Below are 49,119 nucleotides of genomic sequence, written 5' to 3'. Positions count from 1 at the left end.
TCACTTTACACTGAGGCGTGATGACGAGGCACCACGGTGCTGAAGCAACAAATGCCCTGCTTCCAGGAAAAGCCTCTAAGCATCAGGTAACACAGAATCGTACCCCAAACCGACACAGGTGGTCAGGTAGAGAATACCAAGGCGCTTGAGAGAACCCGGGTGAAGGAACTAGGCAAAATGGTGCCGTAACTTCGGGAGAAGGCACGCTGGTGTGTAGGTGAAGTCACTTGCTGACGGAGCTGAAGCCAGTCGAAGATACCAGCTGGCTGCAACTGTTTATTAAAAACACAGCACTGTGCAAACACGAAAGTGGACGTATACGGTGTGACGCCTGCCCGGTGCCGGAAGGTTAATTGATGAGGTTATCCGTAAGGAGAAGCTTTTGATCGAAGCCCCGGTAAACGGCGGCCGTAACTATAACGGTCCTAAGGTAGCGAAATTCCTTGTCGGGTAAGTTCCGACCTGCACGAATGGCGTAATGATGGCCAGGCTGTCTCCACCCGGGACTCAGTGAAATTGAACTCGCTGTGAAGATGCAGTGTACCCGCGGCAAGACGGAAAGACCCCGTGAACCTTTACTACAGCTTGACACTGAACACTGAGCCTTGATGTGCAGGATAGGTGGGAGGCTTTGAAGCGTGGACGCCAGTCTGCGCGGAGCCATCCTTGAAATACCACCCTTTAATGTTTGGTGTTCTAACCTTGCGCCGTTATCCGGCGCGGGGACAGTGTCTGGTGGGTAGTTTGACTGGGGCGGTCTCCTCCCAAAGCGTAACGGAGGAGCACGAAGATTGGCTAATCACGGTCGGACATCGTGAGGTTAGTGCAAAGGCATAAGCCAGTTTGACTGCGAGAGTGACGGCTCGAGCAGGTGCGAAAGCAGGTCTTAGTGATCCGGTGGTTCTGAATGGAAGGGCCATCGCTCAACGGATAAAAGGTACTCCGGGGATAACAGGCTGATACCGCCCAAGAGTTCATATCGACGGCGGTGTTTGGCACCTCGATGTCGGCTCATCACATCCTGGGGCTGTAGCAGGTCCCAAGGGTACGGCTGTTCGCCGTTTAAAGTGGTACGCGAGCTGGGTTTAGAACGTCGTGAGACAGTTCGGTCCCTATCTGCCGTGGGCGCTGGAGAATTGAGAGGGTTTGCTCCCAGTACGAGAGGACCGGAGTGAACGCACCACTGGTGTACGGGTTGTCATGCCAATGGCACTGCCCGGTAGCTAAGTGCGGAACGGATAAGCGCTGAAAGCATCTAAGCGCGAAACCAGCCTCGAGATGAGTTCTCCCTGAGTCCTAGCGACTCCTGAAGGGACGTTGAAGACGACGACGTTGATAGGCCGGATGTGTAAGCGCAGCGATGCGTTGAGCTGACCGGTACTAATGACCCGAGAGGCTTAACCTTACAACGCCAGAAGCGTTCTGGTGGTAATGAGAGACGAAAAGAATTTTCAGCGGAGTTCCGGATAACAGAATTTGCCTGGCGGCTTTAGCGCGGTGGTCCCACCTGACCCCATGCCGAACTCAGAAGTGAAACGCCGTAGCGCCGATGGTAGTGTGGGGTCTCCCCATGCGAGAGTAGGGAACTGCCAGGCATCATATTAAGATAAAGACCTGAGTCTTTATAAGAAATAAGCGTGCTGATATGGCTCAGTTGGTAGAGCGCACCCTTGGTAAGGGTGAGGTCCCCAGTTCGACTCTGGGTATCAGCACCAGTTACAAAAAGTGAGTTCGGTAAAAGAATTTGCCTGGCGGCTCTAGCGCGGTGGTCCCACCTGACCCCATGCCGAACTCAGAAGTGAAACGCCGTAGCGCCGATGGTAGTGTGGGGTCTCCCCATGTGAGAGTAGGGAACTGCCAGGCATCATACAGACGGAAAAGCCTCATGCGAAAGCATGAGGCTTTTTTGCATTTTGAAATGCCGCCCCCATAAAGCCTGTCTGTAAGCAAAAAAAAGCCCCGACTCAGCGCCGGGACTTACTCCACAAAATCAAAACGGGCTTTTCTAACTCAATGAATAACCTGTGAGAGAAAAGCGCGCGTACGCTCTGATGTCGGATTAGAGAAGAACTCCTGCGGCGGCGCCTGCTCAACGATCTCACCGCGATCCATAAAGATCACCCGGTCTGCAACGGTACGCGCAAAGCCCATTTCATGCGTTACACAGAGCATCGTCATGCCATCTTCTGCAAGGCCGATCATGGTATCAAGCACTTCTTTAACCATTTCTGGATCGAGTGCAGAGGTGGGTTCATCAAATAGCATGATTTTTGGCTTCATACAGAGTGAACGGGCGATGGCAACACGCTGCTGCTGACCGCCGGAGAGCTGACCGGGAAATTTATGCGCGTGTTCAGCAATGCGTACGCGTTCGAGATAGTGCATCGCTAAAGCTTCAGCATCTTTCTTCGGTGTTTTCCGCACCCAAATGGGTGCCAGCGTGCAGTTTTGCAGTACGGTCAGATGTGGGAACAGATTGAAGTGTTGAAACACCATCCCCACTTCGGTACGGACGCGTTCGATATTACGCAAATCGTCATTGAGATGGATACCATCCACGACAATGCGGCCCTGCTGATGCTCTTCAAGATGATTGATACAACGAATAGTCGTCGATTTTCCTGAACCTGAAGGCCCGCAGAGGACAATACGTTCACGTGGTTTTACGTGCAGATTAATATCTTTCAACACGTGAAACTGACCATACCATTTGTTCACGTTCTCAAGCGTAATCATCATCGCGTCATCGGGTTGAATCAAAGTTTGTGTCATTTTAAGCCTCAGTGCGGTGTACGCCCGGTGTGAAAGCGCTTTTCCAGATACTGGCTGTAGCGCGACATGCTAAAACAAAAAATCCAGTAAACCAGCGCGGCGAAAACATAGCCTTCTGTAGACATGCCGAGCCACGTCGGATCAACCGTTGCCTGCTGTACGCTACTGAAAAGATCGAACAGACCGATGATGATCACCAGACTGGTATCTTTAAACAGCGCAATGATGGTATTAACCAAGCCTGGAATAACCATTTTTAATGCCTGTGGCAGGATCACCAGCACCTGCGTTTTCCAGTATCCCAGGGCCAGTGACTCGGCTGCTTCATACTGTCCTTTGGGCAGCGCCTGAAGGCCGCCACGAACTACTTCCGCCACATAGGCCGACTGGAACAGCACCACCCCGACCAGCGCGCGGATCAGCTTATCTATACTGCTTCCTTCCGCCATAAACAGCGGCAGCATCACTGATGACATAAAAAGTACGGTTATCAGCGGCACGCCACGCCAGAATTCGATAAAAATTATCGACAGCGATCGCACCACCGGCATGGTTGACCGGCGGCCCAGCGCCAGCAAAATACCCAGCGGAAGCGCGCCTGCGATACCCACCGCGGCAATGATCAGCGTGAGGGTCAGACCACCCCACTGACGCGTTTCCACGCGCTCAAGCCCGAAATAGCCGCCATACAGCAGAAACCAGACCACGATCGGATAAACAACAATCCAGGCTGCAATATAGATGGCGCGACGTGGCATGCTCTTCATGAAGATCGGGATAATGGAAACCAGCCCGATGACCAACGCCAGGTTAATACGCCAGCGCAGTTCATGCGGATAAAGCCCATACATGAACTGGCCGAATCGCGCATGGATAAACACCCAGCAGGCGCCTTCTTTAGTACAGTCGGCACGCGTTTCGCCGAGCCAGTTGGCCTGAAACACCAGCCATTGCAGCGCGGGCGGCACGACGGCCCACATCACCCACAGGCAAAACAGCGTCAGCAGCGAATTGCCCCAACTGGAGAAGAGATTCTTCCGTGCCCAAATAACGGCGCGTGAGAATGCATTGGTCGGCACCGGCGGGATATCGTCGTGAGTTGCTAATGTCATAATGATCTCATTCTCTTAACGCTCAATCAGGCGGATTTTGCGGTTGTAAATATTCATCAACAGCGAAATCAGCAGGCTGATAATCAGGTAGACACCCATGGTGATAGCGATCGTTTCAATCGCCTGCCCGGTCTGATTCAGGACTGAGCCGGCAAAAAGCGACACCATATCGGGATAACCAATCGCGGCGGCCAGCGATGAGTTTTTCACGATATTCAGGTACTGGCTGGTAAGCGGCGGAATAATAACGCGCATTGCCTGCGGAATAATGACCTGGCGCAGCGTCACGGGGTTTGGCAATCCCAGCGAACGCGCTGCTTCATGCTGACCGTGAGGAACGGACTGAATGCCTGAGCGAATCACCTCTGCGATAAACGAAGAGGTATAAATTGACAGCGCGAGCGTCAGTGCGGCCAGTTCCGGGATCAGCACAAAACCGCCACGGAAGTTAAAGCCTCTGAGATGCGGAACATCCCAGTGCATTGCGGCACCAAAGATCAGATGTGCAACGGCGGGAAAAACCACCAGCATAGCGAGCGCAAGGGGCCAGCTTCGGCGCAGACGACCTGTTTTAAGCTGATGCGCACGGTTAAAACGAAACAGTGCAACTGACGCCGCCACGGCCAGCAGCAGTGCCATCACGAAAGGCCAGGTTCCGTCCGCGTACTGCGGCCAGGGAATGTACAGCCCGCGATTGCTTACAAAGGCAATATCGAAAGCGTTCATCGCCTGACGCGGCCCGGGTAAATTGCGCAGCACGGCAAAGTACCAGAAGAAGATTTGCAGCAGCGGCGGGATGTTGCGGAAGGTTTCGATATAGATATTGGATATCTTACGCAGCAGCCAGTTATCGGACAAGCGCGCAAGACCAATAAAAAATCCCAGGAGTGAGGCGAAAACAATGCAAAGGGCAGAAACGAGCAGCGTGTTGGTCAGTCCGACGAGGAATACCCGGGCGTAAGTATCGCCTTCGCTGTACTCAATCAGATGCTGAACGATACCGAAACCTGCGCTGCGCTCCAGGAAGCCAAAACCGGACGTGATGCCGCGATTGGCCAGGTTAATAATTGTATTATGAACCAGATAGAGCGCCACGCCTGCGACGGCGGCAATAGCGATGATCTGGAACAGCCAGGCGCGCACCGCAGGATTGCTGAATGAAATATCCCTTTTTACGGTTGGGCGTTGAGACATGTTGAAACCTCAGTGACGAAAACGCTGACGAAGACGCCGGTAAACCGGCGCCCTGTAAAACGGAAGGATTAACGCACTGGTGGAGCGTACTGAATGCCGCCTTTGTTCCAGAGAGCATTCTGACCGCGAGCAATTTTCAGTTGGCTGTCTTTACCTACGTTACGGTTGAAAATCTCTTCGTAGTTGCCTACCTGTTTAATGATGTTATAGGCCCACTTGTTGTCCAGCTTCAGATCCTTGCCGAAATCGCCTTCGGAACCGAGCAGATGCGCCATATCTGGCGTGGTCGGTTTAGCGGCCATCTGGTCAACGTTTTTAGAGTTAATGCCCATCTCTTCTGCATTAAGCATGGCGTACAGGGACCATTTAACGATGGTGAACCAGTCATCATCACCGCGACGCACTACCGGGCCTAAAGGCTCTTTAGAGATGACTTCAGGCAGAACGACAAACTCATCCGGTTTGCCCAGCTTGATACGCAGCGCGTACAGCTGTGACTGGTCAGAAGCCAGCGTATCGCAGCGTCCGGTATCCAGCGCTTTTGCCGACTCATCAGAGCGGTCAAAGGTCACCGGCGTGTACTGCATATTATTTGCTTTAAAGTAGTCTGCCACGTTCAGCTCGGTATCGGTGCCGGCCTGAATGCAAACGGTCGCGCCATCCAGCTCTTTCGCACTTTTCAAACCTGCTTTGTTGTGCGTCAGGAAGCCAATGCCGTCGTAATAGTTTACGCCAGCAAAAATAAAGCCCATGCCGCCATCGCGAGCGGAAGTCCATGTTGTATTGCGCGAGAGAATATCCACTTCGCCGGACTGCAAGGCGGTGAAACGCTCTTTCGCCGTCAGAGGGGTATATTTAACCTTGGAAGCATCGCCGAATACGGCCGCTGCGGCTGCGCGACAAACGTCCACATCAATTCCACTAAATTTGCCGTTGGCATCCGCATAAGAGAAGCCAGGCAATCCATCACTGATACCGCATTGCACAAAACCTTTCTTCTTAATTGCGTCAAGCGTGGTACCAGCATGCGCCTGATTTGCCACGGTAAACAGCGCGGCAGCGGCAACCAGAGTGGAGAGCATCATTTTTTTCATAAAGCATCCTGTGTGGCAAATTCGTTTTGTTATGTTTAACGCACGCTGTGGTGCATTCGTCTGTCTGTGGCATCAGCCATCCACGACACTGCAAAGGTAGTGCCAAAATTGCAGCGTCCTGAATTCATTGAAAGGAAGTCTTATTTTTTGGGAATGTTCAGAAGATTTACTTAATATGGCGCACCAGAGAGGGGCAAAGCCAGATAGATTGATCACAAATGGGGCAAATACTTTTACTAAATAGAAGCAATGTGATCGAATGTGCAAAAATGTTAGTGAAATATTGATTTGAAGAGAGGGCCGAAGGGATCGGCCCCAGCGGTGAAGTCATTAATAAAGGGAGTGTGTACCGGTAGGACGTGTTTTAAAGCGGCGATGGAGCCACATATACTGCTCGGGTGCGCGCATGATTTCACGCTCGATCACTTTATTCATGAAGGCTGCGGCATGCTGTTCATCCTCTATGGGATAGTCTTTCAGCTCAGGCTGGATCACCAGCTCATAACCACTGCCATCTTCATTACGAATCAGCACAACGGTAACCATGGCGGGCTGTGCCATCCTGGCCAGCATCCAGGTGCCGCTGGTGGTAGCGGCTTGCGGAACGGCGAAAAGGGGCGCGAAAACGCTGCCTTTTGGGCCATAATCCTGATCGGGAGCAAACCAGACGGCTTCGCCCTGCTTGAGCGCCTGCACCATACCGCGTAGATCGCGGCGGTTAATCATAGCTTTATTAGAACGCGTACGACCTTTGGTCTGTACCCACTCCATCAGTTTATTGTTGTGTGGTCGATACAACGCCATCATCGGCTGACACAGGCCCATTGCGCGTCCGCCAAGCTCGAGCGACATAAAATGTACGCCAATGATCAGTACGCCGCGGCCGTTTTTCTGTGCGGCAGTCAGGTTATGCAGACCGTTTACATTAAACCAACGACGCACGCGACGATCGGACCAAAACCAAGCCATGCCCGTTTCCAGCAGCCCCATGCCAAGCGATTCGAAATTTTTCTCGATGCGATGTTCTAACTGTTCCGCAGGCATATCGGGAAAGCAGAGTTCAAGGTTACGGCGGGTAATGCGAACCCGGCGTTTCAGGAAACGCATTGAAGTGCGTCCCATCCAGGCACCGAGCTTTTGCAGGAACGGAAAAGGGAGCTGAACAAGCAAAAACAGTATCGCCAGCCCAATCCATGTAATCCAGTAGCGCGGATGCAGCAGGCTGCGGGTAAAGCACGGGGAGTCCTTCATAATCCTCTCTTTAAGCGGACGGAACACAAAAGTAGCGCTCAAAGAAGTTAATCAACAGCGATACACAGGCTCAGACAACATAACCGGCAGAAAGTTAGATAGATCGCCGATTATTTACACAATCATGACAGTGCGATATGCGATGGCGCATAAAAAAGGCGCTAACGAAACGGTAGCGCCTTTATCACAATGAACCAGGATCAGTTCATGCCGTATTTTTTCAATTTCTTACGCAGCGTACCGCGGTTGATGCCCATCATCAGGGCTGCACGGGTCTGGTTGCCACGGGTGTATTGCATCACCATGTCCAACAGAGGCTGTTCTACTTCAGCCAATACCAGCTCATAGAGATCACTAACATCCTGACCATTCAGTTGAGCAAAATAGTTCTTCAGTGCCTGTTTAACCGAATCACGAAGCGGCTTTTGAGTTACCTGATCCTGGGAGTTAACGGTGGAAACGGTCAGTACGTCAGAATTTACGCGTTGTTCGAACATAGTTCTGTCAGCTCTTTATTTCTATTACGCAAGTTTTTCGAAGTATGCCTCCAACGCCTCCAGCTGCTCGCTGGCATCCTCAATGGCGTTGAATGTGCGCCGAAACTGGTCGTTAGGGGCGTGCTCCTGTAGGTACCAGGAGACGTGCTTTCGGGCAATGCGGTATCCCTTGCGATGACCGTAATAGTCGTGCAGTTCCCGTATATGTCCGATAAGCAAGCGCTTGACTTCAGCTAGTGGCATCGGTGCCAGCAGCTCCCCAGTGTCCAGATAGTGCTGGATTTCCCGGAAGATCCACGGTCTTCCCTGAGCAGCACGTCCTATCATCAGGGCATCAGCCCCTGTATAGTCGAGCACCGCTCTGGCTTTATGCGGGTCAGTAATGTCTCCATTCGCGATAACGGGAATGGAAACGTTCTGCTTAACTGTCCGAATGCTGTCGTATTCAGCATGGCCATTGAACAAACACGCGCGGGTGCGTCCGTGAATGGTCAGGGCCTGAATGCCACAGCGCTCAGCCAATTGGGCAATCTCTACACAATTGCGATTGTCGGTGTCCCACCCGGTGCGAATCTTCAGCGTTACGGGTACGTCAACTGCATTAACCACCGCCGATAAAATCGATTTTACCAACGCCGGGTGTTGCAGTAGAGCGGAACCCGCCATCTTGCGATTCACCTTTTTGGCAGGACACCCCATGTTGATGTCAATCACCTGCGCGCCAGATAAGGCATTGATGCGCGCGGCCTCGGCCATCTCTTCGGGGTCACAACCTGCAATTTGCACGGTACGAATACCGGGCTCGTCACAATGCACCATACGCAGACGAGATTTGGCGCTGGCCCAAACTTCCGGGTTAGACGACAGCATCTCAGAAACCGTCATGCCTGCGCCCATGGCATAGCAAAGCGTCCGGAACGGTCTGTCAGTAATTCCGGCCATTGGCGCTGCAATCAGCTGATTGCGAAGCTGGTAGTTTCCTATGCGCATGAAAAAAAAGTGACCATAGTGTGTCCGCAAGGCGGCGTATATTACGCATTTTTTCAGTAAGATGAAAGGCCAAACTTTGAACAATTGGCTGTGATAGATCAATTTATGTCTGAATAATAATCTGTCTTTTATTTTTATGGTTTTTATTCAATGGGTTATAAAAAGAGGAACCAGGAAAGAGTGGAAATTTTTGTTCTTTGATACGGGCCGCAACCAGATAAAAGACAACACGGCTGGCATTTTACAAGACAAGTGAAAGCCGTATTGCCTTAAACCAGCAGATTCTTCCTTGTTATCAGAGACACGCATTAATTAATGACGATCCTGCCGTTAAGAGGCTGAACCGGACGATTATTATGCAGCCCAAGCGCCTTTTCAATCGTGTGTAGTTGCTGTTTTGACGCCGCAACCGATTCTTTCATGATTAACCAGCGTACGCCTTCGGTACAGGGCGGCGTCGTTAACGAACCGCTGAAGCGGTAATAGCTCTTATCACCCGGCACCAGATGCGCCAGCGCGAGCGGTTCCTTAAACGCTTCGGGTTCATTAAGTTTGGTCGGAAGGTTTTTCAAAACATCGGCCATAACCGGATTGTCAGCGCCTTCCTCAACCATTACGCCGATAACGGCCAGTTCACCTTTACTGTCACTGTGCACAAAATGAATTTCCAGCGGGTATGTTTTTCCGTCAATACGGTTTTCAGAAGGGGCATGAAAGTGAAATTGTTGCAACGTGAACTCAGTGCCATCGAGCATCATTGTGTCACCGTCATGAATAGTTAACTGAATAGTATGTCCGTTGTTTACGATCGATTTTTTTTCCGCGTGAAAAGTGAGGGACAGCGGAGGCAACTCACCTTTAATAGCGCCTTTAATATCAATCGGCGACTGGTTCATTCCCTTTTCGCAGGTAGCAAAATTTTGGCTCAGTTTGCCCCAGTTATCAGGCGCGCCTTCGCCGGTATAACCCCACTGAGGATGAGAATCAGCCATCGCCGAAGAAACAGTTAAAAATAATGCAATAGGGAGGATTTTTGTATTCATGTGTGGTTAAAGCTCCTTAAGAGAAACTATCCTGCTGCTTTCCTGGCAGACTTACCGTAACTAATGTTGTTCAGAACGGTATTGGATAGTATCTCTTCAGGTTTATTTTAACAAATGAATAAAATGGTCTGTAGCAACCCGCTGGCGTGCATTGACGTTATATGCTGCGTTTCCCGGTTATTCTGCACCACTCTTCTTTTTCGGCTACGGGATCCAGCGTGAAATATTCATGGTAAGCGTCACAAACATCGTCAGCCTGACTGGCCAGTACGCCGGAAAGGCCAAGGTAACCGCCAGCTACCGGCAACACGCGTATCAGCGGAGCCAACTCGCGTAGCGGACCGGCTAAAATATTCGCCACGACCACATCAGCGTGTAGATTCTCCGGCTGCTGGTGTGGCAGATACAGAGAGAGGTTGTCTGAAACGCCGTTACGGATGGCATTGTCGCGGCTGGCCTGAATGGCCTGCGGATCGATATCAATACCGATCGCTTTCGCCGCGCCGAGCTTCAGCGCGGCGATCGCTAAAATCCCGGAGCCACAGCCGAAGTCGATCACCGTTTTGCCGGTCAGATCCAGACCATCCAGCCAGGCGAGGCACAGCGCAGTCGTTGGATGCGTTCCCGTACCGAAAGCCAGGCCGGGATCGAGCATCACGTTCACCGCGTTCGGGTCCGGCACGTCGCGCCAGCTCGGGCAAATCCACAGGCGTTCACCAAAGCGCATAGGATGAAAGTTATCCATCCATTCGCGCTCCCAGTCCTTATCCTCAATTTGCTCAATCTTATGGGCAAAACCGTCTTCCAACAGCGGATGTGGCGTAAGCCGCGCGATCACGTCCTGCATGTCGGCTTCTGCATCGAACAGGCCGATAACGTCGGTATCGCCCCACAGGCGCGTTTCGCCAGGCAGTGGTTCAAACACCGGGTTGTCGTGGGTATCCTGGAAAGTCACTGAAACGGCGCCGTGCTCAATCAGCGCATCGCCCAGCGCTTCAGCATGCGCGCCAGTGGTGTTGATTTTCATTTGTATCCAGGGCATTGCGATTCTCTTTATTCAGATAGGGTGGAAACAACCGCCGCAGATTCAGTACTATGACCAAAGCGGTTGCCAATAAGGAAGGCGATAAGGCTTAACAGCAGGGCCGGTACGATAGGATGAAATCCCAGAGGCTGCAACGACAGGCTGGCCAGAAGCGTGTAGCAGCCGGCGCCGACGATCATACTACTCAGCGCGCCCGCAGCGTTGGCTTTTTCCCAATAGAGGCCAAGTACCAGCGGCCAGAGAAAGACGGCTTCAAGGCCGCCAAAGGCGAGCAGGTTTAGCCAGATAATCATATCCGGCGGATTCCATGCGGCCAGCAGCAGCAGCAGGCCCAGCATCAGGGTAATAGCGCCTGAGAGGCGTTTCAATAGCGGCTCATTGTCCATCTGATGCGGGCGGAGGCGTAAAAAAAGATCTTTGACGATGGTTGCCGACGATTGCAGCAGTTGCGCGTTGATGGTCGACATAATTGCCGCCATCGGCGCGGCAAGGAAAATCCCCGCAGCGATGGGCGGTAAAACGTGGATCATCAGCGTTGGAATAACCCGATCGGGCACGGTGAGATCGGGCAGGATCGCCCGGCCCAGCGCGCCAGCCAGATGCATGCCAAACATCAGCACCGTAACGACAATCGTCCCTAAAATGATGCCGCGATGAACGGCTTTGCTGTCTTTGTAGGAGATACAGCGCACGGCGGTATGCGGCAGGCCGATAACGCCAAAGCAGACCAGCACGGAGAATGAGGCGAGAAAAGTGGGGCTGAGGATATTATCCACGCCGCCAGCGCTGACCAGCTGTGGGTTGATCTGCGAAAGCTTATCAACGGCACTGTGAAGACCGCCTGCCGCGTGAATAACCGCGAACAGAAGGATGAAGGTTCCAGCCAGCATCACCAGCCCCTGCATGGCATCGTTCAGCACGCTGGCGCGAAAGCCGCCAAAAGCGGTATACAGGGCGATGGTACCGCCAAATATCAGCAGGCCGGTGTCGTAAGGAATGCCGGCCGCCGTTTCAAGCAGCCTTGCGCCACCGATAAACTGCACGGTCATCGCACCAATAAAGGCGATCAGCAGGCTGAGGCTGGCAAGCCATACCAGCAGCGGGCTACGATAGCGCGCAAAAAGCATATCGTTAAGCGTAACGGCATTATAACGACGAGCAAGAATGGCGAATTTTTTCCCCAACACACCCAGCGACAGCCAGACCGCAGGCACCTGCACCATCGACAGTAATACCCAGCCCAGACCATATTTATAGGCGGCGCCAGGGCCGCCTATAAACGAGCTGGCGCTGATATAGGTAGTGGTCAACGTCATGGCAAGAACAAAGCCGCCCATTGACCGGCTGCCGAGAAAATATTCCGACAAAAAGTTGCCTTCATGCCGCTTGCGCATGGCATAGAGAGAAAGCCCGGCCACCAGCAGCAGGTAAGCGAGAAGAGGAAGAATAAGTTCAGATTTCACGCTCGTCCTCCAGCGGAATGTCGCGAAATACCAACCTGATCATCAGCCAGCACAGAATAATAAACAGCAGTGGCACCACCAGGCAGGCCATTTCAAACCAGTGCGGCAGGCCGGTGGGGCCGGGTTTATTATCCATCAGCCAGGCCATCAGCGACCACGCAGCCAGATAGGCCACCGCCAGCCAGAACGACCAGCGCGCTTCACGATGGGCCTGAAGAAAACGCTTGTCCATCTCTCTTCCTCACCCTGAATTCATAAAGAAAAAGGCCGGTCAGACCGGCCTTTTTGGCGAAACGTCAGGCAAATCAGGTTTCCTGAAGGCCGAGTTTCTTCTCCAGATAGTGGATGTTAGTGCCACCCTGCTGGAAGTTTTCATCCGTCATGATCTTCATCTGCAATTCGACATTCACCTTGATGCCGTCGATGATCAGCTCGGCCAGCGCGTTTCTCATACGGGCAATCGCCACGTCACGCGTTTCGCCATAGGTGATCAGCTTGCCGATCATTGAATCATAGTACGGTGGTACGGTATAGCCTGCATAGATGTGTGATTCCCAACGCACGCCGAAGCCGCCGGGCGCGTGAAAACGCGTGATCTTACCGGGGCTTGGCAGGAATGTATTGGGATCTTCCGCATTGATGCGACACTCTACCGCATGACCGCGGATCACCACGTCGTCCTGTTTGATCGACAGCGGCTGACCGGCTGCAATGCGCAGCTGCTCTTTGATCAGATCCACGCCGGTGATCATCTCCGTCACCGGATGCTCAACCTGAATACGGGTGTTCATCTCAATGAAGTAGAACTCGCCGTTTTCATACAGGAATTCGAACGTACCGGCACCGCGATAGCCAATCTCAATACAGGCTTTGGAGCAGCGCTCACCGATAAAGCGGCGCAGTTCCGGCGTGATGCCCGGCGCAGGTGCTTCTTCCACCACTTTCTGGTGACGACGCTGCATTGAGCAGTCGCGCTCGGCCAGATAGATAGCGTTGCCCTGACCATCGGCCAGTACCTGAATTTCGATATGGCGCGGGTTCTCCAGATACTTTTCCATATAGACCATATCGTTATTGAAAGCCGCTTTCGCTTCCGCACGGGTCATATTAATGGACTGTTCCAGATCTTTGTCACTGCGCACCACGCGCATGCCGCGACCGCCGCCGCCGCCAGAGGCTTTAATGATCACCGGGTAGCCGATGCGTTGAGCGAAAGCGCGGTTCTTTTCCATATCATCGTTAAGCGGGCCATCGGAACCGGGTACGCACGGCACGCCAGCTTTTTTCATCGCGTTGATGGCGGATACTTTGTCGCCCATCAGGCGGATGGTTTCTGCTTTCGGGCCGATAAAAATAAAGCCGGATCGCTCGACCTGTTCGGCGAAGTCGGCATTTTCCGACAGGAAGCCATAACCGGGGTGGATCGCCACCGCGCCGGTGATTTCCGCCGCGGAAATGAGCGCCGGAATGTTCAGGTAGCTTTTTACTGAAGGGGCAGGGCCGATACAGACGGTTTCATCTGCCAGCAGTACGTGTTTCAAATCGCGATCCGCGCTTGAGTGTACCGCAACGGTTTCAATGCCCAGCTCTTTACAGGCACGAAGAATACGTAGCGCGATTTCGCCACGATTCGCTATAACAATTTTTTCCAGCATGGTTCGCCTCGTTATTCGATGACTACCAGCGGCTCGTCAAATTCAACAGGCTGGCCGCTTTCAACCAGGATCGCTTTTACCACGCCGGACTTGTCGGCTTCGATCTGGTTCATCATTTTCATCGCCTCGACGATACATAGCGTGTCGCCGGCGTTAACTTTCTGGCCGATCTCAACGAATGCGCGAGCGTCAGGACTTGGCGTGCGGTAGAACGTGCCTACCATGGGTGAACGCACGATGTGACCACTGATTTCGGCAGGTGCCGGCGCTTCCATTGCAGGGGTGCTGGCCGGAGCAACGGCAGTAGCCAGTGCTGGCTGTTGCTGCATCATGGGGGCAGCGTAAGCCTGCTGCATCATTGGGTAACCCATGTTGGCCGGAGAGCGACTGATGCGAACGGATTCTTCTCCCTCAGAGATTTCCAGTTCAGCAATGCCTGATTCTTCAACCAGTTCGATCAGTTTTTTAATTTTACGAATATCCATAGATGTGGTTCCGTACTCTGTTTAATGAGGTTGTGACAGGCGTTTTACCGCCGTCTGTAAAGCCCAGGAATAACCATCGGCGCCCAGCCCGCAAATTACGCCGGCAGCTATATCAGAAAGATAAGAATGGTGGCGAAACGGCTCGCGGGCGTGCACGTTAGACAGATGCACTTCAATAAACGGGATGCTTACGGCAAGCAACGCGTCACGAAGCGCTACGCTGGTATGGGTGAAGGCGCCCGGATTGATGACGATATAGTCCACATTGTCTTTTGCTTCATGGATGCGATCGATAAGCGCATGTTCCGCGTTTGACTGGAGATGGCTCAGTTTCACATTCAACGCGTCAGCTTTGGATGCGATGTCGCTGACGATTTCCGCTAATGTCGTCTTCCCGTACTTATCCGGCTCACGTGAGCCAAGCAGATTAAGGTTGGGGCCGTTTAAAAGCAAAATGTGAAACTTATCAGCCATTGCGCTGCTATCTCCTGCGATCTATAAGGCATCGCACAAAATACATCGGTAAATACCGTTTGTCACCTTTCATGATGAAATTTGGCAATTATTCGAGGTCAGGGTCGGGCATTATAATGATTTCGAGGCAATTCGCAGCTAAATACTGGTCTTATCAGCGAAGTTAATCAACTGACCTGGGAGGATGCAGGCGAATACTTTCCAGAACTGCGGCACGGCACGCAGTTCTGGAAGACCGCTATCGCAGCCACTGGCGGAATTTTTTATAGCGCCACGCCAGCAAAATTGCTGCGATAAGCGCATAAATCCAGGGCTGGGGCGAGAAGGTCTTGACTGACCACAGATAGTGCACCGGCGCGAGGATCGCGACCAGATAGATGCCGTTATGCAGCGTTTGCCAGCGCTTGCCCAGACGACGCTGCGCTTTTTGTGGTGACGTCGCCGCCAACAACAGCAATATCACCCAGCTCACGATACCCAGCGTCAGATAAGGACGGGAAACCAGCTCGGAGCCAAGCAGGCCGAGATTATCTATCCCTAACTCCAACAGCGAGTAGCTCACCAGATGCAGCGTTGCCCAGGCAAAGCACCACAGGCCGAGCAGCCGACGAACGCGGATCAGCAGCGGCTGTCTGCCGTAGCGCGCCAGCGGCGTCACCAGCAGCGTGCCCAGGAGAAATTTCAGCGCCATGCGCCCGGTAAAATGCTGAATATCCTTGGCCGGATCGGCGCTCAGCCAGCCCTGATCGATGGACAACAGCAGCCACAGCAGCGGTAGACTACCTGCCAGGTGCAGTACAACTTTCAGCAGCGTTATCTGTTTAAGCGTCAGGCGCACTAGAAATTCTCCCGCAAATCCATGCCACGATAGAGCGACGCCACCTGATCGGCATAACCGTTAAACAACAGAGTGGGTTGCCGTTTGACGTCAAGAATACCGCCTGAGCCGATAAAACGTTCGGTCGCCTGTGACCAGCGCGGGTGATCGACGTGCGGATTGACGTTGCCGTAAAAACCGTATTCATTCGATGCCAGCTGATTCCACGTGGTGGGCGGCATATCCTTCACTAAGGTAATTTTGACAATCGACTTAATGCCCTTAAAGCCGTATTTCCACGGCACCGTCAGGCGAACAGGCGCGCCGTTCTGCGGCGGCAGCGCTTTACCGTAAACGCCGGTGGTCAGCATCGTCAGGGGATGCATCGCTTCATCCAGACGCAGCCCTTCAACGTAGGGATAATCGATACCGCCACCGATAAAGCGATCTTTCTGGCCTGGCATTTCATCAGGCGCATAACGCGTCTGGAAAGCCACATAGCGCGCGTTGCTGGTGGGCTCGACCATTTTCAACAGCTTGCCCAGTTCAAAGCCCACCCAGGGCACCACCATCGACCAGGCCTCAACGCAGCGCATCCGGTAAATTCGCTGCTCAAGCGGAAAGCGCTTAAACAGGTCGTCCATACTCAGGGTGATGGGTTTCGCCACTTCACCGCCGATCTCTATTTTCCAGTCGGTGGTGTTCAGCGTCCCCGCATTGGCGGCCGGATCGGCTTTATCCAGCCCGAACTCATAAAAATTGTTATAACCCGTCACCTTGTCTTCCGGCGTGAGCGTCAGCTTCGCCTGAAACTGCGCAGGTTTGCTGAAATCGAGCGGCTTCCCGGCAGGGGCTTTGGGACGATCGTTGCCCTTAAACCACGCCAGTACATCCGCCTGCACGGCGGTGGGCAGCGACAGCGCGGCTGCGCTGATCCCCAACGTTTTCAGCACCTGGCGGCGACCGTTAAAAATACTTTCCGGGGTAACGTCGCGTTCAGTCAGTTTATCTACAGGTTTCATCGGGTGAGGTCTCCAGGGAGCAGCGAAAAAACAAGAAACGTGACGCGTAGCGCCCCCGGTAAACGACAGGGGGCAAAAAATTAACGAATTTTTACCAGCGTGCGGCCGGTTATTTCACCCTTCAGCAGCCTTGCCGCGCCGTCAGCAGCCTCGGCCAGCGCAATCTCACGCGTGGCGTGTTGATAAAACGCCTCAGGCAGCGTTTTGACCAGTCTTTTCCAGGCTGCAACACGGCGCGCCGCTGGCACACTCACTGAGTCGACGCCCTGAAGACGCACGTTGCGTAAAATAAACGGCATGACCGTGGTCGGCAGGGCAAAACCGCCCGCCAGCCCGCAGGCGGCCACCACGCCGCCGTAATTCATCTGCGCCAGCACGGCGGCCAGCACTTTGTCGCCCACCGTATCAATGGCGCCTGCCCAGCGCTGCTTTTCCAGCGGGCGCGAGTCCTGGGTAAACTCATCACGGGAAAGCATTGATGTCGCGCCCAGCTGCCGTAAATAGTCGTACGTGGTTCCACGGCCGCTGACCGCCGTCACCGTGTAACCCAGCGCGCTGAGCAGGGCGATGGCACTGCTGCCCACGCCGCCGCTGGCGCCGGTTACCAGAATGTCGCCGCTGTCAGGCCGGATGCCGCCCTCTTCGAGCGCCATAACGCAAAGCATTGCGGTAAAGCCCGCCGTGCCGATGATCATCGCTTTACGGCCGTCCAGCCCTTCCGGCATCGGCACCAGCCAGTCGGCTTTAACCCGCGCCTGTTCAGCAAGGCCACCCCAGTGATTCTCTCCCACGCCCCAACCGGTAAGCAGCACCGCCTGACCATTATGGAAGCGCGGATCTTCGCTGTGGTGAACCTTTCCGGCAAAATCGATGCCGGGAACCATCGGAAACTGACGAATGATTTTTCCTTTCCCGGTAATGGCCAGCGCATCTTTATAGTTAAGACTCGACCAGTCGATATCGACCGTTACTTCACCGGCAGGTAACATCTCTGGCGAAACCGGCTTCACGTGTGCGATGGTCTCGCCGTCTGACTGTTCAAGAACGAGTGCTTGCATGGGATCTCCTGCATAGGCTTTAAAAGTATAAGAAGGTTTTAAAAAGAGTTTACTGACTTTATTGTTAACTATCTTGCGAACAGGTAAGTAAATGCACGAAGGGATGTGATATTTTTCTCTGACGACATCAGCCGAAACTACTTACACTATCAGCAGAAAATTGAGAAAAGCGCTGCTGCAAAACGGGCACAGGGATGCGATTAACAACCAGACTTTCCACGATTATCACACTTGTGACCGCGCTGGCAACCATGCTGATGCTGGCGGGGTGCGTGCTGAGTTTTTTTTATCTGAGCGAGCGCCGCGCGGAGCATCGTTTGCAGTTATTCGCGGAAAACGTCGACAGCGCGCTGCTGCTCAACTCGCCTGAACAAATTGCCCCCGGCATGCGCCTGATGATGGGGCCGCTGCAAATTACGCGCGCAGAACTGCTCGACGGGCAGTCGGTTCGTCTGAAGGTGGGACATCATCAGGATGAGGTGATAGAGGACGAGCCGAATCAGCTCCATCGCACCGTTATTCAACTGAAAAAACACCCGGGTTATTCGCTGAATATTTTGTGGGTGGACACCACGAAGACCTGGCTGCGCTCGTTTATGGGCAGCTTTACCCTGACCGTGGTGGTGGCGATCGCCATCATTATGACGCTGACGCTGCTGCTGATCCACCGCTGGCTGAACCGCCAGCTAAAAGGCATGGAGCACCTTGAACGCCGCGCCGCAGACGTACTGAAGGGCGAGCGCAGCCAGGTGAGATCCGGCTCGGTTTATGAATGGCCGCCCAAAGCCAGTTCCGCTATCGACCTGCTGCTTTCCGATCTGCATCAGGCGGGGGAGCAGCGCAATCGTATCGATACGTTGATCCGCGCCTTTGCCGCCAGAGATGCCAAAACCGGTCTTAACAACCGGCTGTTTTTCGATAATCAGCTCTCAACAATGCTGGAAGAAAATGACGGTGCCAGCGCGCACGGCATGGTGATGATGATACGTTTGCCGGACTTCGATACGCTGCGTGAAAACGAAGGCAATCACTATTCGCAGGAGTACCTGTTCGATATGGTCAATCTGCTCTCCACCTTTGTCATGCGCTATCCGGGCGCGCTGCTGGCGCGCTATTTTCGTAGCGATTTTACGGTCTTACTGCCGCATCGCAGCCTGAAAGACGCCGACATTATTGCTTCGCAATTGATAAACGCCGTGGATGCGCTGCCACCTAACCGCATGCTGGACCGCGAAGACATGATCCACATTGGTATCAGCGCCTGGCACAGCGGGCAAAGTACGCAGGACGTGATGGACAGTGTGGAGCTGGCAACACGGCAGGCGACGCTGTTGGGCGGCAACAACTGGTCAGTCAGCAACGTTCCGCAGCAAAAATTTTCGCGCGGTAGTGTGAAGTGGCGAACGCTGCTGGAAAATACGCTCAGCCGCGGCGGCCCGCGCCTGTATCAAAAGCCTGCGGTCGATCGCCTGGGCAGCGTGCATCATCGGGAAATCATGCCGCGCATTTTCGACGGCGAGACCGAAGTGCTGGCTGCGGAGTATCTGCCGCTGGTGCAGCAGCTTGGCATGGCGGAAGCCTACGATCGTCAGATGGTGATGCGCATCATTTCCCTGCTGCCGGTCTGGCCGGAAGAAACGCTGGCTGTCCCGTTGACGGTTGACGCGCTTTTAAAACCGTCATTTCTGACCTGGCTGCACGATGTCCTGCTGCAATGCACTAAATTTCAAAGAAATCACATTTTATTTGAACTTGCAGAAGCAGATGTGTGTCAACACATCAATCGTCTTGGCGGCGCGCTGCGTCTGATGCAAGGCTCAGGCTGCCGGATTGCAGTGAATCAGGCGGGCCTGACGGTGGTCAGCGCATCGTATATTAAGCAGTTTGACGTTGAGCTGATCAAGCTGCATCCCGGTCTGGTGCGCAATATTGAACGGCGCACCGAAAACCAGCTCTTCGTGCAGAGCCTGCTTGAGAGCTGTCACGGGACATCAACGCGGGTCTTTGCCGCTGGCGTTCGGGCCAAAACGGAATGGCTGACGCTGGCTGAACTGGGCGTGGCGGGAGGGCAGGGAGATTTCTTTGCATCCTCGGAACTGCTGAGCAGCAACGTGAAAAAATATTCGCAAAGATATCGAGTTTAATCTGCCGTTAAACCCGTTTTCACGTAGAATGGCCGCGCGGCTGTGGTGCCGACGAGAGGTTGTCCTGACGCAGAGTGAGGGCGCCTGAGAATGTAAAATTTTATGTACGTTATACCCGCTTGCCAGCGTGGAAATGAACAGCGAGACCGTTTCGACTGTGGATAGTTTTTGGCGTTGTAAGTCTGGCGTGATATAGCGTATTTTTTCATCGAAGCAGGACGTTTTTGCGCCTTGTCGCTGCCTCATGTGATTGGTAAAGTAAGCGGATTTTATCATCCGCCTCCAGCTTGCAGGATTATCCTTCAGTATGTTTAAAAAATTTCGTGGCATGTTTTCCAACGACTTGTCCATCGACCTGGGTACCGCCAATACCCTGATTTACGTTAAAGGACAGGGCATCGTCTTGAATGAGCCCTCCGTCGTTGCTATCCGCCAGGATCGTGCCGGTTCCCCGAAAAGCGTTGCGGCCGTTGGCCATGACGCTAAGCAGATGCTTGGCCGTACGCCGGGAAATATTGCTGCTATTCGCCCGATGAAAGATGGCGTGATTGCTGATTTCTTCGTGACCGAAAAAATGCTTCAGCACTTTATTAAACAGGTTCACAGCAACAGTTTCATGCGCCCAAGTCCGCGCGTGCTGGTCTGTGTGCCCGTTGGCGCCACGCAGGTTGAGCGTCGTGCAATTCGCGAATCCGCTCAGGGCGCAGGCGCGCGCGAAGTATTCCTGATTGAAGAGCCGATGGCCGCCGCGATTGGCGCCGGCCTGCCGGTGTCAGAAGCGACCGGCTCCATGGTTGTGGATATCGGTGGCGGCACCACGGAAGTGGCGGTGATCTCGCTGAACGGCGTGGTTTACTCCTCTTCCGTGCGTATTGGCGGCGACCGCTTTGATGAAGCCATCATTAATTATGTTCGCCGTAACTACGGTTCGTTGATTGGTGAAGCGACCGCCGAGCGTATCAAGCATGAAATCGGTTCTGCCTATCCGGGCGACGAAGTGCGCGAAATCGAAGTGCGTGGCCGTAATCTGGCCGAAGGCGTGCCGCGCGGCTTTACGCTGAATTCAAATGAAATTCTTGAAGCATTGCAGGAGCCGCTGACCGGTATCGTTAGCGCGGTTATGGTGGCGCTTGAACAGTGTCCGCCTGAACTGGCCTCTGACATCTCCGAGCGCGGCATGGTGCTCACCGGCGGCGGCGCGCTGTTGCGTAACCTCGATCGCCTGCTGATGGAAGAGACGGGCATCCCGGTTGTGGTGGCCGAAGATCCTCTGACCTGCGTAGCGCGCGGCGGTGGTAAAGCGCTGGAAATGATCGACATGCACGGCGGCGATTTGTTCAGCGAAGAATAATCAGCCTGAAGGCGCGCGTGTCTGCGCGCGTCTTTTACCCGATGTCGAGGAAAACGCCGAGTTTATGAAGCCGATTTTCAGTAGGGGGCCTTCCCTACAGTTACGCTTATTTTTAGCGGTCCTGGTGGCAGTAGGCGTCATCATCGCCGACAGCCGCATGGGCGCGTTTACCCAAATTCGCACCTATATGGATACGGCGGTCAGCCCATTCTATTTTCTGGCCAACGGGCCACGTCAGATTCTGGACAGCGTTTCTGAAACGCTCGCCTCTCGTCAGCAGCTTGAACTGGAAAATAAAGCGCTTCAGCGCGAGCTGATGATCAAAAACAGCGAACTTCTGATGCTGGGTCAGTTTAAGCAGGAAAACGCGCGCCTGCGCGAGCTGCTTGGCTCGCCGCTGCGTCAGGACGAGCAGAAAATGGTTACCCAGGTGATCTCAGCCGGTACCGATCCCTACACCGATCAGGTGGTGATCGATAAAGGCAGCGTCAACGGCGTCTATGAAGGCCAGCCGGTTATCAGCGACAAGGGCGTGGTGGGGCAGGTCGTGGCGGTAGGGAAAATTACCAGCCGCGTGATGCTGATCTGCGACTCTTCCCATGCGCTGCCTATCCAGGTACTACGCAATGACATTCGCGTGATCGCCGCCGGTAATGGCTGTTCCGAAGAGCTTCAGCTTGAGCACCTGGCAGGGAATATCGACATCCGTCCGGGCGACGTGCTGGTCACCTCCGGGCTGGGCGGTCGCTTCCCGGAAGGGTATCCGGTGGGCGTGGTCTCCTCGGTGAAAGTGGATACGCAGCGTGCCTATACCGTCATTCAGGCGCGGCCTACCGCTGGCCTTCAGCGTCTGCGCTACCTGTTGCTGCTGTGGGGTGCCGATCGTAACGGCAGTATGCCGCTGGCACCGCCCGAAGTGCATCGGGTGGCGAATGAACGCCTGATGCAGATGATGCCGCAGGTGCTGCCGACCGCAGGCGAAACGGTCGGGCCGCCCGCACCCGGCGCAGTGCAGAATAACGCTGCGCCAGCCGCAGCCGGAGGCCAGCCTTGAGCAGCTATCGCAGTCACGGCAGATGGGTTGTCTGGCTGTCGTTTCTGATTGCGCTCTCGCTACAGATTATGCCGTGGCCGGAACAACTTTACATGTTCCGCCCCTCCTGGCTGCTGCTGATCCTGATTTACTGGGTGCTGGCGCTGCCGCATCGCGTTAATGTCGGTACGGGCTTCCTGATGGGATCTATAATGGATCTTATTTCTGGTTCAACGCTGGGCGTGCGCGCGCTGGCACTCAGTATTGTGGCTTATCTGGTGGCCTTTAAATTTCAACTGTTCCGCAACCTCGCGCTCTGGCAGCAGGCGCTGATGGTGATGGTGCTGTCGCTGGCAACGAGCGTCATTATTTTTTGGGCGGAGTTTCTGGTGATTAACGTCTCGTTCCGTCCGGAAATTTTCTGGAGCAGCGTAATTGACGGCATCCTCTGGCCCTGGTTGTTCTTACTGATGAGAAAAATACGCCGCCAGTTCGCCGTTCAATAAGGAAGATTATGGTATCCCTTTATCTGGCCTCTGGTTCCCCTCGTCGCCGCGAGTTGCTGACGCAGCTTGGTCTGCGCTTCGAACGCCTCTCCTCGCAAATTGAAGAAAGCAGACGTCCTGATGAAGAGGCGGAAGCCTACGTTCGTCGCCTTGCGCGTGAGAAAGCGCAGGCTGGCGTAGCGGTTGCGCCGCAGGATCTGCCCGTTCTGGGCGCCGATACTATCGTTGTGCTGCATAGCGAGGTGCTGGAAAAACCCGCCAGCGCGTCTGACGCGGCCGCCATGCTGGCGAAGCTGTCGGGGCAAACGCACCGCGTGCTGACCGCCGTGGCGCTGGCTGACAGACAGCACCAACTGGAGTGTCTGACCGTCACCGACGTCACCTTTCGCACGCTGACCGACGCGGACATCGCAGGCTATATCGCCAGCGGCGAGCCGATGGATAAAGCGGGCGGATACGGCATTCAGGGACTGGGCGGAAATTTCGTCCGCAAGATCAACGGCAGCTACCACGCTGTGGTTGGGCTGCCGCTGGTGGAAACCGCCGAGCTGCTCAGCCACTTTGAATCACTGCGTGAAGTGGGGGAGAAAAATGACGGCTGAACTGCTGGTAAATATTACGCCTGGCGAAACCCGCGTTGCTTATATTGACGGCGGCATCCTTCAGGAAATCCATATCGAGCGTGAAGCGCGTCGCGGCATCGTAGGCAATATCTACAAAGGGCGCGTCAGTCGCGTGCTGCCGGGCATGCAGGCGGCCTTTGTCGATATTGGTCTGGAGAAAGCGGCGTTTCTGCACGCTTCCGACATTATGCCGCACACCGAATGCGTGGCGGGTGATGAAAAGAAAAACTTTGTGGTGCGTGATATTTCAGAGCTGGTGCGCCAGGGACAGGATCTGATGGTACAGGTGGTGAAAGATCCGCTGGGCACCAAAGGCGCGCGGCTCACCACCGACATCACGCTGCCGTCGCGCTACCTGGTCTTTATGCCCGGCGCATCGCACGTGGGCGTCTCGCAGCGTATCGAAAGCGAAGCGGAGCGCGAGCGGCTGAAATCCGTGGTGTCCTCCTACTGCGACGAACTGGGCGGCTACATTATCCGCACGGCGGCGGAAGGCGTTGGCGAAGTGGAGCTGGCGTCTGACGCTGCCTTCCTCAAGCGGCTATGGACGAAGGTGCTGGAGCGTAAAAAGCGCAACCAGACGCGCTACCGTTTGTACGGCGAAGTGGCGCTGTCGCAGCGCATCCTGCGTGATTTTGCAGGCGCCGCGCTGGATCGCGTGCGCGTGGATTCACGGATTACGTATGAGCAACTTATTGAGTTCACAGGCGAATACATCCCGGGGATGAGCGCGAAGCTGGAACTGTACACGGGTACACAGCCAATTTTTGATCTCTTCGATGTGGAAAACGAAATCCAGCGCTCGCTCGATCGCAAAGTGGAATTGAAGTCCGGCGGCTACCTGATTATCGATCAGACCGAGGCGATGACCACCATTGATATTAATACCGGCGCCTTTGTCGGCCATCGCAACCTCGACGAAACCATTTTCAATACAAATATTGAAGCGACCCAGGCGATTGCCCGTCAGCTACGTCTGCGTAACCTCGGCGGCATCATCATTATCGACTTTATCGACATGAGCAACGAAGACCACCGTCGCCGGGTGCTGCATTCGCTGGAGCAGGCGCTGAGCAAGGATCGCGTCAAAACCGGTATCAATAACTTCTCGCAGCTTGGGCTGGTGGAGATGACCCGCAAGCGCACGCGGGAAAGCATTGAGCACGTGCTTTGTCAGGAGTGTCCGTCCTGTAAAGGCCGCGGCACGCTGAAAACGGTGGAAACGGTGTGTTATGAAATCCTGCGTGAGATTGTCCGCGTTCACCACGCTTACGACTCCGATCGTTTTCTGGTTTACGTCTCGCCGGCGGTGGGCGAGGCACTGAAGACCGACGAATCCCACGCGCTGGCCGAAGTGGAAATATTCGTTGGTAAACAGGTGAAAGTTCAGATTGAACCCCTCTATACTCAGGAACAGTTTGACGTAGTAATGATGTAATGTTGTCGTTCAGGTCCGCCGTTGCGGAAGTCATGGAGAGGTGTGTGTGAGGCAATTGCCGAGGATTCTGCTGCTTGCCGGCGCGATTATCGTTGTCGTTGTTGCGCTGCTGGTGAGCGGGCTGCGTCTGGTTATGCCGCACCTGGACAGCTGGCGCGAACCGATCCTGAAGCACGTCTCCTCCGCCATCAATATGCCTGTCCAGGCTACCGCGCTGCATGGCCAGTGGGCGAACTTCGGCCCGGTTCTTGATATCGGCGATCTCCACGTTGGCTTGCAGGACGGCGGCGAGCTGAACGTCGGGCGGGTGTCGCTGGCGCTGGATGTCTGGCAGTCGCTGCTGCATCTGCGCTGGCAGTTCCGCAATCTTACTTTTTACCAGCTTCGGCTGGTGACCAATACGCCGCTGACCATTGGCGACAACGCCAAAATTGAACTGAAACCCGGTCAGATCAACGATCTTTTCCTTCGCCAGTTTGACCATTTCGACCTGCGCGACAGTGAGATCAGCTTCCTGACGCCGTCCGGCCAACGCGCGCGCCTGGATATTCCACAATTGACCTGGCTTAACGAACGAACCCGCCATCGCGCTGAAGGGTTGGTTAATCTGTCGAGCTTTACCGGCCAGCACGGCGAAGTGCAGGTGCGGCTCGATCTCAGCGACAGTAACGGATATCTGGACACCGGCCGCGTGTGGATGCAGGCCGAGGACGTAGACGTGCGCCCCTGGCTGGGAAAATGGATGCGCGACAATACCACGCTCAATCGCGCCCGCTTCAGTCTTGCCGCCTGGATGACCCTGAAAGAGGGCGAGCTTTATGAAGGTGACGTGCAGCTTAAAAAAGGCGGCGCGGGCTGGCAGGGCGACAGGCAACCCCACACGCTGACCGTCGATAATGTTACCGCGCATATCACCCGCTTCAACAGCGGCTGGCGTATTCATCTGCCGCAAACCAACCTGGTGACCGATGGGAAGCGCTGGCCGAACGGGCAGCTTTCACTGCTCTGGCAGCCGGAAAGCGGCCTGCTTCCCGGCCCGGAACATAACGAAGAGGTGCGCTTTCGCGCCACCAACCTGGATCTGGAACGCATCGATCCTATTATTCCGCTTTTCGCCGGTATGACGCCAGGGCTGCTGGAAAACTGGCGCGCGCTGCAACCACGCGGCCTGCTGAAAGTGCTGGCGGTGGACGTGCCCGTTAAGCAGCCGGAGCACATGCGTTTCCAGGCACGCTGGCAGGATCTGCGCTGGCAGCACTGGGAACTGCTGCCGGGCATGGAACATCTTGACGGCGAGGTCGCTGGCGGCGTGTCAGACGGACAGCTGCGCTTCAACCTTAATAACGCCACGCTGCCGTACGGCGACATGTTCCGTGCGCCGCTGGACGTTGCCCACGCCAGCGGCACCCTCGGCTGGCGTTATGACAAAGACAATATCACCCTCAGCGGTAAGGATCTGGATGTGCAGGCGCGCTCGCTGTGGGCTAAAGGCGACTTCAAATGGGCGCAAAACAGCGGGCAGCCGCCAAGGCTGGATATTCTTGCCGGGATCAACGTCACCAACGCGGCCGATGCCTGGCGCTACTTCCCCGAACCGCTGATGGGCACAGCGCTGGTCAATTACCTCAGCGGCGCCATTAAAGGCGGCCAGGCGCGTAATGCATCGCTGGTTTTTGCCGGTAATCCGGAACTTTTCCCGTTTAAACATAACGACGGGCTGTTCCAGGTTTGGGTGCCGCTCAAAAATGCTACCTATGCGTTTCAGCCAGGCTGGCCCGCGCTTGAGAACCTCGATATCAACCTGGATTTCGTTAACGACGGCCTGTGGATGAAGGCCAGTGAGGCGAAGCTGGGCAAGGTACAGGGGAAAAATATTTCTGCGGTCATTCCTGACTATCTGAAAGAGAAACTGATTATCGATGGTGATATCAGTGGCGAAGGCAAGGACGTTGGCGACTACTTTAATCAGACGCCGTTAAAACCTTCTTTAGGCGCTGCCCTTGATGAGCTTCAGGTTACAGGGAATGTGGGTGGTCACTTACATTTAGATATTCCGCTGGATGGCGAAGAAGTGCGCGCCACCGGCGACGTGAACCTTCATAATAATGCGCTGTTTATCAAGCCGCTGGAAAGCACGCTCCATCAGCTTAACGGGCGTTTCACTTATGATAACGGCAATCTGCAAAGCGGGCCGCTCACCGCCACCTGGTTTGGTCAGCCCATTGACGCCAGCTTTAACACCAAAGAAGCGGCGAAAGAGTATCAGATTGGCGTGGACGTGAAGGGCGACTGGCAGCCGGGTAAAATCGACGCCGTACCGGCGGCGCTACGTGAAAAACTCGGCGGCACCGCCAGCTGGAAAAGCGATTTGCAGATCGCCTTGCCGCATGCGGGCGGCGCGAATTACAACATTGCCGTGGATGGCGACCTGAAGAATGTAAGTAGTCACTTACCATCTCCGCTTGATAAAAAGCAGGGCGACGCGATGCCGGTAAAAGCTATTGCAAAAGGCGATCTCGCCTCATTTAACCTGAGCGGCTCAGTCGGTAGCGATCACCGCTTTAACAGCCGGTGGTTGTTAGGTAAGCAGCTTAAAATCGAGCGCGGTATCTGGGAAAACACCACCCGCCGCACGCCGCCCTTGCCGCAGTCTGCGGGCATGGTGCTGAACCTGCCGCCGCTGGACGGGGCCGCGTGGCTTGGTCTGGCGGGCGCAGGCGGCGATCAATCAGCCGGCAAAAGCGGAAAATCGCTGATACCGGGAAATATTATCCTGCGCACGCCTGCCCTGACGCTGGCGGGCCAGCAGTGGCGCGATCTTGACGTGACGCTCAGCCAGACGATGGCGGGAAATACTCAGGTCACGGCGAAAGGCAAAGAGATTAACGGCACCTTAGCCATCAATGGTAATTCGCCCTGGGTTGGGCATCTGAACTATCTCTATTACAACCCGGAGTGGGCCGCGCAGAAGGGCGCCTCGCCGATGCCGGACGACGCCAGCGCGATCGATTTCAGCAGATGGCCCGCGCTCAACATCACCTGTGACGAGTGCTGGCTGCGCGGGCAAAAATTTGGCCGGATGCAGGCAGATTTTGCCCACACTCACGACACGCTTTCGCTGAAAAACGGCCTGATTGACTCCGGCAGTTCGCGCCTGACGGTCAATGGCGAATGGGTTAATCGTCCTGGTTCGCAGCGCACCGCCCTGAAAGGCGTGCTGAGCGGTAAAAAAATTAACGACGCCACCAACTGGTTTGGCGTGAACTCGCCGCTGCGCGATGCGCCGTTTAATATTGATTACGATCTGCACTGGCAGTCGGCGCCCTGGCAACCGTCGGAGAATACGCTGAGTGGCGTGTTGAAAACGCACTTCGGCGCGGGGGAAATTGCTGATGTTAATACCGGGCGAGCCGGGCAGCTGCTGCGGCTGGTGAGCTTTGATGCGCTGCTGCGCAAACTGCGGTTCGACTTCAGCGACACCTTCAATCAGGGCTTCTATTTTGACTCTATCAGCGGCACGGCCTGGATCGAAAAAGGGGTGATGCGCACCGACAACCTGCTGGTGGATGGCCTGGAAGCGGATATCGCCATGCAGGGCAAAATGGATCTGGTGAAGCGCCAGATCGATATGGAAGCGGTGGTAGCGCCGGAAATTTCGGCCACCGTCGGCGTGGCGGCGGCGTTTGCGGTCAACCCGGTGGTGGGCGCGGCGGTATTTGCCGCCAGCAAGGTGCTTGCGCCGCTGTGGAATAAGATCTCTGTTCTGCGCTATCACATCTCCGGTCCCATCGACAAACCACAGATCGATGAAGTCCTTCGCAAGCCGCGTGAGAAGAGCAACAGGTGAATTTGACGTGACTGCTTAATTGCCTCAGGCTATAGAGATGCGACGCCAGGCGACTGGCTCATCCAAACAGAGCGAGAACCCATGAGTCTGAATCTGGTAAGTGAGCAGTTACTAACTGCTAATAATATAAATCAACAGGATCTCTTTTCCCTGCTCGGTCAGCTTTCCGAACGTAAGCTGGACTATGCCGATCTCTATTTTCAATCCAGCTACCACGAATCCTGGGTGCTGGAAGACCGCATTATTAAAGACGGTTCCTGGAACATCGACCATGGCGTCGGCGTGCGTGCCGTCAGCGGTGAAAAAACCGGCTTTGCCTATGCCGATCAAATTACACTGAATGCGCTGACGCAAAGTGCCCGCGCCGCACGCAGCATCGTGCGCGAACAGGGCAACGGTAAATCGCATACGCTCGGGGCGGTGGTAAACCGCTCGCTGTACACCACTGCCGATCCGCTGCAAAGCCTGACCCGTGAAGAGAAAATCGCCCTGCTGCACAGCGTGGATAAGGCCGCCCGCGCTGCCGATAAGCGCGTGCAGGAGGTCAGCGCCAGCCTGAGCGGCGTCTACGAGCTGGTGCTGGTGGCGGCAACGGACGGTACGCTGGCGACCGACGTGCGTCCGCTGGTGCGGCTTTCCGTCAGCGTGCAGGTGGAAGAAAACGGCAAACGCGAGCGCGGCTCCAGCGGCGGCGGCGGCCGATTTGGTTATGAATTTTTCCTCGCTAACGAAGCAGGCGAAACGCGGGCGGAAGCCTGGGCGCGTGAAGCCGTGCGCATGGCGCTGGTCAACCTGAGCGCCGTTGCCGCACCGGCCGGTGCGCTGCCGGTAGTACTGGGCGCGGGCTGGCCTGGCGTGCTGCTGCACGAAGCGGTCGGACACGGGCTGGAAGGCGATTTTAACCGTCGCGGCACCTCGGTATTCAGCGGACAGATGGGCCAGAAAGTGGCGTCTGAGCTGTGTACCGTGGTGGACGATGGCACTATAGAAGGGCTGCGCGGTTCGCTGGCGGTCGATGATGAAGGCGTGCCGGGTCAGTACAACGTGCTGATTGAAAACGGTATGCTGAAAGGCTACATGCAGGATAAGCTCAACGCGCGCCTGATGGGCGTCAGTCCTACCGGCAACGGTCGCCGTGAGTCCTACGCGCATCTGCCGATGCCGCGCATGACTAACACTTATATGCTGGCGGGCCATTCGACGCCGGAAGACATTATCGCAAGCGTTGATTACGGCATCTGGGCACCCAATTTTGGCGGCGGACAGGTGGATATCACCTCCGGTAAATTCGTTTTCTCAACCTCGGAAGCCTATCTGATTGAAAACGGTAAGGTGACCAAACCGGTGAAGGGGGCGACGCTGATCGGCTCCGGCATTGAAGCCATGCAGCAAATCTCCATGGTCGGCAACGATCTGGCGCTGGATAAAGGCGTGGGCGTTTGCGGCAAAGAGGGTCAGAGCGTGCCGGTCGGCGTGGGCCAGCCAACGCTGAAGCTGGACAGGCTGACCGTTGGCGGAACGGCCTGATCTCACGGCGCCGCCCGATGGGCGGCGTCTGGCGCCAGCGAATGGCACCCTGAGTAAGGCATGCGTGTTGAGGGGGTTTTATGCTTTTGTATCAGTTCAGTAAAGGCACTAATCCACGCCGGGTCATTATTTATATAGCTGAAAAAGGCCTGGTTATCCCACGGTACGAACTCGATTATCTGAATGGCGAGCACCGCTCCGCTGAGTATCTCAGCATTAACCCTTCGGGGCGGGCGCCCACCTTGCTCACGGACTCGGGCGTTGCCATAAACGATTCCGCAGCCATTATAGAATATCTGGAAGAGATTTTTCCTCACAATACCATGACAGGAACCGATCCTGTTTCACGGGCGCGTGTCCGTGCGGTGGAGCGGCTGGGGAGCGATCTTGTGGCGCGGGGCCAGCTGTGGTTATGGAATATCACCCCTGCTTTTCCGAAGAAAGAAGCTGCGCCGTCAAAAGCAACGGCGGATCGATTATTTGCTTATATCACAGAGCTGTTGAATGTGCTGGAAGAGGAAGTGGGTGAGAATGCGTTCCTGGCCGGCGAGCGACCGACAATAGCTGACTTCACCACTTTTCCCATTTTCCAGACCGCGCGAGAAAGATTTGACCTCTCATTCGGCAACGATCACCCGCGTCTTGATGCCTGGTATAAGCGTTTTCGGGCAAGGCCGGCTGCCGATTATTAAACATTCCGCGCCATGTCTTTCATGATGTCGGCGACCCTATCAAAATACTCAGTCAGATAGTTAATACAGACATGCACTTTTAACGGCAGCTTGTCCTTTTGCGTAAAGAGCGCGTAGACCGGCCGCGGCGCCGAATAGTACTGACCAAACAGGATATCCACTTTACCGGCGTTGATTTCGTCAATCACCCACATCAGCGGCACATAAGCGATGCCACACCCGGCCACCAGCCAGCGCACCAGCGTTTGCGAGTCGTTGGTAATAAAGCGCCCCTGCGGCGAAAGCCGTATGGAACTGCCCTCCTGGGCGGTCATTTCAAAGTCGTTATCCGGCCGTACGCTGTACTCCAGCCACGAAAAATTACCGATGTCGCCCGGTTTCTCCGGCGTGCCGTGCTGCGCCAGATAGCTTCTGGCGGCGCATACCACCATTGGCATGGAGCCCAGCCTTTTCGAGAACAGGCTGGAGTCCTGCAACGCGCCGACGCGGATCACCAAATCGAGCCCGTTGGCGATGGGATCGGGCGCCGGACTGCCGGTCATCACGTTAACGGTCAGTCCCGGATACTCTTTCAGCATGTCGGCGGTCATGGTTGCCAGCACGTTTTGCGCCATCGTTGAGGAACTGCCAATGCGCAGTGTGCCGACCGGCGTGTTGTTGAAAGCATAGAGCTGTTCGTGCGCCTGCTGCGCTTCCGACATCATCCGGCGGCAGCCCTGGAAAAAAATCTTCCCGGCTTCGGTCAGACCGAGACTGCGGGTGCTACGATTAAGCAGCTTTACCTGAAGTTCATTCTCCAGCTTCGCCACCGCCTGGCTGACGGCGGAAACGCTCATTTTGAGCTGGTGTGCCGCGGCGGTAAATGAACCCAGTTCCACCACGCGTGCGAACACGGACATACCTTTTAGTTTTTCCATTGTTAACTCTGGCTTAAAAGTGATTTAGATCACATTTAGTAGAAAACATATAGTAAGCCGCGTTACTATAGCACTGCCGGACCACTTCGCCGTCGCTCGCCCGCCTTTGTTGCGTGTCATTTTTCAACGCACGCCTGCCCCAGGCGTCATCCCGTGACTATCAACATGCTTCCCATTATCGGGCGCGTGACGTGTGGCAAAAGACGTGGAACCGGTTGAGGAACATTAAGGAATCGATATGAGCGTGCTGCCGGTTATGGTTATTTTTGGGCTCTCTTTTCCGCCCATCTTTTTTGAAATTATTGTGTCACTGATGCTGTTCTGGCTGGTGCGTCGTCTGCTTACGCCGACCGGCATCTATGATTTTGTCTGGCATCCCGCGCTGTTCAATACTGCGCTGTTCTGCTGTCTGTTCTGGCTGGTTACCCGGTTGTTTGTTTGAGGTTGCAATGAAAGCGCTAACAAAAAAAATCACTCGTTTTGCTCTTACCCTCATTTTAGTGATTATCGCTATCGTCGTCATTTTCCGTGTCTGGGTGTTTTATACCGAGTCGCCGTGGACGCGCGACGCGAAATTCACTGCGGATATTGTGGCGATTGCGCCTGACGTCAGCGGCCTGATCACCGACGTTCGCGTGCGTGACAACCAACTGGTGAAAAAGGATCAGGTGCTGTTCGTTATCGACAGGCCACGCTATCAACAGGCGTTGGATCAGGCCGAAGCGGACGTGGGTTACTACCAGGCGCTGGTCAATGAAAAGCGGCGTGAAGCGTCGCGCCGCAACCAGTTGGGCGTTTCTGCGATGTCGCGCGAGGCCATTGAGCAGTCAAATAATGATTACCAGACCAGCGAACATCAGCTGGCGAAGGCCGTGGCCACGCGCAATACCGCGAAGCTCGATCTGGAACGAACCGAGGTGAAAGCGCCCGCCGACGGCTGGATAACCAACCTTAACGTCTACCGGGGCGAATTTATTACGCGCGGTTCAACGGCCGTGGCGCTGGTTCAGCAACACAGCTTTTACGTGCTGGCTTACATGGAAGAAACCAAGCTGGACGGTATTCGTCCCGGCTATCGCGTCGAAATCACGCCGCTCGGCAGCAACCGCGTGCTGCATGGAACGGTGGACAGCATTGCCGCAGGCGTGACCAACAGCAGCAGCAGCATCGACAGCAAAGGCATGGCGACCATTGATTCGAATCTGGAGTGGGTGCGCCTGGCGCAGCGAGTGCCGGTGCGTATTCATCTCGATCGGCAGCAGGGCAACCTTTATCCTTCCGGCACCACCGCCACGGTCGTGGTGACGGGTGAAAACGATCGCCGCGTGAAAGATCGCTCGCCGTTGATGCAGCTGATGCATCGCCTGCGAGAGTTCGGCTAAGCGGGAGCGCCTTATGCTGTGGTATCGTCTGCGGTTCCCTGTCAAGCTCACCTTCGCCATTCTGCTGGCGCTGCTGATTGGTTTCCATTTCAACCTTGAAACGCCACGCTGGGCGGTGATGACCGCCTGTATCGTCGCGGGCGGTACGGCCTTTGCCGCAGGCGGCGATCCCTTCTCCGGCGCGCTGCGTCATCGCGGCATGTTGCGTATTATCGGCACGTTTATCGGCTGTATTGCGGCGCTGATCATTATGATCGCCACCATTCGCGCACCGGCGCTGATGCTACTGTTGTGCTGCCTGTGGGCCGGGCTTTGCGTCTGGCTCTCATCGCTGATCAAGGTGGAAAACTCCTACGCGCTTGGGCTGGCGGGCTATACGGCGCTGATTATTGTGGTCAGCGTGGATGCCAACGGTTCGGTGCTGCTGGCGCCGCAGTTTGCCGTTGAGCGCTGCTGCGAAATCATTATCGGTATTGTTTGCGCCGTGCTCGCCGACATGCTGTTTTCGCCGCGTTCGATAAAAAACGATATCGGGCGCGAGATCGACGTGTTGCTGATCGAACACTATCGTCTGATGCAACTCTGCGTGATGCATGCCGACAAAGAAGAGGTGGATAAAACCTGGACCGGACTGGTTCGCCGCACGATGGCGCTGAACGGAATGCGTACGCATCTGCTGATGGAACCGGGTCACTGGCAAAAAACAGACCGACGGATGCGCGCGCTGAACACGCTTTCGCTGACGCTCATTACTCAGGCAGCGGAAACGTTTCTTATCCAGAACACGCAGAGCGCGTATATGCCGCCGCAGTTTCAACTGTTGTTTGAAAAACCGGTAGAAACCATTGCGGACGTGCACAAACGCATGAAAATTATGCGGCGGATTATCGCTGCCAGCGGCAGTAAAAACACGCCGCTGACGCTTTCTAACTGGGTGGGCGCCGCCACGCGCTATCTGCTGCTGATCAAAGGCATTCATACCAACAGCAGCATCAGTCGCAGTGAAGAAGAGGTGCTGAACAGCGAGCCGGTGGTGAAAATGCGCTCGGCGGAATCGCGCCACGCGCTGGTGAACGGTATCCGCACGTTTGTTGCCACGGCGGTAGGCTCGCTGTTCTGGCTGTGGACCGGCTGGACATCAGGGAGTGGCGTGATGGTGATGCTGGCGGTGATCACCGCGCTGGCGATGCGCATGCCAAACCCGCTGATGATGGCGAAAGATTTTCTCTATGGCATGATCGCTGCGATCCCGATCGGCGCCATTTACTATATGGTGATCATGCCCGCCACGCAGCAAAGTATGCTGCTGCTCTGTATCGCGCTGGGCGTGATGACCTTCATCGGCGGCATCCTGATCCAGCGCCGTCAGATCGGCACGCTCGGCGCGCTGGTGGGAACGCTGAACGTGCTGACGCTGGATAATCCGATGACCTTTCAGGTGGATTTTTTCCTCGACAACGCGCTGGGGCAGGCCATTGGCTGCTGTGTTGCGCTGCTGGTGATCTTATTGATCCGCGACACGTCGAAAGCGCGCATTGGCCGCACCTTGCTCAACCGCTTTATGTATGCGGCCGTCGCGGCAATGACCACCAGTCAGGCCAGGCGACGGGAAAACCATCTGCCCGCGCTCTATCAGCAGCTTTTTATGCTGTTGAATCTGTTTCCTGGCGATATCGATAAATACCGCATCGCGCTGACGCTGATTATCGGCCATCAGCGGCTGCGCGACGCCGACATTCCGGTAAACCGCGATCTTTCCGATTTCCACAAACAGCTGCGTCACACCGCCGACCAGGTCATTGCCAGCGGCAGCGATGCCAAACGTCGCCGCTATTTCGGACAGCTGCTGGCGGAGCTGGAGATCTATCAGGAGAAGCTGCGTTACTATGAGGCGCCGCTCAGCGTGACAGAACCGGTGGCGCGTCTGGCACAGATGCTGAAAAAATATCAGAATACGCTGGTGCAAATCTGATACGACGCTTTCGCGGTTGATACACAGAGAATCTCACCATCTATACTTACTCCTCAGCCCTTACAGGAGAAAAGTATCATGTCATCCCTTCAGGACAATGAACTGTTTCAGACGGGTTTCCTTGCTGGCGGCCAGTGGCAACGCTGCAAGGAAACCTTTGACGTGCTCAACCCGGCGACCGGCGAAACCATCGCGCAGGTCGCGCGCGCCGGAAAAAACGAAACCGAACAGGCGATTGCCGCCGCAGAGAAAGCGTTTCCGGCCTGGCGGGCTAAAACCGCTAAAGAGCGCAGCGACATCCTCAATCGCTGGTATCAGTTGGTGATTGAGAACAAAAGCTGGCTGGGAAAACTGATGACCGCAGAGCAGGGCAAACCGGTGAAAGAAGCGGAGGGCGAAGTAGAGTACGCCGCCAGTTTTATTCAGTGGTTTGCCGAGCAGGCGAAGCGCGCTAACGGGGAGATTATTCCGCCTGCCAAAGCGGGATCGCGTATTCTGGCGACGCGTGAACCGATTGGTGTGGTGGCGGCCATTACGCCGTGGAACTTCCCGATGGCGATGCTGACCCGCAAGCTGGGCCCGGCGCTGGCGGCGGGCTGTACCGGTGTGATCAAACCGGCCAATAACACGCCGCTTTCCGCCTTTGCGCTGCTGGCGCTGGCGAAGAAAGCGGGCATGCCGGACGGTGTGCTCAATGCGGTGGCGGGCGATACGCATGCGATCAGCGATGCGATCATGGCCAGCAAGGCGGTCAGAAAGATCTCTTTCACCGGTTCTACCGGGGTGGGCAAGCTGCTGATGCGCAACGCGGCTGAAACGATGAAAAAAGTGTCGATGGAACTGGGCGGCAATGCGCCTTACATCGTCTTTGAAGACGCAGATATCGATGCGGCGGTGAAAGGCGCCATTGCCAATAAATTTCGCAATGCGGGTCAGGTATGCGTCAGCGTCAATCGCTTCTTTATCCACAACAGCATCTACGATCGCTTTGTGGATCAGCTTGCCGGTGAAGTCAGCAAACTCAACGTGGGCAACGGCATGGATGAAGGCGTAGTGGTGGGGCCGCTGATCGAATCCGCCGCCGTCGATAAAGTTGAAGAGCACGTGAAGAACGCGGTGGCAAACGGCGGACGGATCGTCACCGGCGGCGCGCGTCACGCGCTGGGCGGCAATTTCTGGCAGCCGACGGTGATTGCTGACGCCAACGACAACATGCAGCTTTCACGCGAAGAAACCTTTGGTCCGGTGGCGGCCTGTTTCCGCTTTGATAATGAAGAGGAGGTTGTTCGCCGCGCCAATAATACCGAGTTTGGCCTTGCCGCATATTTCTACACGCAGAACTTGCAGCGCGTTTTCCGCGTCTCCGCGGCGCTGGAAAGCGGTATGGTTGGCATCAATGAGTGTGCGGTATCGACCGAGCTGGCGCCGTTTGGCGGCGTGAAGGAGTCCGGGCTGGGGCGGGAAGGCTCTGTACTGGGCCTGGAAGAATATATGGAAGTGAAGGCCCTGCATATCGGCGGTTTGTAACACATCGACGAGGGGCCGTCAGGATCGGGGCAGGCCTGTGCCTGCCGCCGCAGCCTCTCAGTAAAAAGGGCTTCGGCGAACGAAGCCAAACGTCTTCATGCTGACGAGGAATGCGGTCCGGCAATGCAGCTTATTTGAACAGTTCAGCGGTAGCGTGGTAGTTGCCGTTGGTATAGGCCTCAATGATGCGATAGGCGCTGGCGCCCTGCTGGTCGGCTTTCTCAGAGAGCTGCTGACGGATATCGATTGGGGCGGCGTCTATACCGCTTACGGTTATTGTACCCACTGATTGCAGGTTATTTTTAGCCACGTCTTCGCTGGTCACCAGGTTTGCGGCGCTGGCGCCGAAAGAAACAACAGCGGCCAGGCTCAGGGCAGCGATAGCGATTTTACTTTTCATGATACTTACTCCATCTTTGTGAGCGCCAACTCCGGCCGGGGAATATCAGGCCGCGATAGCGCGTTATATTCTTTTTACTTTCAGTTGATTAGCGTGCGCTTACTTGTAGATTTCGGCCGTGGCATGATAGTTATCATCAAGTTTTGCTTCGATGATGCGATAGGCCGTTGCGCCCTGCGCGTCTGCTTTCTGGCTGAGCGCCTGACGGATGTCCATTGGTGCCGCAGCGTTGCCACTCACGGAAACGGTGCCGAGGGATTGCAGATTTTGTGTTTGTCCGGCGTCCACATAATTTGCGGCAGATGCGCCGAATGACAGAGCAGATAGCAGGCTAAGCGATGCAACAGTAGTTTTAATGTTCATGGTGTTATTCCTCGTCTCTATTTTTATCTTTTTAGAAAGTGTGATTCGCATCACGAAAAAGAGTATAGATCTGATACCGGAAAATATTAATAGCATGCTAATAATATTTTGATGGGATACTTCAGTGCTAAACCACTTTTTAATAACGATAAGTTATAAGAAAAGCTTATTTCTGGCGTTGGTCATAAGAAATCCCATGAAAAACAAGGAAGTGGAAGAAATGAGCGATTTGTGCGGTTAGTAGCAGTGGTTCAGGCTGCCCCAGGAGACCAGCATCTCGTTATCTTTTGCTAAATGTGGCTTTATTAGCGTAATGTGCTGCTTTTTACATAAAAGCAAAAAAAGAGCCGCCAGAACGGCGGCTCAGGTAAGACGGACAGATCAAAAGTGTTGTTCGCGTGTTAAATAAAACGCTGCTTATAACTCTTGTTCAAAGAGATGCAGAACAGCTTCATAGAGTTGTTTAACGGTGAACGCGCGCGCAGGGGTGATGAAGATAGTGTCATCACCGGCGATTGTCCCGAGAATGCCTTCTGCTTTTCCAAGGGAATCCAGCAGGCGGGCGATCAGTTGCGCTGCGCCGGGGCTGGTATGAATGACCACCAGCGCATCATTGTAATCAATATCCAGCACCAGGTTTTTCAACGGGCTGGTGGTGGTCGGCACACCCAGCTCCGCAGGAAGGCAGTAAACCATCTCCATTTTCGCATTCCGGGTGCGAACCGCGCCAAATTTGGTTAACATGCGGGAAACTTTGGACTGATTGATATTATCGAAGCCATCTTCCTGCAACGCAGCGACGATTTCGCCCTGCGAGCTGAACTTCTCTTCTTTTAATAAGGCCTTAAAGGCCTTTATCAGATCTTCTTGTTTGGATGGGATACGCATAAAATTCCGCTAAAATTTACCGGTTATGGGGAGAATCCCGGTCGGGACCGTCTGTCATTATGCATTTGAATGAATGTTTATGCAAACGGGCGAGAAGGCTGCAAAGACCTGGCAACGTTCTGCTAAAAAGGCAGAAAAATAAGCGTGCAGAAGGCAGTTAAGGTGAATGGTTTGTTATAAAATTGATGTTGTTCTGCTAAGTGGTAAGGGTGTAATGTAACGGCCATTCAGGTTGTTGCCTGTGCATTCACGGCACTTGATGCTCACATAATAAGGAGTTTAGGATGAAAGTTGCAGTTCTCGGTGCAGCCGGTGGTATTGGCCAGGCTCTCGCTCTTCTGCTGAAAACCCAGCTTCCGGCAGGTTCAGAACTCTCTCTGTACGATATCGCTCCCGTGACGCCCGGGGTGGCCGTCGATTTAAGCCACATTCCTACCGCCGTCAGCATTAAAGGCTTCAGCGGCGAAGACGCCACGCCAGCGCTTCAGGGCGCAAATGTGGTGCTGATCTCTGCGGGCGTCGCCCGCAAGCCCGGAATGGATCGCTCCGACCTGTTTAACGTGAACGCCGGTATCGTGCGCAACCTGATCCAACAGGTTGCGGATACCTGTCCTCAGGCGCTGATCGGTGTCATCACCAATCCGGTGAACACCACCGTTGCGATCGCCGCTGAAGTACTGAAGAAAGCGGGCGTCTACGACAAAAACAAACTGTTCGGCGTGACCACGCTGGATATTATTCGCGCCAATACTTTTGTGGCTGAACTGAAAGGTAAAAACCCTGGCGAGCTGAACGTGCCGGTTGTTGGCGGCCACTCAGGCGTGACCATCCTGCCTCTGCTGTCGCAAATTCAGGGCGTCAGCTTCTCTGAGCAGGAGGTCAGCGACCTGACCAAACGCATTCAGAATGCGGGTACGGAAGTGGTTGAAGCAAAAGCCGGTGGCGGATCGGCTACGCTGTCGATGGGGCAGGCCGCGGCCCGCTTTGGTCTGTCACTGGTGCGTGCGCTGAATGGCGAAAGCAACGTGGTGGAATGCGCCTACGTCGAAGGTGACGGCGAGCATGCGCGTTTCTTCTCTCAGCCGCTGCTGCTGGGCAAGAACGGCGTGGCCGAACGTAAACCGATTGGCAACCTGAGCGCGTTTGAGCAGCAGGCATTGAACAGCATGCTCGACACGCTGAAAAAAGATATCACGCTGGGCGAAGAGTTCGTTAAGTAACCCACAACAGGGCCGGCACCGTCCGGCCCTGCTTTTCACTATCCTGCCTGACGCTAGTTCCCCGGATATTCCAGCACCGTGATCGGTAACGTCATCTTGCGGTCATTACGCAGAATATTGACGTCGATCACCGTTCCCGGCCTGATCTCAGCTACCTGATCCATCGTCTCCACCGCCGAGACGGCGGGTCGGTTATTCACGCGAGTGATCACATCGTTAACCTGAAGCCCCGCCTTCGCCGCCGGGCCGCCCTGCGCGACGTTGGTCACCACGATCCCCTGAATGTGGTCGAGACTGGCATTCTGCGCATGAAACTGCGGGATCTCCCGACCGCTGATGCCAATGAAGCCTCTGATCACCCGGCCATCACGGATCAGCTTATCCATGATCTTCGCCGCCAGCACGGTTGGAATGGCAAAGCCAATGCCTTCCGGCGTCTCGCCATCGTTGCTTTTATCGAAAGAAAGTGTGTTGATGCCCATCAGCTCGCCAAGCGAATTAATCAGCGCGCCGCCCGAATTGCCTTTGTTAATGGAGGCATCGGTTTGCAGGAAGTTTTGATAGCGTGAAGGGCTCAATCCGACCCGCCCGGTGGCGCTGATAATGCCCTGCGTCACGGTCTGACCAATGTTATAAGGATTGCCGATCGCCATCACCAGATCGCCGATATGCGCGATGCGTTTAGGGTTAATAGGGATCACCGGCAGGGCGGAGGCGGTGATTTTCAACACCGCCAGATCGGTCAGGCTATCGGAACCCACCAGCATCGCCTCAAATATACGACCGTCCTGCAACGCGACAATGATCTGATCGGCGTCGTTAATGACGTGTTTGTTGGTAAGAATATAACCGCGCGCATCCATGATAACGCCGGAACCAAGCGTGCGAATTTCCAGATTATCAGCCGAGGCGTTGGCGCTGCGGTTGTAAACATTCACGACGGCGGGGGCGGCACGACGAACCGCAGCGTTATAGCTGACCGGCGAGCGATTCGCGCTGTCGTCTTTATGAGCAAAGAAGTCAGTGCCGATCCTCAACGCAGGTACGGCGGCCAGCAGAAGACCTGCTACCACTAAACCAAGAAGCACCGAACGTAAGAGTTTAAGAAACATGGCGTTGAATGATAAGTGAATGAACGTCCGGCAGAATAACACGAGTTGAGCGGACACGCAGGTGTCCGCATCATCATTTAGCGCAGCAGCAGATAAATGCTTTCACCGCCGCGGATCACATTCAGCGCCAGCAACGGCGGTTTAGCGTCCAGCAGCTTGCGCAGTTCGGTAAGATTCTGTACCCGCGTGCGGTTTACGCCGACGATAACGTCGTCTTTTTGCAGGCCAAACTGCTCTGCTGGTGTCGATTTTTCAACGGCGGTAACGCTGACGCCTTTCGTGCCGTCTTTCGCTGCGCCGTCGCTAAAGGTAGCGCCCTGAAGCGCAGGCGTCATCTGTTCAGCGCTGACGGTGGTTTGCGTGCTGGTGTCCAGCTTCACGCTAACCGTCTGCGGTTTGCCGTCGCGGATCAGGCCGACGCGGACGTCTTTACCCGGTGCGGTGGTGCCGATTTTCACGCGCAGCGCGGCAAAGCTCTCCACAGGTTTGTCATCCAGCGTGGTAATAATATCGCCTGCTTTGATGCCTGCTTTCGCCGCCGCAGAACCCGGAATCACTTCGTTAACGAAGGCGCCGCGCTGGATATCGACGTTGAAGGCTTTGGCCATGTCCGCCGTCATTTCAGTGCCTTTGATCCCCAACTGGCCGCGCTTCACTTCGCCAAACTCAATCAGCTGCTGAGCAAGATTCATCGCCATATTGCCCGGAATGGCAAAGCCGATGCCGATATTGCCACCGGCAGAGGAGAGGATAGCGGTATTCAGACCAATCAGTTCGCCGTTAAGGTTTACCAGCGCGCCGCCGGAGTTGCCGCGATTAATGGCCGCGTCGGTCTGTATAAAGTTTTCCAGCCCTTCAAGGTTCAGTCCGCTGCGGCCCAGCGCCGAGATGATCCCGGAAGTGGCGGTTTGACCCAGGCCGAACGGATTGCCGATGGCGACGGCAAAGTCGCCAACTTTTAACTGATCTGAGTCAGCCACTTTAATCTGCGTCAGCCCTTTTGCGCCGTTAATCTGAATCAGCGCAATATCTGTCTGCTCGTCGTGGCCGATCAGCTTCGCGTCAAACTCGCGCCCGTCGCTGAGCTGAACACTGATTTTGTCCGCGCCGTTCACCACATGATTATTGGTTAATACGTAGCCTTTCTCTGCATTGATGACCACGCCGGAAGCGAGCCCTTCAAAAGGCTGCGGTTGCGCCTCACCGTTGCCTTCGCTCTGACCAAAGAACCGCTTGAGTGGTTCAGGGATCTCCTGGGCTTGCGTCTGCGTACCTTCCACATGGACGCTCACCACCGCAGGCAGCACTTTTTCCAACATTGGCGCCAGGCTCGGTAGCGGCTGGCCCTGAATTTGTGCCGGCAGCGTCGCCTGAGCCTGAGGCGTAACGGTCAGATTGAGGCCAATACTTAATGCTAATACGCTTAACAGTAATGATTTCTTCTTCATCGTTACAACGCTCTCACTTGATAAATGGGGGACGCGTGCCGGCGTGGAATAAAGGGCGACAATCGCCCCTGAGGAAGGCTTATTTTTTACTCCCGATCGCCGCTTCGCCGCGCAGCAGGCCGGAAGCGCTATCGGGGTAGTCGCGCGGCATCTGCACCGGCGCCTGGTCATTATCCGCTTCCGACTCCGTTAACTGATAAGCGAATGGATTTTTCTCGCCGGGCAGATTAGGCAGCAAATCGTTAGAGCCTTTCGCCATGTGCTGATAAAGCTGGCGATAGTCGCGCGCCATGTTATCCAGCAGTTCTGCGCTTTGCGCAAAGTGACTGGTCAACTCTTCACGGTAGTCGGCCAGTTCGGCCTTGGTTTTTTCCAGCTCGTACTGCATTGAGCGCTGTTCCCGTAGTTTCCTGTTACCAAAGCGCATTGCCACCGCGCCGATAACCAATCCAACTACCAACCCAATAAGCCCGTATTCCCAGGTCATAATAACTCCCGTGTTGTGTTCATTGTTCCGTAGGTTCGTCTGGTTGATGCCAGTCCACTGTTAGCCACTATAACCGCTAATCTCACGGAAGTGGAATCCTGAGGCAGCATAGCTTAGTCTGGAAGCGTTTTTTTTACGATCAACCTTCTGATTGCTCCGAATATTTCAGGAAATGTGAACAGATTATGCAAATGATGTCTCCTCTGTCGCGGTACCAGCAGGCGCTGGAAAACGGCGAGTATCAACCCGATGACGTGCAGCGCGAAGCCATCTCCCGGCTTGATGAGATTTATCACGCCCTGAGCGGCGCGGGGGCGACAAAACCGGAGTCAGGCAAAGGTTTGTTCGGCAAGCTGACTAAAATTATTGGCAAAGGTAAAAATGAGGCGGTTCAGCCGGTTCGCGGACTCTATATGTGGGGCGGCGTTGGGCGGGGAAAAACCTGGCTGATGGATCTGTTTTTTCAGGCAGTCCCTGGCGAGCGCAAGCTGCGGCTGCATTTTCATCGCTTTATGCTGCGCGTGCATGAAGAACTGACCGCGCTTCAGGGGCAAAGCGATCCCTTGCAGAGCATTGCCGATGGGTTCAAAAATGAAACCGATCTGCTCTGCTTTGATGAATTTTTTGTTTCGGATATCACGGATGCGATGCTGCTTGGCACGCTGATGGAAGCACTGTTCGCGCGCGGCATCACACTGGTGGCGACATCGAACATCCCGCCGGATGAGCTCTATCGCAACGGACTACAGCGCGCCCGTTTTCTTCCCGCGATTGAGATGATCAAAACGCACTGCGAAATTATGAACGTCGATGCCGGTATCGATTACCGACTGCGCACGCTGACCTCGGCGCATCTGTGGATGACGCCGCTTAACGAGAGCACCTCACAGGCAATGGAGCGCATGTTTACCGCCCTGGCGGGGCATAAGCCGACCGATAAGCCGGTGCTCACTATCAATCACCGTTCGCTGCCGACAATGGGCGTCGCTGAAGGCGTAGTGGCGATGGATTTTCATACGCTGTGCGGCGAAGGTCGCAGTCAGCACGATTACATTGAGCTTTCGCGCCGCTTTCACAGCATGCTGCTGTTTAACGTGCCGGTGATGATCTACAAAACCGAGGATCAGGCGCGGCGTTTTCTGGCGCTGGTGGATGAGTTTTACGAGCGCCACGTCAAGCTGGTGGTGTCGGCTGAAGCGTCGCTACACGAAATTTATCAGGGCGCTAAGCTGAAATTTGAGTATCAGCGCTGCATGTCGCGCCTTCAGGAGATGCAAAGCGAGGAGTATCTGCGCCTGCCGCACCTGCCATAAGCAAAAGCTCCCGGTAATTTTTGCAAAAAGGGGTCGCGCTTTGGTGATGACTTCTCTATAATCTTGCGACCCCACGTTACGACAAAGTTTTTCTTCCCAGAAACTTTGCTGCGCTGGCAACTCTGTCCGAGGGGGTGGGCTTGCTGGTCAAGATGGTCGTGTGAGCCTCAACCGTTTATTCAAGCGTTTGGGATTTCACCAACGTGTAACTTAATTTGGGTAAGCTTTTAGATGAAAACTTTTACAGCTAAGCCGGAAACCGTCCAGCGTGACTGGTATGTTGTTGACGCGACAGGCAAAACTTTAGGTCGTTTAGCGACTGAACTGGCTCGTCGTCTGCGCGGTAAACACAAAGCGGAATACACTCCGCACGTTGACACCGGTGATTACATTATCGTTCTGAACGCTGAGAAAGTTGCCGTAACCGGTAACAAGCGTAGCGATAAGATTTATTACCATCACACCGGTCACATCGGTGGTATCAAGCAAGCGACCTTCGAAGAGATGATTGCTCGCCGTCCTGAGCGTGTGATTGAAATCGCGGTTAAAGGCATGCTGCCAAAGGGCCCGCTGGGCCGTGCTATGTACCGTAAACTGAAAGTTTACGCGGGCAACGAGCACAACCATGCGGCACAGCAACCGCAAGTTCTTGACATTTAATCGGGATTACAGGCAATGGCTGAGAATCAAAACTACGGCACTGGTCGCCGCAAAAGCTCTTCCGCTCGCGTCTTTATCAAGCCGGGTAGCGGTAACATCGTAATCAACCAGCGTTCACTGGAACAGTACTTCGGTCGCGAAACTGCCCGCATGGTAGTGCGTCAGCCGCTGGAACTGATCGACATGGTTGGTAAATTCGATCTCTACATCACCGTTAAAGGTGGTGGTATCTCCGGTCAGGCTGGTGCGATCCGTCACGGCATCACCCGTGCGCTGATGGAGTATGACGAGTCACTGCGTGGCGAACTGCGTAAAGCAGGCTTCGTTACCCGCGATGCTCGTCAGGTTGAACGTAAGAAAGTCGGCCTGCGTAAAGCACGTCGTCGTCCACAGTTCTCCAAACGTTAATTTGCTCTGCTCCGGCAGAAGCGATTATCGAAAACCCGGTGCTTGCGCCGGGTTTTTCTTTTTTGGACGCAGGGAAATGCCGGGAAACGAGACGAAGTTAATCCTTTTCCCCTCAAATCCGTGTTCCCGCCCCCACAAGCAGACTAAAATCTGATAAACTCTCTGTCACTTTGCGCCCATAAGCAGGGCATTTATGCATGAAGTCCTGAGCGGTTCGTTGTTCAGTTTCGCGTCGTGCTAATGACAACGGGTTAAGCAGGTGAGTCGCCATCTGGTGGCCTTGCGTAGTATTTTCTGGATAAACTTGGAGGTTTACATGGCTGTCGCTGCCAACAAACGTTCGGTGATGACGCTGTTTTCTGGTCCAACTGACATTTTTAGCCATCAGGTTCGCATTGTTCTCGCGGAGAAGGGTGTCAGCGTTGAGATTGAACAGGTAGAAATGGATAACCTGCCACAGGATCTGATTGACCTCAATCCGTACCGCACCGTCCCTACCCTGGTCGATCGCGAGCTGACGCTGTATGAGTCACGCATCATCATGGAGTATCTGGACGAGCGCTTCCCGCATCCACCGCTGATGCCGGTTTATCCGGTTGCGCGTGGCGAAAGCCGCCTGATGATGCACCGCGTCGAGAACGACTGGTACAGCCTGATGCGCAAAGTTGAAAACGGTACGGCTCAGGAAGCGGAAGCCGCACGTAAGCAGCTGCGTGAAGAACTGCTGGCGATTGCGCCCCTGTTCGCCCGTACGCCATTCTTTATGAGCGAAGAGTTCAGCCTGGTAGATTGCTACCTGGCGCCGCTGCTGTGGCGTCTGCCGCAGATGGGCATAGAACTGGCTGGCGCCGGATCGAAAGAGCTGAAAGGCTATATGACGCGCGTGTTTGAGCGCGACTCGTTCCTGGCGTCTCTGACTGAACCGGAACGCGAAATGCGCCTGCAAACCCGGGGCTAGACGTATGGATACTACCCAACTGAGTGGACGTCGACCCTATCTGCTGCGTGCGTTCTACGACTGGTTGCTTGATAACCAGCTAACGCCGCATCTGGTAGTTGATATTAACCTGCCGGGCGTCATGGTGCCGCTGGAATATGCGCGTGACGGCCAGATTGTACTGAACATTGCACCGCGCGCCGTGGGTAACCTCGCGCTGGGCAATGACGAGGTATCTTTTAACGCCCGTTTCGGCGGTGTTCCGCGTCAGGTGACCGTGCCAATGGCGGCGATCATGGCTATTTACGCGCGTGAGAATGGCGCCGGCACAATGTTCGAGCCGGAACCGGTGTATACCGAAGCGGGTGAATACAATCCTGAAGAGGAGTCGCCGGAAACGGTCATGTCGGTTATTGATGGCGATCGGCCTGACGACAGCATTCAGGATGAAGACAACAATCCTGACGACGACCCGCCTCCGCGCGGCGGCCGTCCGGCCCTGCGCGTGGTGAAGTAAGCATATTTTTTATCCTCTAAGGCTCACTCCGGTGAGCTTTTTTTTATCTTTTTCCCACCAATATCATTACTTGCCGGAAAAACTTTTCTGACACGGTTTATGCTGGCAGGAATATTTTTATATCGCTTTCCATTCCATTACTCCCCCGCCATTTCGAAAATTTATTGTCTTTTTCTGAATTTCAACCCGGAGCGAGCCCCTTAAATACTGGCTCAGTTTTAGTTTATTTTTTGGCAGATAGCGCAGTTTTCCTACGTAAATTTACAGGAATTTATTGATTGTTTTTTTAAGAAAACATCGCAGATGTCCGCTAGTTACATTTGATGTAAACCCGGCAATCGCCGCCAGAGATATGAGGATAGACGGTAACATTCAGACGCCCTGTAGAACGAGGTTCGGATTTTTACCCGTTTCAGAGTGGGCAATTTGTGGTCATGGATAAGTTCGTGCGGATGCAAGAAGTCAGGGATGCTGTTTTCGATAAGCAGCCAAATGTTTGTAATGCTTTGGTGAAAAAATGAATCTTCAATTAATCGTAAAGGATGTAAAAGGTAAAGTTGTTTTTAAAGAGCTGTTAAAAGCTAATCAGCTATTATCTTTCAAAACTCCTGCCACCGCAGCCTCGCTTGAAATTCACAGCGAAGATGGCCAACCGCCAAAAAAAATCACCGCCAAAAAAGTTGATAACAATCTCGTTCTTGAGGTCGTTGACGAATCCGCCAGCGTAAACCATCAGATTGTGCTGGAGGACTATCCGGTAAGCGAGCTACCTGCTGTTATAGCTTCAGGGCCAGACGGCGTGGCCTGGGCGTATGAATATGATGCTGTAAACGGTTCTTATGACCTTGCATCTGTTCCCGTTGAGTCAATAATTGCCGGCCAGAATATTTTACCAATCGCTGCGGGCGGTTCGCTGGCCGCTACCGCGATGACCGTGGGTCTTGCGCCTTCTTCCAAAAAAGGAAGCCATCGAAAGTCTGTTTCATCTGAATCGTCTGATCAATCACCAGCCCCTGTACATATCCCCGATGAGGAAAATGAATCTGCGGAGCTGGCTGCTGAAAACAGCCTTAACCGTCCGGTGATCACCGATGACGAAGGCAACGCGATCGCTGACGGCGGCACGGTTACCGACAACACCCCGACGCTTGAGGGCGGCGGCATGCAGCCGGGCTCCCCGGTGATCATCACCGACGGTGACGAGGTGCTGGGCGAAACGGTGGCGGATGAGGACGGCAACTGGAGATTCACGCCGGACGCCCCGCTGGCCGACGGCGGGCACGCGATTGTGGTTGACGGCACTGACGCCGACGGCAACCCGGTCAGCGATACGGTTAACGTGATCGTCGACGGCGGCATTGGCGAAGAGAGCGGCACCGGTGAGAATGAGGAAAGCGGTGAAAGCGAGGAAATCGAAGAAAACAGCGAAAACGACACGGGCAACAGCGCCACCAAGCCGGTGATCACCGATGACGAAGGCAACGCGATCGCCGACGGCGGCACGGTTACCGACAACATCTATTATGTTCACTACACCAGTAAAACCGCCACGGGAGAAACCGTTGATCTGTACGTTGACCGTGATATCACGCTAAGCAGGACTGAAACCGCACAGGAAGATAATGCGGCTGATGTGACAGGTCAGGTTGAGCCAGTTCATGAGTATGTTGATCAGGGCACCATCCTTGACAATGAAAACAACAGCTTTGTCAGCGATACTTTTACTCTTGACGATCGCGGCGTTTTGCAGAACATCAACGTCAGCGTTTCCGGTGCAGATGTTAACGTCAATAACGTGGTTTCCATTAAGTGGTCGCTTCAGGTTTATAACGAGAAGACCTTCAGTTGGGATACCGTAACCACTGCGACAGAGTCACTGTCCAGCGATAAACCGTTAAATGTATCGTTGTCAGATTATGAGGAAGGAACCTATCGCGTCGTTGTTGAAAGCACCCAGTCCGGGCATGAAGGCTGGTTCTGGTCAACCAACTACGATCCGCTGCCGGTACAGGTCACCGTCAATATCGTCAGCACCACAGACTATCGGGTTAATGGCGACAGCAGCATAACCGGGTCGGTTTTTGCGCAAAACGGTGGAGTTGAAAGCACAGGCCAGGTGAAGTCGGTGGCTGGCGGTATTATCACCGACGCCGCAAGCTACACGGTAGTTGCTGCGGGCGGCGTCACTATCGCGGGTGCTTACGGTAAATTAACCCTCCATCAGGATGGCCGTTATACCTATACGCTCAACGGCGATTCGATAATCAAACTGGCTGGCAGTGAAGATATTTTCACCTACGTCCTGGCGGATGGCACGGTTAACAATCTGATCATGACGGTGGGCGTTTCCGTAAACGGTTCAGAAGGTGGAGCCCTGGTCATGGCGGGTAGCGTGGGCGCAGACAGTTTTAACGTTTATGATACCGACTTTACGT

General features: G+C 54.7%; 44 protein-coding genes, 1 tRNA gene and 3 rRNA genes. 24 read left to right on the top strand and 24 right to left on the bottom strand.

Going from position 1 to position 49,119, the window contains the following annotated elements:
• The 4 genes from GS12_RS11170 to rrf (GS12_RS11155) form a co-directional block, all read left to right on the top strand.
• Positions 1 to 1,405: ribosomal RNA gene (locus tag GS12_RS11170) — 23S ribosomal RNA — on the top strand; the annotation flags it as partial.
• A 74-nt stretch (positions 1,406 to 1,479) separates the two neighbouring features.
• A 5S ribosomal RNA gene (gene rrf, locus GS12_RS11165) occupies positions 1,480 to 1,595 on the top strand.
• 44 nt (positions 1,596 to 1,639) lie between these two features.
• Positions 1,640 to 1,715: transfer RNA gene (locus GS12_RS11160), tRNA-Thr, on the top strand.
• A gap of 32 nt (positions 1,716 to 1,747) precedes the next feature.
• A 5S ribosomal RNA gene (gene rrf / locus GS12_RS11155) occupies positions 1,748 to 1,863 on the top strand.
• A gap of 147 nt (positions 1,864 to 2,010) precedes the next feature.
• On the opposite strand, the gene GS12_RS11150 is transcribed toward rrf (GS12_RS11155), so the two are convergent.
• From GS12_RS11150 to acuI, 17 genes are all read right to left on the bottom strand, one after another.
• The gene (locus GS12_RS11150; RefSeq protein WP_034917417.1) at positions 2,011 to 2,772 is read right to left on the bottom strand and encodes an amino acid ABC transporter ATP-binding protein; all 762 of its coding nucleotides are present in this window, start codon (positions 2,770 to 2,772) and stop codon (positions 2,011 to 2,013) included.
• An 8-nt stretch (positions 2,773 to 2,780) separates the two neighbouring features.
• A complete protein-coding gene (locus tag GS12_RS11145) occupies positions 2,781 to 3,884 on the bottom strand; it encodes an amino acid ABC transporter permease (protein ID WP_034917413.1) in 1,104 nt (367 codons plus the stop codon).
• Positions 3,885 to 3,899: 15 nt separating this feature from the next.
• Positions 3,900 to 5,078, bottom strand: a complete 1,179-nt coding sequence (locus GS12_RS11140) for an amino acid ABC transporter permease (protein WP_034946895.1) — start codon at positions 5,076 to 5,078, stop codon at positions 3,900 to 3,902.
• A 68-nt stretch (positions 5,079 to 5,146) separates the two neighbouring features.
• Positions 5,147 to 6,172, bottom strand: a complete 1,026-nt coding sequence (locus tag GS12_RS11135) for an amino acid ABC transporter substrate-binding protein (RefSeq protein WP_034917407.1) — start codon at positions 6,170 to 6,172, stop codon at positions 5,147 to 5,149.
• Between the two features lie 330 nt (positions 6,173 to 6,502).
• Complete coding sequence (lpxP, locus tag GS12_RS11130) at positions 6,503 to 7,423, bottom strand: kdo(2)-lipid IV(A) palmitoleoyltransferase (RefSeq protein ID WP_034917405.1); 921 nt, start codon at positions 7,421 to 7,423, stop codon at positions 6,503 to 6,505.
• Positions 7,424 to 7,623: 200 nt separating this feature from the next.
• The gene (gene fis, locus GS12_RS11125) at positions 7,624 to 7,920 is read right to left on the bottom strand and encodes a DNA-binding transcriptional regulator Fis (RefSeq protein WP_003855228.1); all 297 of its coding nucleotides are present in this window, start codon (positions 7,918 to 7,920) and stop codon (positions 7,624 to 7,626) included.
• Positions 7,921 to 7,944: 24 nt separating this feature from the next.
• Entirely contained in the window at positions 7,945 to 8,910 is a 966-nt protein-coding gene (gene dusB / locus GS12_RS11120; RefSeq protein ID WP_034946898.1) for a tRNA dihydrouridine synthase DusB, read from the bottom strand.
• Positions 8,911 to 9,218: 308 nt separating this feature from the next.
• Positions 9,219 to 9,953 (bottom strand): carbonic anhydrase, encoded by a 735-nt coding sequence (locus GS12_RS11115; protein WP_034946892.1) that lies wholly within the window; start codon positions 9,951 to 9,953, stop codon positions 9,219 to 9,221.
• A 157-nt stretch (positions 9,954 to 10,110) separates the two neighbouring features.
• Positions 10,111 to 10,995, bottom strand: coding sequence for a 50S ribosomal protein L11 methyltransferase (gene prmA, locus GS12_RS11110; RefSeq protein ID WP_034946890.1), 885 nt, complete (start codon positions 10,993 to 10,995; stop codon positions 10,111 to 10,113).
• Positions 10,996 to 11,006: 11 nt separating this feature from the next.
• Complete coding sequence (gene panF, locus GS12_RS11105; RefSeq protein WP_034946888.1) at positions 11,007 to 12,461, bottom strand: sodium/pantothenate symporter; 1,455 nt, start codon at positions 12,459 to 12,461, stop codon at positions 11,007 to 11,009.
• Complete coding sequence (locus GS12_RS11100) at positions 12,451 to 12,693, bottom strand: YhdT family protein (RefSeq protein WP_034917398.1); 243 nt, start codon at positions 12,691 to 12,693, stop codon at positions 12,451 to 12,453. The genes panF and GS12_RS11100 overlap by 11 nt, the downstream gene beginning before the upstream one ends.
• Before the next feature lie 73 nt (positions 12,694 to 12,766).
• Positions 12,767 to 14,116 (bottom strand): acetyl-CoA carboxylase biotin carboxylase subunit, encoded by a 1,350-nt coding sequence (gene accC, locus GS12_RS11095; protein ID WP_034917397.1) that lies wholly within the window; start codon positions 14,114 to 14,116, stop codon positions 12,767 to 12,769.
• 11 nt (positions 14,117 to 14,127) lie between these two features.
• Entirely contained in the window at positions 14,128 to 14,601 is a 474-nt protein-coding gene (accB, locus tag GS12_RS11090; RefSeq protein WP_034917395.1) for an acetyl-CoA carboxylase biotin carboxyl carrier protein, read from the bottom strand.
• A gap of 21 nt (positions 14,602 to 14,622) precedes the next feature.
• On the bottom strand, positions 14,623 to 15,075 hold the full coding sequence (gene aroQ / locus GS12_RS11085; RefSeq protein WP_034917393.1) for a type II 3-dehydroquinate dehydratase: 453 nt from the start codon (positions 15,073 to 15,075) through the stop codon (positions 14,623 to 14,625).
• 238 nt (positions 15,076 to 15,313) lie between these two features.
• Positions 15,314 to 15,913 carry a protein-methionine-sulfoxide reductase heme-binding subunit MsrQ gene (msrQ, locus tag GS12_RS11080; RefSeq protein WP_034917391.1) on the bottom strand — a complete coding sequence of 200 codons (600 nt, stop codon included), beginning with the start codon at positions 15,911 to 15,913 and terminating at the stop codon, positions 15,314 to 15,316.
• A complete protein-coding gene (gene msrP / locus GS12_RS11075) occupies positions 15,913 to 16,914 on the bottom strand; it encodes a protein-methionine-sulfoxide reductase catalytic subunit MsrP (protein ID WP_034917388.1) in 1,002 nt (333 codons plus the stop codon). Before msrP ends, msrQ begins: the two co-directional genes overlap by 1 nt.
• Positions 16,915 to 16,994: 80 nt before the next feature.
• Entirely contained in the window at positions 16,995 to 17,972 is a 978-nt protein-coding gene (acuI, locus tag GS12_RS11070; protein ID WP_034946886.1) for an acrylyl-CoA reductase (NADPH), read from the bottom strand.
• Positions 17,973 to 18,166: 194 nt separating this feature from the next.
• Between acuI and csrD the strand changes: the two genes are divergently transcribed.
• From csrD to GS12_RS11025, 9 genes are all read left to right on the top strand, one after another.
• Positions 18,167 to 20,116: an RNase E specificity factor CsrD gene (gene csrD, locus GS12_RS11065; RefSeq protein ID WP_034946883.1), complete on the top strand. Its 1,950-nt coding sequence runs from the start codon at positions 18,167 to 18,169 to the stop codon at positions 20,114 to 20,116.
• A gap of 307 nt (positions 20,117 to 20,423) precedes the next feature.
• A complete protein-coding gene (gene mreB / locus GS12_RS11060; protein WP_003855260.1) occupies positions 20,424 to 21,467 on the top strand; it encodes a rod shape-determining protein MreB in 1,044 nt (347 codons plus the stop codon).
• A 64-nt stretch (positions 21,468 to 21,531) separates the two neighbouring features.
• Entirely contained in the window at positions 21,532 to 22,521 is a 990-nt protein-coding gene (mreC, locus tag GS12_RS11055; protein WP_034917381.1) for a rod shape-determining protein MreC, read from the top strand.
• Complete coding sequence (gene mreD / locus GS12_RS11050; protein ID WP_034917380.1) at positions 22,518 to 23,006, top strand: rod shape-determining protein MreD; 489 nt, start codon at positions 22,518 to 22,520, stop codon at positions 23,004 to 23,006. Before mreC ends, mreD begins: the two co-directional genes overlap by 4 nt.
• An 8-nt stretch (positions 23,007 to 23,014) precedes the next feature.
• Positions 23,015 to 23,608 (top strand): Maf family protein, encoded by a 594-nt coding sequence (locus tag GS12_RS11045; RefSeq protein WP_034917377.1) that lies wholly within the window; start codon positions 23,015 to 23,017, stop codon positions 23,606 to 23,608.
• Complete coding sequence (gene rng, locus GS12_RS11040) at positions 23,598 to 25,067, top strand: ribonuclease G (protein WP_034946880.1); 1,470 nt, start codon at positions 23,598 to 23,600, stop codon at positions 25,065 to 25,067. The genes GS12_RS11045 and rng overlap by 11 nt, the downstream gene beginning before the upstream one ends.
• A gap of 46 nt (positions 25,068 to 25,113) precedes the next feature.
• Positions 25,114 to 28,914: an AsmA2 domain-containing protein YhdP gene (gene yhdP / locus GS12_RS11035; RefSeq protein ID WP_034946877.1), complete on the top strand. Its 3,801-nt coding sequence runs from the start codon at positions 25,114 to 25,116 to the stop codon at positions 28,912 to 28,914.
• 81 nt (positions 28,915 to 28,995) lie between these two features.
• Positions 28,996 to 30,441, top strand: a complete 1,446-nt coding sequence (gene tldD, locus GS12_RS11030; protein ID WP_034946874.1) for a metalloprotease TldD — start codon at positions 28,996 to 28,998, stop codon at positions 30,439 to 30,441.
• An 80-nt stretch (positions 30,442 to 30,521) separates the two neighbouring features.
• Positions 30,522 to 31,133, top strand: coding sequence for a glutathione S-transferase family protein (locus tag GS12_RS11025; RefSeq protein ID WP_034946871.1), 612 nt, complete (start codon positions 30,522 to 30,524; stop codon positions 31,131 to 31,133).
• Here the strand turns inward: GS12_RS11025 and aaeR are convergent.
• Positions 31,130 to 32,050 (bottom strand): HTH-type transcriptional activator AaeR, encoded by a 921-nt coding sequence (gene aaeR / locus GS12_RS11020; protein WP_034946868.1) that lies wholly within the window; start codon positions 32,048 to 32,050, stop codon positions 31,130 to 31,132. The genes GS12_RS11025 and aaeR overlap by 4 nt on opposite strands.
• A gap of 238 nt (positions 32,051 to 32,288) precedes the next feature.
• On the opposite strand from aaeR, the gene aaeX reads away from it, so the two are divergent.
• The 4 genes from aaeX (at position 32,289) to GS12_RS11000 (ending at position 36,931) form a co-directional block, all read left to right on the top strand.
• The gene (gene aaeX / locus GS12_RS11015) at positions 32,289 to 32,492 is read left to right on the top strand and encodes a p-hydroxybenzoic acid efflux pump operon protein AaeX (protein ID WP_034917365.1); all 204 of its coding nucleotides are present in this window, start codon (positions 32,289 to 32,291) and stop codon (positions 32,490 to 32,492) included.
• Positions 32,493 to 32,499: 7 nt separating this feature from the next.
• Positions 32,500 to 33,432, top strand: a complete 933-nt coding sequence (gene aaeA / locus GS12_RS11010; protein ID WP_034917362.1) for a p-hydroxybenzoic acid efflux pump subunit AaeA — start codon at positions 32,500 to 32,502, stop codon at positions 33,430 to 33,432.
• Positions 33,433 to 33,445: 13 nt separating this feature from the next.
• A complete protein-coding gene (gene aaeB, locus GS12_RS11005; RefSeq protein ID WP_034946865.1) occupies positions 33,446 to 35,404 on the top strand; it encodes a p-hydroxybenzoic acid efflux pump subunit AaeB in 1,959 nt (652 codons plus the stop codon).
• A gap of 78 nt (positions 35,405 to 35,482) precedes the next feature.
• On the top strand, positions 35,483 to 36,931 hold the full coding sequence (locus GS12_RS11000; protein WP_034946862.1) for an NAD-dependent succinate-semialdehyde dehydrogenase: 1,449 nt from the start codon (positions 35,483 to 35,485) through the stop codon (positions 36,929 to 36,931).
• Between the two features lie 130 nt (positions 36,932 to 37,061).
• Here the strand turns inward: GS12_RS11000 and yhcN (GS12_RS10995) are convergent, their stop codons facing one another.
• From yhcN (GS12_RS10995) to argR, 3 genes are all read right to left on the bottom strand, one after another.
• On the bottom strand, positions 37,062 to 37,331 hold the full coding sequence (gene yhcN / locus GS12_RS10995; protein WP_034946859.1) for a peroxide/acid stress response protein YhcN: 270 nt from the start codon (positions 37,329 to 37,331) through the stop codon (positions 37,062 to 37,064).
• A 99-nt stretch (positions 37,332 to 37,430) separates the two neighbouring features.
• On the bottom strand, positions 37,431 to 37,694 hold the full coding sequence (yhcN, locus tag GS12_RS10990; RefSeq protein ID WP_034946856.1) for a peroxide/acid stress response protein YhcN: 264 nt from the start codon (positions 37,692 to 37,694) through the stop codon (positions 37,431 to 37,433).
• A gap of 417 nt (positions 37,695 to 38,111) precedes the next feature.
• Positions 38,112 to 38,582 carry a transcriptional regulator ArgR gene (gene argR, locus GS12_RS10985; RefSeq protein ID WP_034917352.1) on the bottom strand — a complete coding sequence of 157 codons (471 nt, stop codon included), beginning with the start codon at positions 38,580 to 38,582 and terminating at the stop codon, positions 38,112 to 38,114.
• A 284-nt stretch (positions 38,583 to 38,866) separates the two neighbouring features.
• On the opposite strand from argR, the gene mdh reads away from it, so the two are divergent.
• Complete coding sequence (mdh, locus tag GS12_RS10980) at positions 38,867 to 39,802, top strand: malate dehydrogenase (RefSeq protein ID WP_034917350.1); 936 nt, start codon at positions 38,867 to 38,869, stop codon at positions 39,800 to 39,802.
• A gap of 53 nt (positions 39,803 to 39,855) precedes the next feature.
• On the opposite strand, the gene degS is transcribed toward mdh, so the two are convergent.
• The 3 genes from degS to zapG form a co-directional block, all read right to left on the bottom strand.
• On the bottom strand, positions 39,856 to 40,914 hold the full coding sequence (degS, locus tag GS12_RS10975; RefSeq protein WP_034946853.1) for an outer membrane-stress sensor serine endopeptidase DegS: 1,059 nt from the start codon (positions 40,912 to 40,914) through the stop codon (positions 39,856 to 39,858).
• Between the two features lie 77 nt (positions 40,915 to 40,991).
• Complete coding sequence (gene degQ / locus GS12_RS10970) at positions 40,992 to 42,362, bottom strand: serine endoprotease DegQ (protein ID WP_034917344.1); 1,371 nt, start codon at positions 42,360 to 42,362, stop codon at positions 40,992 to 40,994.
• 79 nt (positions 42,363 to 42,441) lie between these two features.
• Positions 42,442 to 42,849, bottom strand: a complete 408-nt coding sequence (gene zapG / locus GS12_RS10965; RefSeq protein WP_034917342.1) for a Z-ring associated protein ZapG — start codon at positions 42,847 to 42,849, stop codon at positions 42,442 to 42,444.
• Between the two features lie 185 nt (positions 42,850 to 43,034).
• Between zapG and zapE the strand changes: the two genes are divergently transcribed.
• The 6 genes from zapE to GS12_RS10935 all read left to right on the top strand — a co-directional run.
• On the top strand, positions 43,035 to 44,162 hold the full coding sequence (gene zapE, locus GS12_RS10960; RefSeq protein WP_034946850.1) for a cell division protein ZapE: 1,128 nt from the start codon (positions 43,035 to 43,037) through the stop codon (positions 44,160 to 44,162).
• A gap of 231 nt (positions 44,163 to 44,393) precedes the next feature.
• Positions 44,394 to 44,822, top strand: coding sequence for a 50S ribosomal protein L13 (gene rplM, locus GS12_RS10955; RefSeq protein WP_006121722.1), 429 nt, complete (start codon positions 44,394 to 44,396; stop codon positions 44,820 to 44,822).
• 15 nt (positions 44,823 to 44,837) lie between these two features.
• Entirely contained in the window at positions 44,838 to 45,230 is a 393-nt protein-coding gene (gene rpsI, locus GS12_RS10950; protein WP_034917337.1) for a 30S ribosomal protein S9, read from the top strand.
• Between the two features lie 316 nt (positions 45,231 to 45,546).
• A complete protein-coding gene (sspA, locus tag GS12_RS10945; RefSeq protein ID WP_034917335.1) occupies positions 45,547 to 46,188 on the top strand; it encodes a stringent starvation protein SspA in 642 nt (213 codons plus the stop codon).
• 4 nt (positions 46,189 to 46,192) lie between these two features.
• Positions 46,193 to 46,684, top strand: a complete 492-nt coding sequence (sspB, locus tag GS12_RS10940) for a ClpXP protease specificity-enhancing factor (RefSeq protein WP_034917334.1) — start codon at positions 46,193 to 46,195, stop codon at positions 46,682 to 46,684.
• A gap of 517 nt (positions 46,685 to 47,201) precedes the next feature.
• Positions 47,202 to 49,119: Ig-like domain-containing protein (locus GS12_RS10935; protein WP_034946847.1), on the top strand; the 1,918-nt coding region annotated here is incomplete at its 3' end.

This window comes from Erwinia oleae, from assembly GCF_000770305.1.
GTDB lineage: Bacteria > Pseudomonadota > Gammaproteobacteria > Enterobacterales > Enterobacteriaceae > Erwinia > Erwinia oleae.
This window is presented reverse-complemented; position numbering and strand designations above follow the sequence as displayed.

Coding starts and splice junctions, on each gene's coding strand:
- aaeX (WP_034917365.1), top strand. CDS start 32,289: ATGAGCGTGCTGCCGGTTATGGTTATTTTTGGGCTCTCTTTTCCGCCC.
- GS12_RS11000 (WP_034946862.1), top strand. CDS start 35,483: ATGTCATCCCTTCAGGACAATGAACTGTTTCAGACGGGTTTCCTTGCT.
- GS12_RS11045 (WP_034917377.1), top strand. CDS start 23,015: ATGGTATCCCTTTATCTGGCCTCTGGTTCCCCTCGTCGCCGCGAGTTG.
- tldD (WP_034946874.1), top strand. CDS start 28,996: ATGAGTCTGAATCTGGTAAGTGAGCAGTTACTAACTGCTAATAATATA.
- degS (WP_034946853.1), bottom strand. CDS start 40,914: ATGTTTCTTAAACTCTTACGTTCGGTGCTTCTTGGTTTAGTGGTAGCA.
- GS12_RS11140 (WP_034946895.1), bottom strand. CDS start 5,078: ATGTCTCAACGCCCAACCGTAAAAAGGGATATTTCATTCAGCAATCCT.
- argR (WP_034917352.1), bottom strand. CDS start 38,582: ATGCGTATCCCATCCAAACAAGAAGATCTGATAAAGGCCTTTAAGGCC.
- degQ (WP_034917344.1), bottom strand. CDS start 42,362: ATGAAGAAGAAATCATTACTGTTAAGCGTATTAGCATTAAGTATTGGC.
- dusB (WP_034946898.1), bottom strand. CDS start 8,910: ATGCGCATAGGAAACTACCAGCTTCGCAATCAGCTGATTGCAGCGCCA.
- rpsI (WP_034917337.1), top strand. CDS start 44,838: ATGGCTGAGAATCAAAACTACGGCACTGGTCGCCGCAAAAGCTCTTCC.
- mreB (WP_003855260.1), top strand. CDS start 20,424: ATGTTTAAAAAATTTCGTGGCATGTTTTCCAACGACTTGTCCATCGAC.
- sspB (WP_034917334.1), top strand. CDS start 46,193: ATGGATACTACCCAACTGAGTGGACGTCGACCCTATCTGCTGCGTGCG.
- GS12_RS11135 (WP_034917407.1), bottom strand. CDS start 6,172: ATGAAAAAAATGATGCTCTCCACTCTGGTTGCCGCTGCCGCGCTGTTT.
- accB (WP_034917395.1), bottom strand. CDS start 14,601: ATGGATATTCGTAAAATTAAAAAACTGATCGAACTGGTTGAAGAATCA.
- GS12_RS11115 (WP_034946892.1), bottom strand. CDS start 9,953: ATGAATACAAAAATCCTCCCTATTGCATTATTTTTAACTGTTTCTTCG.
- yhcN (WP_034946859.1), bottom strand. CDS start 37,331: ATGAAAAGTAAAATCGCTATCGCTGCCCTGAGCCTGGCCGCTGTTGTT.
- aaeB (WP_034946865.1), top strand. CDS start 33,446: ATGCTGTGGTATCGTCTGCGGTTCCCTGTCAAGCTCACCTTCGCCATT.
- lpxP (WP_034917405.1), bottom strand. CDS start 7,423: ATGAAGGACTCCCCGTGCTTTACCCGCAGCCTGCTGCATCCGCGCTAC.
- accC (WP_034917397.1), bottom strand. CDS start 14,116: ATGCTGGAAAAAATTGTTATAGCGAATCGTGGCGAAATCGCGCTACGT.
- acuI (WP_034946886.1), bottom strand. CDS start 17,972: ATGCAAGCACTCGTTCTTGAACAGTCAGACGGCGAGACCATCGCACAC.
- csrD (WP_034946883.1), top strand. CDS start 18,167: ATGCGATTAACAACCAGACTTTCCACGATTATCACACTTGTGACCGCG.
- GS12_RS11100 (WP_034917398.1), bottom strand. CDS start 12,693: ATGGACAAGCGTTTTCTTCAGGCCCATCGTGAAGCGCGCTGGTCGTTC.
- GS12_RS11150 (WP_034917417.1), bottom strand. CDS start 2,772: ATGACACAAACTTTGATTCAACCCGATGACGCGATGATGATTACGCTT.
- mreC (WP_034917381.1), top strand. CDS start 21,532: ATGAAGCCGATTTTCAGTAGGGGGCCTTCCCTACAGTTACGCTTATTT.
- rplM (WP_006121722.1), top strand. CDS start 44,394: ATGAAAACTTTTACAGCTAAGCCGGAAACCGTCCAGCGTGACTGGTAT.
- GS12_RS11025 (WP_034946871.1), top strand. CDS start 30,522: ATGCTTTTGTATCAGTTCAGTAAAGGCACTAATCCACGCCGGGTCATT.
- msrP (WP_034917388.1), bottom strand. CDS start 16,914: ATGAAACCTGTAGATAAACTGACTGAACGCGACGTTACCCCGGAAAGT.
- zapE (WP_034946850.1), top strand. CDS start 43,035: ATGCAAATGATGTCTCCTCTGTCGCGGTACCAGCAGGCGCTGGAAAAC.
- zapG (WP_034917342.1), bottom strand. CDS start 42,849: ATGACCTGGGAATACGGGCTTATTGGGTTGGTAGTTGGATTGGTTATC.
- aaeA (WP_034917362.1), top strand. CDS start 32,500: ATGAAAGCGCTAACAAAAAAAATCACTCGTTTTGCTCTTACCCTCATT.
- sspA (WP_034917335.1), top strand. CDS start 45,547: ATGGCTGTCGCTGCCAACAAACGTTCGGTGATGACGCTGTTTTCTGGT.
- GS12_RS11145 (WP_034917413.1), bottom strand. CDS start 3,884: ATGACATTAGCAACTCACGACGATATCCCGCCGGTGCCGACCAATGCA.
- rng (WP_034946880.1), top strand. CDS start 23,598: ATGACGGCTGAACTGCTGGTAAATATTACGCCTGGCGAAACCCGCGTT.
- aroQ (WP_034917393.1), bottom strand. CDS start 15,075: ATGGCTGATAAGTTTCACATTTTGCTTTTAAACGGCCCCAACCTTAAT.
- prmA (WP_034946890.1), bottom strand. CDS start 10,995: ATGCCCTGGATACAAATGAAAATCAACACCACTGGCGCGCATGCTGAA.
- mdh (WP_034917350.1), top strand. CDS start 38,867: ATGAAAGTTGCAGTTCTCGGTGCAGCCGGTGGTATTGGCCAGGCTCTC.
- fis (WP_003855228.1), bottom strand. CDS start 7,920: ATGTTCGAACAACGCGTAAATTCTGACGTACTGACCGTTTCCACCGTT.
- aaeR (WP_034946868.1), bottom strand. CDS start 32,050: ATGGAAAAACTAAAAGGTATGTCCGTGTTCGCACGCGTGGTGGAACTG.
- yhcN (WP_034946856.1), bottom strand. CDS start 37,694: ATGAACATTAAAACTACTGTTGCATCGCTTAGCCTGCTATCTGCTCTG.